Annotated in this window: 53 protein-coding genes, 1 tRNA gene and 3 pseudogenes (2 of these 57 running past the window's edge); 28 read left to right on the top strand and 29 right to left on the bottom strand. The window is 62.7% G+C overall.

Annotated features, from left to right (window positions below; all coding sequences use genetic code 11):
• A protein-coding gene (locus HAP40_RS08200; protein ID WP_166818283.1) for an adenylate/guanylate cyclase domain-containing protein crosses the window boundary here: on the bottom strand, positions 1-322 show its start. The gene continues 1412 nt to the left of window position 1, outside the view; 322 of the gene's 1734 nt are visible here — the first part of the coding sequence; it begins with the start codon at positions 320-322; its stop codon lies off the left edge, out of view.
• 148 nt (positions 323-470) lie between these two features.
• On the opposite strand from HAP40_RS08200, the gene HAP40_RS08205 reads away from it, so the two are divergent.
• On the top strand, positions 471-2114 hold the full coding sequence (locus tag HAP40_RS08205) for a glycosyltransferase family 39 protein (protein WP_166818282.1): 1644 nt from the start codon (positions 471-473) through the stop codon (positions 2112-2114).
• 97 nt (positions 2115-2211) lie between these two features.
• Here the strand turns inward: HAP40_RS08205 and HAP40_RS08210 are convergent, their stop codons facing one another.
• Positions 2212-3240: a YcjF family protein gene (locus HAP40_RS08210; protein ID WP_166818281.1), complete on the bottom strand. Its 1029-nt coding sequence runs from the start codon at positions 3238-3240 to the stop codon at positions 2212-2214.
• Entirely contained in the window at positions 3237-4706 is a 1470-nt protein-coding gene (locus HAP40_RS08215) for a YcjX family protein (protein ID WP_166818280.1), read from the bottom strand. The genes HAP40_RS08210 and HAP40_RS08215 overlap by 4 nt, the downstream gene beginning before the upstream one ends.
• A 179-nt stretch (positions 4707-4885) precedes the next feature.
• On the opposite strand from HAP40_RS08215, the gene trhA reads away from it, so the two are divergent.
• Both trhA and HAP40_RS08225 read left to right on the top strand, forming a co-directional pair.
• Positions 4886-5581: a PAQR family membrane homeostasis protein TrhA gene (gene trhA / locus HAP40_RS08220; RefSeq protein ID WP_166818279.1), complete on the top strand. Its 696-nt coding sequence runs from the start codon at positions 4886-4888 to the stop codon at positions 5579-5581.
• A 35-nt stretch (positions 5582-5616) separates the two neighbouring features.
• The gene (locus HAP40_RS08225) at positions 5617-6411 is read left to right on the top strand and encodes an SDR family oxidoreductase (RefSeq protein ID WP_166818278.1); all 795 of its coding nucleotides are present in this window, start codon (positions 5617-5619) and stop codon (positions 6409-6411) included.
• 188 nt (positions 6412-6599) lie between these two features.
• Here the strand turns inward: HAP40_RS08225 and HAP40_RS08230 are convergent, their stop codons facing one another.
• Positions 6600-7061 (bottom strand): MarR family winged helix-turn-helix transcriptional regulator, encoded by a 462-nt coding sequence (locus tag HAP40_RS08230; RefSeq protein WP_166818277.1) that lies wholly within the window; start codon positions 7059-7061, stop codon positions 6600-6602.
• 75 nt (positions 7062-7136) lie between these two features.
• Here HAP40_RS08230 and HAP40_RS08235 point away from each other — a divergent pair, with 75 nt between their 5' ends.
• Positions 7137-7913: an SDR family NAD(P)-dependent oxidoreductase gene (locus tag HAP40_RS08235; protein WP_166818276.1), complete on the top strand. Its 777-nt coding sequence runs from the start codon at positions 7137-7139 to the stop codon at positions 7911-7913.
• A 168-nt stretch (positions 7914-8081) separates the two neighbouring features.
• Here HAP40_RS08235 and mdlC read toward each other — a convergent pair whose 3' ends face one another.
• The 4 genes from mdlC to HAP40_RS08255 all read right to left on the bottom strand — a co-directional run bounded on the left by mdlC (position 8082) and on the right by HAP40_RS08255 (position 13000).
• Positions 8082-9704 carry a benzoylformate decarboxylase gene (mdlC, locus tag HAP40_RS08240; RefSeq protein ID WP_166818275.1) on the bottom strand — a complete coding sequence of 541 codons (1623 nt, stop codon included), beginning with the start codon at positions 9702-9704 and terminating at the stop codon, positions 8082-8084.
• A 147-nt stretch (positions 9705-9851) separates the two neighbouring features.
• Positions 9852-10703: an FAS1-like dehydratase domain-containing protein gene (locus HAP40_RS08245; protein ID WP_166818274.1), complete on the bottom strand. Its 852-nt coding sequence runs from the start codon at positions 10701-10703 to the stop codon at positions 9852-9854.
• A 14-nt stretch (positions 10704-10717) separates the two neighbouring features.
• Positions 10718-11821 carry a CaiB/BaiF CoA transferase family protein gene (locus tag HAP40_RS08250; RefSeq protein WP_166818273.1) on the bottom strand — a complete coding sequence of 368 codons (1104 nt, stop codon included), beginning with the start codon at positions 11819-11821 and terminating at the stop codon, positions 10718-10720.
• A 9-nt stretch (positions 11822-11830) separates the two neighbouring features.
• Entirely contained in the window at positions 11831-13000 is a 1170-nt protein-coding gene (locus tag HAP40_RS08255; RefSeq protein WP_166818272.1) for an acyl-CoA dehydrogenase family protein, read from the bottom strand.
• A 125-nt stretch (positions 13001-13125) separates the two neighbouring features.
• Here HAP40_RS08255 and HAP40_RS08260 point away from each other — a divergent pair, with 125 nt between their 5' ends.
• The gene (locus HAP40_RS08260; protein ID WP_166818271.1) at positions 13126-14046 is read left to right on the top strand and encodes a LysR substrate-binding domain-containing protein; all 921 of its coding nucleotides are present in this window, start codon (positions 13126-13128) and stop codon (positions 14044-14046) included.
• Positions 14047-14276: 230 nt separating this feature from the next.
• Here the strand turns inward: HAP40_RS08260 and HAP40_RS08265 are convergent, their stop codons facing one another.
• Together HAP40_RS08265 and HAP40_RS08270 are read right to left on the bottom strand one after the other, a co-directional pair.
• Complete coding sequence (locus HAP40_RS08265) at positions 14277-15551, bottom strand: cytochrome P450 (RefSeq protein ID WP_166818270.1); 1275 nt, start codon at positions 15549-15551, stop codon at positions 14277-14279.
• A 25-nt stretch (positions 15552-15576) separates the two neighbouring features.
• Positions 15577-16842, bottom strand: a complete 1266-nt coding sequence (locus tag HAP40_RS08270; protein WP_166818269.1) for a cytochrome P450 — start codon at positions 16840-16842, stop codon at positions 15577-15579.
• 309 nt (positions 16843-17151) lie between these two features.
• Between HAP40_RS08270 and HAP40_RS08275 the strand changes: the two genes are divergently transcribed.
• Together HAP40_RS08275 and HAP40_RS08280 are read left to right on the top strand one after the other, a co-directional pair.
• Complete coding sequence (locus tag HAP40_RS08275) at positions 17152-18297, top strand: YjgN family protein (RefSeq protein ID WP_208024954.1); 1146 nt, start codon at positions 17152-17154, stop codon at positions 18295-18297.
• A gap of 3 nt (positions 18298-18300) precedes the next feature.
• Positions 18301-19410 carry a M48 family metallopeptidase gene (locus HAP40_RS08280; protein WP_166818267.1) on the top strand — a complete coding sequence of 370 codons (1110 nt, stop codon included), beginning with the start codon at positions 18301-18303 and terminating at the stop codon, positions 19408-19410.
• Between the two features lie 11 nt (positions 19411-19421).
• Here HAP40_RS08280 and upp read toward each other — a convergent pair whose 3' ends face one another.
• The 4 genes from upp to HAP40_RS08300 form a co-directional block, all read right to left on the bottom strand.
• Positions 19422-20051, bottom strand: a complete 630-nt coding sequence (gene upp / locus HAP40_RS08285) for a uracil phosphoribosyltransferase (RefSeq protein WP_166818266.1) — start codon at positions 20049-20051, stop codon at positions 19422-19424.
• A 193-nt stretch (positions 20052-20244) separates the two neighbouring features.
• Positions 20245-21399, bottom strand: coding sequence for an integrase core domain-containing protein (locus HAP40_RS08290; protein ID WP_166811086.1), 1155 nt, complete (start codon positions 21397-21399; stop codon positions 20245-20247).
• 133 nt (positions 21400-21532) lie between these two features.
• Positions 21533-22771, bottom strand: a complete 1239-nt coding sequence (locus HAP40_RS08295; protein WP_166818265.1) for a URC4/urg3 family protein — start codon at positions 22769-22771, stop codon at positions 21533-21535.
• 7 nt (positions 22772-22778) lie between these two features.
• Positions 22779-24035: a GTP cyclohydrolase II gene (locus HAP40_RS08300; RefSeq protein ID WP_166818264.1), complete on the bottom strand. Its 1257-nt coding sequence runs from the start codon at positions 24033-24035 to the stop codon at positions 22779-22781.
• Positions 24036-24344: 309 nt separating this feature from the next.
• On the opposite strand from HAP40_RS08300, the gene HAP40_RS08305 reads away from it, so the two are divergent.
• Positions 24345-25472 carry a threonine synthase gene (locus HAP40_RS08305; protein ID WP_166818263.1) on the top strand — a complete coding sequence of 376 codons (1128 nt, stop codon included), beginning with the start codon at positions 24345-24347 and terminating at the stop codon, positions 25470-25472.
• Positions 25473-25553: 81 nt separating this feature from the next.
• On the top strand, positions 25554-26360 hold the full coding sequence (locus HAP40_RS08310; protein ID WP_166818262.1) for a class I SAM-dependent methyltransferase: 807 nt from the start codon (positions 25554-25556) through the stop codon (positions 26358-26360).
• A gap of 70 nt (positions 26361-26430) precedes the next feature.
• On the opposite strand, the gene HAP40_RS08315 is transcribed toward HAP40_RS08310, so the two are convergent.
• Both HAP40_RS08315 and HAP40_RS08320 read right to left on the bottom strand, forming a co-directional pair.
• Entirely contained in the window at positions 26431-27246 is an 816-nt protein-coding gene (locus tag HAP40_RS08315; RefSeq protein ID WP_166818261.1) for a DUF2927 domain-containing protein, read from the bottom strand.
• 90 nt (positions 27247-27336) lie between these two features.
• Positions 27337-27915 carry a L,D-transpeptidase gene (locus tag HAP40_RS08320; protein ID WP_166818260.1) on the bottom strand — a complete coding sequence of 193 codons (579 nt, stop codon included), beginning with the start codon at positions 27913-27915 and terminating at the stop codon, positions 27337-27339.
• Positions 27916-28168: 253 nt separating this feature from the next.
• Here HAP40_RS08320 and HAP40_RS08325 point away from each other — a divergent pair, with 253 nt between their 5' ends.
• Positions 28169-29716, top strand: coding sequence for an acetolactate synthase large subunit (locus tag HAP40_RS08325; RefSeq protein ID WP_166818259.1), 1548 nt, complete (start codon positions 28169-28171; stop codon positions 29714-29716).
• 243 nt (positions 29717-29959) lie between these two features.
• Entirely contained in the window at positions 29960-30478 is a 519-nt protein-coding gene (locus HAP40_RS08330; protein ID WP_166818258.1) for a hypothetical protein, read from the top strand.
• A 39-nt stretch (positions 30479-30517) separates the two neighbouring features.
• Here HAP40_RS08330 and HAP40_RS08335 read toward each other — a convergent pair whose 3' ends face one another.
• Positions 30518-30751, bottom strand: coding sequence for a DUF3551 domain-containing protein (locus HAP40_RS08335; RefSeq protein ID WP_166818257.1), 234 nt, complete (start codon positions 30749-30751; stop codon positions 30518-30520).
• 247 nt (positions 30752-30998) lie between these two features.
• Here HAP40_RS08335 and HAP40_RS08340 point away from each other — a divergent pair, with 247 nt between their 5' ends.
• From HAP40_RS08340 to HAP40_RS08355, 4 genes are all read left to right on the top strand, one after another.
• The gene (locus HAP40_RS08340; RefSeq protein WP_166818256.1) at positions 30999-31370 is read left to right on the top strand and encodes a hypothetical protein; all 372 of its coding nucleotides are present in this window, start codon (positions 30999-31001) and stop codon (positions 31368-31370) included.
• A 165-nt stretch (positions 31371-31535) separates the two neighbouring features.
• Positions 31536-32033: a hypothetical protein gene (locus HAP40_RS08345; protein WP_166818255.1), complete on the top strand. Its 498-nt coding sequence runs from the start codon at positions 31536-31538 to the stop codon at positions 32031-32033.
• Between the two features lie 97 nt (positions 32034-32130).
• A complete protein-coding gene (gene greA, locus HAP40_RS08350) occupies positions 32131-32613 on the top strand; it encodes a transcription elongation factor GreA (protein WP_166818254.1) in 483 nt (160 codons plus the stop codon).
• Between the two features lie 129 nt (positions 32614-32742).
• On the top strand, positions 32743-33420 hold the full coding sequence (locus tag HAP40_RS08355; RefSeq protein ID WP_166818253.1) for a hypothetical protein: 678 nt from the start codon (positions 32743-32745) through the stop codon (positions 33418-33420).
• A gap of 40 nt (positions 33421-33460) precedes the next feature.
• On the opposite strand, the gene HAP40_RS08360 is transcribed toward HAP40_RS08355, so the two are convergent.
• The 5 genes from HAP40_RS08360 to HAP40_RS08380 all read right to left on the bottom strand — a co-directional run bounded on the left by HAP40_RS08360 (position 33461) and on the right by HAP40_RS08380 (position 36781).
• Positions 33461-34234: an SDR family NAD(P)-dependent oxidoreductase gene (locus HAP40_RS08360; RefSeq protein WP_166818252.1), complete on the bottom strand. Its 774-nt coding sequence runs from the start codon at positions 34232-34234 to the stop codon at positions 33461-33463.
• Between the two features lie 46 nt (positions 34235-34280).
• Positions 34281-34676 (bottom strand): (R)-mandelonitrile lyase, encoded by a 396-nt coding sequence (locus HAP40_RS08365; protein WP_208024953.1) that lies wholly within the window; start codon positions 34674-34676, stop codon positions 34281-34283.
• 121 nt (positions 34677-34797) lie between these two features.
• The gene (locus tag HAP40_RS08370; protein ID WP_166818251.1) at positions 34798-35577 is read right to left on the bottom strand and encodes a carboxymuconolactone decarboxylase family protein; all 780 of its coding nucleotides are present in this window, start codon (positions 35575-35577) and stop codon (positions 34798-34800) included.
• A complete protein-coding gene (locus HAP40_RS08375) occupies positions 35574-35978 on the bottom strand; it encodes an MFS transporter (RefSeq protein ID WP_334270953.1) in 405 nt (134 codons plus the stop codon). The genes HAP40_RS08370 and HAP40_RS08375 overlap by 4 nt, the downstream gene beginning before the upstream one ends.
• Complete coding sequence (locus HAP40_RS08380) at positions 35891-36781, bottom strand: MFS transporter (protein ID WP_334270954.1); 891 nt, start codon at positions 36779-36781, stop codon at positions 35891-35893. The genes HAP40_RS08375 and HAP40_RS08380 overlap by 88 nt, the downstream gene beginning before the upstream one ends.
• Before the next feature lie 131 nt (positions 36782-36912).
• Here HAP40_RS08380 and HAP40_RS08385 point away from each other — a divergent pair, with 131 nt between their 5' ends.
• The 4 genes from HAP40_RS08385 (at position 36913) to HAP40_RS08400 (ending at position 42941) form a co-directional block, all read left to right on the top strand.
• Complete coding sequence (locus tag HAP40_RS08385) at positions 36913-37812, top strand: LysR family transcriptional regulator (protein ID WP_166818250.1); 900 nt, start codon at positions 36913-36915, stop codon at positions 37810-37812.
• A gap of 208 nt (positions 37813-38020) precedes the next feature.
• Positions 38021-41599, top strand: a complete 3579-nt coding sequence (locus tag HAP40_RS08390; protein WP_414645394.1) for a GAF domain-containing protein — start codon at positions 38021-38023, stop codon at positions 41597-41599.
• Positions 41596-41985, top strand: a complete 390-nt coding sequence (locus HAP40_RS08395; protein WP_166818248.1) for a response regulator — start codon at positions 41596-41598, stop codon at positions 41983-41985. The genes HAP40_RS08390 and HAP40_RS08395 overlap by 4 nt, the downstream gene beginning before the upstream one ends.
• 116 nt (positions 41986-42101) lie before the next feature.
• On the top strand, positions 42102-42941 hold the full coding sequence (locus tag HAP40_RS08400) for a universal stress protein (protein ID WP_166818247.1): 840 nt from the start codon (positions 42102-42104) through the stop codon (positions 42939-42941).
• Positions 42942-43427: 486 nt separating this feature from the next.
• Here HAP40_RS08400 and HAP40_RS08405 read toward each other — a convergent pair whose 3' ends face one another.
• Complete coding sequence (locus HAP40_RS08405; RefSeq protein ID WP_166818246.1) at positions 43428-44561, bottom strand: site-specific integrase; 1134 nt, start codon at positions 44559-44561, stop codon at positions 43428-43430.
• A gap of 65 nt (positions 44562-44626) precedes the next feature.
• A pseudogene (locus HAP40_RS37300) lies at positions 44627-44788 on the bottom strand (hypothetical protein); the annotation flags it as partial.
• A gap of 148 nt (positions 44789-44936) precedes the next feature.
• Between HAP40_RS37300 and HAP40_RS08410 the strand changes: the two are divergent.
• On the top strand, positions 44937-45404 hold the full coding sequence (locus tag HAP40_RS08410; protein WP_166818245.1) for a bifunctional DNA primase/polymerase: 468 nt from the start codon (positions 44937-44939) through the stop codon (positions 45402-45404).
• Positions 45405-46230: 826 nt separating this feature from the next.
• Positions 46231-46431, top strand: coding sequence for a hypothetical protein (locus tag HAP40_RS08415; RefSeq protein WP_166818244.1), 201 nt, complete (start codon positions 46231-46233; stop codon positions 46429-46431).
• Between the two features lie 276 nt (positions 46432-46707).
• On the opposite strand, the gene HAP40_RS08420 is transcribed toward HAP40_RS08415, so the two are convergent.
• Positions 46708-48267, bottom strand: a complete 1560-nt coding sequence (locus HAP40_RS08420) for a hypothetical protein (RefSeq protein ID WP_166818243.1) — start codon at positions 48265-48267, stop codon at positions 46708-46710.
• Positions 48268-48804: 537 nt separating this feature from the next.
• Positions 48805-50058, bottom strand: coding sequence for a recombinase family protein (locus HAP40_RS08425; RefSeq protein ID WP_166818242.1), 1254 nt, complete (start codon positions 50056-50058; stop codon positions 48805-48807).
• A 29-nt stretch (positions 50059-50087) separates the two neighbouring features.
• Here HAP40_RS08425 and HAP40_RS08430 point away from each other — a divergent pair.
• From HAP40_RS08430 to HAP40_RS08460, 7 genes and pseudogenes are all read left to right on the top strand, one after another.
• Positions 50088-50446 (top strand): annotated as a pseudogene (locus HAP40_RS08430) (hypothetical protein).
• A gap of 1 nt (position 50447) precedes the next feature.
• On the top strand, positions 50448-51041 hold the full coding sequence (locus HAP40_RS08435) for a hypothetical protein (RefSeq protein ID WP_166818241.1): 594 nt from the start codon (positions 50448-50450) through the stop codon (positions 51039-51041).
• 6 nt (positions 51042-51047) lie between these two features.
• Positions 51048-51709, top strand: a pseudogene (locus tag HAP40_RS08440) (SOS response-associated peptidase).
• A gap of 74 nt (positions 51710-51783) precedes the next feature.
• Entirely contained in the window at positions 51784-52890 is a 1107-nt protein-coding gene (locus HAP40_RS08445) for a hypothetical protein (protein ID WP_166818240.1), read from the top strand.
• Positions 52891-53058: 168 nt separating this feature from the next.
• The gene (locus tag HAP40_RS08450; RefSeq protein WP_166818239.1) at positions 53059-53574 is read left to right on the top strand and encodes a hypothetical protein; all 516 of its coding nucleotides are present in this window, start codon (positions 53059-53061) and stop codon (positions 53572-53574) included.
• Complete coding sequence (locus HAP40_RS08455; protein WP_334270955.1) at positions 53561-54124, top strand: thermonuclease family protein; 564 nt, start codon at positions 53561-53563, stop codon at positions 54122-54124. The genes HAP40_RS08450 and HAP40_RS08455 overlap by 14 nt, the downstream gene beginning before the upstream one ends.
• Positions 54125-54546: 422 nt before the next feature.
• On the top strand, positions 54547-55023 hold the full coding sequence (locus tag HAP40_RS08460; protein ID WP_166818238.1) for a DUF3833 family protein: 477 nt from the start codon (positions 54547-54549) through the stop codon (positions 55021-55023).
• Between the two features lie 46 nt (positions 55024-55069).
• On the opposite strand, the gene HAP40_RS08465 is transcribed toward HAP40_RS08460, so the two are convergent.
• The 3 genes from HAP40_RS08465 to HAP40_RS08475 form a co-directional block, all read right to left on the bottom strand.
• Positions 55070-55330 (bottom strand): transcriptional regulator, encoded by a 261-nt coding sequence (locus tag HAP40_RS08465; protein ID WP_208024801.1) that lies wholly within the window; start codon positions 55328-55330, stop codon positions 55070-55072.
• Between the two features lie 243 nt (positions 55331-55573).
• Positions 55574-55648, bottom strand: a tRNA-Val gene (locus tag HAP40_RS08470).
• Positions 55649-55805: 157 nt separating this feature from the next.
• Positions 55806-56164, bottom strand: partial view of a hypothetical protein gene (locus tag HAP40_RS08475; protein ID WP_166818237.1) — the 3' portion only. The gene runs 940 nt beyond the window's last position; the window shows 359 of its 1299 coding nt (coding positions 941-1299); its start codon lies off the right edge, out of view; the stop codon is at positions 55806-55808.

Consider the following 56164-nt stretch of genomic DNA (forward strand, 5'->3'; position numbering starts at 1 on the left):
CGGGGATGCTCAGGCCCAGTACGAGCTGGAGTGGCTCGAGGGTCTTCCAGCGAAACTCGCGGCGCTGGTACAGCGCGAACACACCGAGTCCGGCGTGGATCAGCGCGGCCGCGTAGAACACGATCGTCACGGGCAGGAACTGCCAGAACAGGACGTGGTAATAGACCCCGGCTTCCATGGCATCGACCGAAATGTTGCCGAGCGCATGGTTGAGGAAATGGCTGACCACGTAGGCGAACAGGATGATTCCGCAGACCAGCCGCACCTGCCTGGCGCCGGTTGCGCGGACGAGTTCGGGCATGTGTGCAGGAGCGGTGGCCATGATTCGATTGTATCAGTTCGTGGAGGAGAACAGCCAGCGTAGCGTTTAATTCCCGGGCTGGACAGGTTGCCGGATCACATGCGTGGGAAGGCGCCTCACACTCCGCCGTCGTCCCCGGTCTGCGCTTCGCTTGCACGGGACGACACCTATGTTGGAACTCCGCACATTGACTCCCCCCCCCAAGTCGGGGAAAAGCGCGGCCGTGACGATCGCTCCCGACATCTCCGCGAGGCCAGACGGCGCCGAACGCCGTCTCATCGTGATCGCCTTGCTCGTCATCGCCGCGATGACCGTGCTGCGCATCGTCTATGCCTCCGCGATCGAGCTGCGCACCGACGAGGCCTATTACTGGACCTGGTCGAAGGAGACGGCGCTCAGCTTCCTCGATCATCCGCCGGGCATCGCCTGGCTGATCCGCTTCGGCACGGCGATCTTCGGCGACACTGCGTTCGGCGTCCGCTTCGGCGGCATCGTCGCAATGCTGGTGACGCAGCTTCTGCTCGCGGACATCGTCCGTCGCCTGACGCATGATACGCGCGCCGTGATGTTTGCGGTGCTGATGCCGGAGGCCGCGCTCTATTACGGCCTGCTGATGGCCAAGGTCGCGCCCGATGTCGCCATGATCCCGTTTGCGGTGGCGATGATGTGGTCGCTGGTGCGGCTGGCGCAGGGCGGCGATGGCCGCTGGTGGCTCGCGGCCGGCCTGTTCGCAGGCCTCTCGATGCTGTCGAAGTTCACCGCGATCATGTTTGCGCCCGCAATTGCCGCCTTTCTGCTGGTGCCGGATTGGCGGTGGCGCTGGCTGCGCAGTCCTTACCCCTATCTCGCCGTGCTGGTCGCGATAACGGTGTTCTCGCCGGTGCTGATCTGGAACGCGCAGCATGACTGGGCCTCGTTCCGCTTCCAGGGCGTGCGCGCCACCGCCAATTACGGCGTCTCGCTGCGCACGATCGGCGATTACATCGGCCTGCAATTCGGCCTGGTCGGCTTCGTCATGCTGCCGGTGGTGCTGACCGGGCTGGTGCTGACGGCGTGGCGCGGCTATCGCACGCGCGAGCCGGTCGCGATCCTGCTCTCGACCGCGGTGCTGGTGCCGTTTCTCTATTTCTTCTTCAAGTCGCTGACGCTTCGTGTCGGCGACACCTGGCCGATGTTCATGTGGCCGGTTGGATTTGCCGCCGCCGCCATCAACCTCACGACGATGGCGAAGGAGGGATGGTCGGCCCGGATGCTCAGATCGTCGCTGTTCTGGGCCAACACGGCGGTGGTCTCGGGCATCGCCTTCGTCGTCATCGTGTTCCTCTACTACGTCGCCGCGCCCTGGAATTTCCTCGGCAAGATCGATCCGATCGGCGCCGAAGCCGGCTACGGGCAGGTCGCCGCGCGTGCGCAGGCCGCGCTCGACGAGACCGGCGCGACCTGGATCGCGACCACGGACTACCGCACCTACGCCATGATGCGCTGGCTGTTCCGCGGCCGCGTGCCCGTCGTCGAGATCAACGAGCGCGGCCGCTTCCAGGATTTCCGCGATCCCGGCATGGACAAGATCAAGGGCCACGCCGGCATCTATGTCGGCCGCGAGCCGGACAATCGTTCGTCGCTGTGGGAGAACATTCCGGCGAAGCGCGAACAGCTTGGCGAGGTCGAACGAAGCTGGCGCGGCCGCGTGATGGACACGTATGTGCTCGAAAAGCTGACCGGCTGGACCCCGGAGCTGTCGCCGCCGAAGGACTCGCCGCTGTTTTTATGGCGGGTGCTGGCAGGGGAATTCGACGCGAGAATGCACAGCTAGCGCGACAAGCTCTCTTCACCCTTTGCGGGAGAAGGTGGCGCGAAGCCGCTGCGCGGCGAGCCGCCCTCTCCCGCAAAAGGAGAGGGGGAGCTGCGCGCTATTCCTCATCGTCCTTCTTCCGCAGCAAATCCGTCGCCAAATCCGACAGCTTCGGCGGCGGCAGCGCCGCGAACGGCAGCGGCCGGGTGACGTCAATCGCGGCGAGGCCCAGCCGCGCCGTCAACAAGCCATTGAGCACGCCTTCGCCCAGCCGCTGCGAAAGCTTTGCCGCGATGCCATGGCCGAGCATCTGCTGCACCAGGCTGTCGCTCGCGGCCATGCCGCCGGTGATGGCGAGATGGGCGATGACGTGGCGGAGCAGGCGGATCATGCCGAGTGCGCCGGGGCGCCCGCCGTAGAGAAAGGCAAGCTGGCGGATCAGGCGCAGCGCGGCGACGAACACGAACAGCACGTCGATCGCCGCTCGCGGCGAGACCGCGGTGACGATCGAGACCTTTTGCGCGGCGGAGGACACCAGCCGCCGCGCCTCGACATCCAGCGGCGACATCAACTCGCGCTCGGCGAGCCGGATCATGTCGGCGCCGTCGATGATCTCACCGGCATGGCTCTCCAGCGTGGCGCGGGCGCGTGCGAGGTGCGGGTTCTGATGCGCGATGTTGAGAAGGTCCTGCACGATGACGCGGCTCTCCTTGCGGTCGTCGCTGGCAAGGACGGCAGCCGCGCGCTGATGCAGCTTCTCGATGGTCGCGAGGCGCGCAAGGCCGAACGCTTCCCGTCCGATCACGACCGCGAGCGCAAGCGCGGTGACGAGCGCAAAGCCAAGTCCGACGAAGCCGAGGCTTTCGCTGCGCGCAAACAAATCCTCGATCAGATGAACTACGCCGAGCCCGACCCCGAGCAGCGTCAACCCGGCGAGGCCGGACCAGAACAGCGTACCCCAGGGAAAGCCGCGCCGCGCCGGTAGCGCCGTTTGAACCGGCACCGGCAGCGCCAGAGGATCGGGCTCCGGCGTGATCTGGATGGTGGCGCGACTGAGCCGGCTGGTCTCGTCGGCTTCGGTGACAACGACGCCGGGATCGTCGAGCCGGAACGTCGCCGGCCGCCGCTGCTGGGATCGCTCGGTCATGACAGCTTGTCTCCGATCAGGAACTGCAGGGCACGGTCGAGGCGGATGTGTGGCAGTGTCGGCTCCTCCGTGCCTTCGCGCTCGAGCTTTGGCGGCCGGAAGCGCAGGAAGCGGAAGTCGCTTGTCTCGGCGGCCCGCGTCGACAGCCCGCGGAACGCATCCGTGCCATTGAACAGCGGTTCGGGATCTAGCGGCAAATCGCCCGGAAAGGTCGCAACCTCGGTGTTGCCGTCGAACAACTCGCCGCCAGCGCTTTCGCCCGCGGCCGGCGTCCCCAGGATCGACGGCAATTTGTCGCGGCCATGTGCCACCTGCGCCTCGCGCGTGGCGCGCACGGCGGCGAGCGCGACGACGTCGATCTGCGCGCCGGTGTTTTCCGCGCGCGACACGGCGCGGGTGACCGCGCGGCGCAGCACGGCCTCGAGCCGGTCGTGGCTGGAATGATGCAGATGATCCGCCTTGGTCGCCGCGAACAGGATGCGGTCGATGCGCGGCCGGAACAGGCTGGAGAGCAACGTGCTGCGGCCGATGTTGAAACAGTCGAGAATGCCGGCCAGCGCGGCTTCGAGATCGTGCAGCGCCGCGGGGCCGGAGTTGAATGCGGCGAGCGCGTCCGCGAGCACGATCTGGCGATCGAGGCGCGCGAAATGATCGCGAAAGAACGGCCGCACCACCATGTCCTTGTAGGCTTCGAAACGGCGCACCATCATCGCCCATAGCGAACCGTCCGGCGCCTGCCCGCCTCCGGGCAAATCGAGCGGCGCAAAGGTCAGTGCCGGCGTGTCGGCGAGATTGCCGGGCATCAGGAAGCGGCCGGGCGGCAACAGGCTCATTGCGAAGCGCTCGTCGCGGCAGGCGCGTAAATAATTGGTGAAGAGCTTCGCGGCCGTCAGCGTTGCCTGCTCGTCCTGGCGTGCCTCGGGCTTGAGTGTCGCCAGATGCGCGTGCCAGTCCGCGGCCAGATGCGCGCGCGGCGTCTCGCGCGACAGCGCGAGGCTTTCCGCCGACCATTGCTCGTAGCTTTTCTGCAGCAGCGGCAGATCCAGCAGCCATTCGCCGGGATAGTCGACGATGTCGAGCGTCAGCGTGCGGTCGGCGCCGTTCGGGCGCTGATAGTCGATCACGAGCCTGAGCTCGCTGATGTCGACCGTCGAGTTCGGCCAGCGCCGCTCCTCGATCAGCGCACGCAGATGGTTCTCATAGGCAAAGCGCGGCACGGCATCGTCGGGCTGCGGCGCCAGATTGGCCCGTGCGATCCGGCCTGATGAATAGGCCTCGAACACCGGAAACCGGCCGCCACGGGTCAGGCCATGGATCAGCGCGGTGATGAACACAGTCTTGCCGGCTCGCGACAGGCCGGTGACGCCGAGCCGCACCGTCGGATTGAAGAAGTGCTCGCCATAGTCGATCAGCGCCCGCGCCGACAGCCGCGCTTCTTCGACCATATCCTGGAAACTGAATGCCATATGAACGTTAACGGATTTCGGGCGAGCGGGATGTGTGACCGTTCACAAAAGTGGCAATTGCGTGAGGAAAATCAAGCTTCATACTTCCACCGCCTTTGTCGGCAAATCAGCGATTGAACGACGTGCCGATCTCGGAAGACCCATCGAAGAGGACATTGTCTCAGCGTTTGCGGATTGCCATGACCGTCTTCCAACTGAAACAGCTCGCCTCCACCTCCGTCCACGCCGCAGCCGATGCAATCGGCTGGGATTACGACCGCGCAGAGCTGATCGCGGACGGTATCATCCATGGGATCGGCGTGCTCTCCGGCATCATCGCCGCGACTGTGCTGGTGGTGCTGACGGCGATCTATGCCGACGCCACCGACATCGTCGGCGTCTCGATCTACGTCGCGGGCCTGATCTCGATGCTGGTGCTGTCGGCGACCTATAACCTCTGGCCGGTCTCGCCGGCCAAATGGCTGCTGCGGCGGCTTGATCATTCGGCGATTTACCTCCTGATCGCGGCGACCTATACGCCGTTCATCCTCGAGGTGAAGGACAGCGTGTTCGCGCTGGTGCTGCTCGCCGGCGTCTGGTGCGTGGCGATCCTGGGCATCGTGCTGAAGCTGCTCTATCCCGGCCGGTTCGACCGCGTCTCGGTCGGCATCTACCTCGCGATGGGCTGGAGCGGCGTGATGCTCTATGGCCCGGTGGTCAGGGCGTTGCCTGCGCTGGTGCTCGGCTTCATCCTGGCGGGCGGCCTGCTGTACAGCTTTGGCGTGATCTTCCACGCCTGGCGGCGGTTGCGCTTCCAGAATGCGATCTGGCACGGCTTTGTCTTGGCCGGCGCGGCGTGCCATTATACCGCAGTGCTCGATCTCGTATTGAGCTAAGACGAACAAAACGCGGTATTCAGAGGAGACGTCGCATGCAGGTGACCGGCAAGGTCGTGGTCGTCACGGGCGGCGCAAACGGCATCGGCAAGGCGCTGTGCGAGGCCTTTCACCACGCGGGCGCAGCCAAGGTCGTCGTCGCGGACATGGACGCCGCCAACGCACGGGCGGTCGCGGCCATGGTGGACGGCGCCGCCTTCAAATGCGACGTCGCGCAGGAAAAGGATGTTGCCCACGTCATCGAGGAGACCGAGCGGCAGTTCGGCCCCATCGCGTTGTTCTGCTCCAATGCCGGCATCGGCGGCGGCTTCGATCCGATGTCGGTCAATGCCGGCGGCGCCTCCGACGAGCCGTGGCAGCGCAGCTGGGCGATCCACGTCATGGCCCACGTCTATGCCGCGCGCCATCTGATCCCGCGCATGAAGGCGCGCGGCGGCGGCTATTTCCTCAACACCATTTCGGCCGCGGGCCTGTTGTCGCAGGTCGGCAGCCCGGCTTATTCCACCACCAAGCACGCGGCGGTCGGTTTTGCCGAAAATCTCGCGATCTCGCACAAGGCTGACAACATCAAGGTCTCGATCCTCTGCCCGCAGGGCGTCGACACCAACATGCTGCGCTCGATCCCCAAGGGCCCGCAATCCGGCGACGGCGACCTCACGCCGGAGCAGGTGGCCAAGGATGTGCTCGCCGCCCTCGAGCAGGAGACGTTCCTGATCCTGCCGCACCCGCAAGTCCTCGGCTACATGCGTAAGAAGACCGAGAATTACGACCGCTGGATCGGCGGCATGGCCAAGATCCAGGCAAAGATGCGGGAGGAGTTCGGGAAGTAGGGCGAGCGGCGCTGATGGCGCGCTCATGCTAAACAAGCGGTGTTGTCCCGGCGAACGCCGGGACCGATAACCCCAGGGAGAAATTTGGCGAAGACCGCCAGTTACTCTTTCCCATGGTACTGACACCGGTGCTTCATCGACAGATCACGCGGTATGGGTCCCGGCGTTCGCCGGGACGACGGCGGTGGTTAGGCCGCCGCTTCCGCTTCACCCTCCACTCGGCTCTGCCGCAGCGCCCGCGCATAGAGCATCATCCCCTCGCGCACCGTGCGCTGCTCCGCCGCCGTCAGCGTAGCCAGCGCGCCGCTCACCTGTTGCCGGCCGAACGCGTGCAGCGCCTGCAGCGTGCGCCGGCCCTTTGCGGTCAGCGACAAGCGCTTGCTGCGTGCATCCTGCTCATCCGGCGTCTCGCGCAGCTCGCCGCAATCGATCAGCTTGCGCACCAGGCGGCTGACGCTGGATTTCTCCAGACGCAGGAAATCGCCAAGCTCCCCTGACGTCATGGGCCCGCGGATGCCGATCTCCAGGATGGTGTGGACCGCCGACGGCGGGTAGTCCGAGGCCGCCACCGTCGCATCCATGAAACCGAGCTCGCGCACCATCAGGCGCGAAGCGGCACGAATGTCGTCGATCAGCGCCAGCTCGGCCATCTTGACTCCCGGCATATAGTTGTACCATACAACTATATGCGCGCAGCGGCGCACGCAAGCGTTTTGGAGTATGCCATGAGCGAAACTATGCCGGCCGGCCAGCGAATGAGGGGCAAGGTCTGCCTGGTGACGGGCGGCGGCAGCGGCATCGGCCGTGCCACGGCGCTGCGGATGGCGTCCGAAGGCGCGGAGGCGATTTTCGTCGCGGGCCGGCGCGAGGCCGAGATCGAGACGACCGCCGCGAGCTGCCGCGACCTGGGCGCGGTTGCGATCGCACTCCAGGCCGACATCACGCGCGAGGACGACGTCGCGCGCCTCGTCGGCTCGGCCATCGCGCGCTGCGGCCGGCTCGACGTCGCCTTCAACAATGCCGGTTTCCAGGAGCGTCGCGCGCCGCTGGAGGAGCAGGGCACTGACATCTACGACAGCGTGTTCGATACCAATGTCCGTGCGCTGTTCCTGTGCCTGCGCCATCAACTGCCGGCGATGCTCGCGCAGGGGCGCGGCAGCATCGTCGTCAACGCCTCCGTCAGCGGCGTGCGTAATCCCAATCCGGGCTTCTCGCTCTATTCGGCTTCGAAAGCCGCCGCGATCTCGCTGACGCGCTCGGCGGCGATGGAGAACGCGCCGCGCGGCATCCGCATCAACGCGATCGCGCCCGGCCGCGTCGTCACCGACATGATGCTGCGCGCTGGCGTCGGCGATGTCGCAACCGTGAGTGCCGGCCTGCCGCTACGGCGGATGGGGAGCGCGGAGGAGGTGGCGGAAGCCGTGGTGTGGCTGTCGTCCGACGCGTCATCCTATGTCGTCGGGCATGTGCTGGCGGCGGACGGGGGATTTTTGGCGTCGTAGCTTCGTGGTAGCGCGGCAAATTCAGTGTCGTCCCGGCGAACGCCGTGACCCATAACCCCAGGGAGAAGTTTGGCGAAGACCGGTCGTTGTTCGGCCTCCGGTACTGACACCTGCGTTCAATCGACAGATCATGCGGTATGGGTCCCGGCGTTCGCCGGGACGACAAATTCAGTGCTTCTGCCCGTACAGCACCGGCACTGCCGAATCCACGACGACTTCGACGAGGCTCGTGCCCGCAAACGCCATGCCGCGCTTCAGCGCTTCGTCGAGCTCTGCCGCCTTCGTCACCCGCACGGCATGGCAACCCATGCCTTCGGCGAGCCGGACGAAATCGATTCCCGGCAGCTCCAGCCCCGGCACGTTCCTCACCTGCATCACCTGGCTGAACGAGCGCATCGCGCCGTAGCCGGAATTGTTGAGGACGACGATTGTGAGCGGCAGCTTGCGCTGCGCCGCGGTCCATAGCGCCTGGATCGAATACATCGCCGAGCCGTCGCCGATCAGGCAGACGGTACGGCTGTTCGGCTTGCCGAGCGCCATGCCGACGGCGGCCGGCAGCGAATAGCCGAGGCCGCCGCTCGCCATCGTGTAAAAGCTGTCCTGGCCGCGCATCGGCAGGAATTTCTGCATCGCCGGCCGGTGCGAGGGCACTTCCTCGACCAGCGAGCTTCCTTCCGGCATCGCCTGCGACAGCGCATGCAGCAGGAACTCGACGGGCAGCGGATCGGCCGCCTGCGGCGCCGGCGGCAACGTGCGGCCCTTGGGTGCCGCGCGCTTGCTCTCCGGCAGCAGGTCGAGCAGCATCGAAAGCGCCGGCTTCATCGTTGCGATGATGCTGGTGCCGACCGGCGTTACGGCCGCCGCATCCGCATCATCGGTGATCTGGAAGATCGTCGCGCCGCCATCGAAGATCGCGGCATGGCCTTCGACATGGAAGGTGAACACCGGCGCGCCGATCACGACGACGAGATCGTGCTCGCGCAGCGCGTCGGAGAGCTGCGCGGGCGAGGCGTGCAGGAAGCCCGCAAATTGCGGATGCCGCTCGGGGAACGAGCAGCGCGCCGAGAACGGGCTGACCCAGACGCTGGCCTTCGCCTTCTCGGCGACACGCACCATCAGGTCCACCGCGCCGGCACGGTCGACACCGGGACCGACGACCAGGGCAGGGTGCTTGCTCGACGTCAGCGCCTTCACCAGCGCCTGCATCGCGTCTGGTTCGGGGCCGATCTCGCGGCTGACCTTGCGCGCCTCGACGGGAGCGGCCGCATGCGCCCAGTCGTCGATCGGGATCGACACGAAGGTCGGCCCGCACGGCGGCTGCATCGCGGTGTAATAGGCCCGCGCGATCGCGGCGGGCACGTCCTCGGGCCGCGCCGGCTCGACGCTGTATTTGACGTAAGGCCGTGGGAATTCGGAAGCGCGCTCAGCATAGAGAAAGGCCTGCAGCGGCAGGATCGAGCGGGCTTGCTGGCCGGCGGTGATCACGAGCGGCGTCTGGTTGCGATGCGCGGTGTAGATGTTGCCGAGCGCGTTGCCGACGCCGGCCGCCGAATGCAAATTGACGAAGGCGGCATTGCGCGTCGCCTGCGCGTAACCATCGGCCATGCCGACGGCGGAAGCTTCCTGCAGCGCCAGCACGTAATCGATGTCATCGGGCCAGTCGCTCAGGAACGGCAGCTCGGTCGAGCCGGGATTGCCGAACACCCGGTCGATCCCGAAGGCGCGCAGCAGGTCGAGCGTTGCCTGCTTGACGGTGACGGATCTGCTGCCGGTCTTGCCGTTTTTTGTCATCGTTTCCGTCCCTGTTGTTGAGTGATGGTAGCAGCCTCACACCGTCATTGCGAGGAGCGAAGCGACGAAGCAATCCAGACTACCTCCGCGGAGGCATTCTGGATTGCTTCGCTTCGCTCGCAATGACGATGGAGAGGCCGCGGTGGCTCACCACACCGCCGTGCCCTTCATCGTCGGCTGGCCCTCCGCGTTCGCGGTCCATAGCTCCATGCCCGCCTCGTTCTCGTTGGCGTTGATGGAAAACTCCGTGCCCTCGAACAGCGGCTGCACGCCGCGATAGGTGAACTTCCTCGGCGCCTTGCCGCTGCGAAGCCTGGCCGCCATCTCGATGATGAACGCGGCCTGCAACGGTCCGTGGAAGATCAGCCCCGGATAGCCCTCGACCTTGGTCACGTAATCGCGATCGTAGTGGATGCGGTGGCCGTTGAAGGTCAGCGCGGAATAGCGGAACAGCAGCACCGGATCCGACACATGCGTCTCGCGGTGCTGCGCCTTCGGCGGCGGAGGCGGGGCCTTGGCAGGAGCCGCCTGCGCGCTCGTCATCTCGCGATAGACGATATCCTGCCGCTCGCGGATGGCCGTGCCGCGCGGCGAGGAGATGCTGTGCTCGACCGAGACGAAGCACAGCGTGCCGGTCGAGCCCGACTTTACCTGAACATCGGCGATGCGCGAGGTTCGCGTCGATTCGTCGCCGACGCGCAACGGCTGCAGGAACTCGATCTCGCCGCCGGCCCACATCCGTCGCGGCAGCGGCACCGGCGGCAGAAAGCCGCCGCGAGTCGGGTGGCCGTCGGGCCCGAGCATCGACATCGGAAACACCGGTTGCGCCAGGCACCAATGCACCGTGAACGGCGCGGCATCGCCCGTCTTGGGCTCGCCGACCTCCTGGAACAGCGTCGCGCGCAGGCCCATGACGAGCTGCGCGGTGACGACGTCGGTGGCCTCCGTGCTGCGGCCGATCCATTGCCGCAAATGATCGATGTCGAGCTTCTCGGTCATGACGCCTCGCTCTGTTACTTCTTGGATTGGGGTCGTTCGCCGATGGCAGGGACGGCGCCATAACTGCGCGTCTCGCCGACGATGATCGGCGCCGGTGCGGGATAGCTGACGCGGCCGTTCGGCGTGTCGACCTCGATGCGGCGCAGATGAGGATGGCCCGTGAGGTCGGCCATGGTGTTGACCTCGGCGAAGGCGATGTCGGCATCCGATAGCCGCTTCAGCAGCTCGTTGCGGGTCATCTTGCCGAAGCTGTCCGCCACCGTCTTGTCGGTGAAGTCGCGGTTGCGCACGCGCTCGACCATGTTGGCGACGCGGGGATCGGCAGGCAGATCCGGCTGATCCAGCACCTTGGCGCACAGTGACTTCCACTCGCGCTCGCTCTGGATCGAGATCAGGATGTCCTTGCCGTCCTTCGAGGTGAAGACGCCGTAGGGCGCGATCGAGGGATGGCGCAGGCCCATGCGTTTGGGCGGATTGCCGGCCTCCGAATTGAGCAGCGGCACGGTGCACCAGTCCGCCATCACGTCGAACATGGAGATGCGGATGTCGGCACCCTTGCCTGTGCGTCCGCGCCCGATCAGCGCCTCCAGAATTGCCGCATGGGCGGTCGCGCCGGTCGCGACATCCACGATCGACATGCCGACGCGCGAGGCGCCGTCGGGGTTGCCGGTGATGGACGCAAGTCCGCTCTCGGCCTGGATCAGCAAATCATAGGCCTTGCGGTGGGCGTAGGGGCCGTCGTCGCCATAGCCGGTGATCGTGCACGAGATCAGCCTCGGATAGTCCTTCAGCAACCGCTCGCGCGAAAAGCCGAGCTTGTCCATCGAGCCCGGCTTGAGGTTCTGGATCAGCACGTCGGCGCTCGCGATCAGCTTCTCCAGCTCGGCGCAGCCTTCCCTGGTGGCGAGATCGACCACGGCCGATTGCTTGCCGCGGTTGAGCCAGACGAAATAGCTGCTCTGACCCTTGGCCGCCGCGTCATAGCCGCGGGCGAAATCGCCCTCGGGCCGCTCGATCTTGATCACTTCGGCGCCGGCGTCAGCCAGCCGCGAGGAGCAGAACGGCGCCGCCACCGCCTGCTCGACCGCAATCACCCTGATCCCGTCAAGTGCTCCCATGGCGCGCCCTCAGTACGAGCGGGGCATGCCAAGCACATGCTCGGCGACGAAGGACAGCACGAGATTGGTCGAGATCGGCGCCACCTGATAGAGCCGCGTCTCGCGGAACTTGCGCTCGACGTCATATTCCTCGGCGAAGCCGAAGCCGCCATGGGTCTGGATGCAGGCGTTCGCCGCTTCCCAGGACGCGTCCGCCGCCAGCATCTTGGCCATGTTGGCCTCGGCGCCGCAGTCGAGCCCGGCCTCGTATTTGCGGGTGGCTTCCTTCACCATCAGCTCGGCCGCGCGCATTGAGGCGTAGGCCTTAGCGATCGGGAACTGGATGCCCTGGTTCTGGCCGATCGGCCGGCCGAAAACACTGCGCTCCTTCGCATAGTTCGTTGCCTTGGCGATGAACCATTTGGCGTCGCCGACGCATTCGGCGGCGATCAGGATGCGCTCGGCATTCATGCCGGAGAGGATGTAGCGAAAGCCCTTGCCTTCCTCGCCGATCAGGTTCTCCGCCGGCACCTTCATGTCGGTGAAGAACACTTCCGTCGTGGCGTGGTTCATCATGGTGCGGATCGGGCGGATCTCCAGTCCGTTGTTCTTGGCCTCGCCCATGTCGACGATGAACACGGAGAGCCCGTCCGTGCGCTTCTTGACCTGGTCCTTCGGCGTGGTGCGCGCGAGCAGGATCATCAGATCGGAATGTTCGGCGCGGCTGGTCCAGATCTTCTGGCCGTTGACGATGTAGCTGTCGTTGCCATCCTTGCGCGCGAAGGTTTTCAGCGAGGAGGTGTCGGTGCCGCTGGTCGGCTCGGTGACGCCGAAGGCCTGCAGGCGCAATTCGCCGCTGGCGACCTTCGGCAGGTATTTCGCCTTCTGCTCGTTATTGCCGTGCCGCAGCACGGTGCCCATCGTGTACATCTGGGCATGGCAGCCGCCGCCGTTGCAGCCGGCACGCTGGATCTCTTCCAGGATCGCCGCGGCCGCCGAGAGCTTCAGGCCCGCGCCGCCATATTCCTCGGGGATCAGCACCGAGAGATAGCCGGCCTGTGTCAACGCATCGACGAAGGCCTTGGGGTAGGCCATCTCGCGATCGAGCTTGCGCCAATATTCACCGGGAAACTGCGCGCAGAGCTTGGCGACGGCTTCGCGGATGTCGGCGTGATCTTCGCTGTGGTGTTCTTGACTCATGGCGTTTCCAATCGATAGCGGCAGTTAAGATAACGCCGGCCCATCCTCTGGCGTTGTGAAAACATCGCCAGTCCCCTATGCTCATTTGCTATAGCGTATGGAGTAGCCTTCCAGGATTGGCAAGCATGGATTTCCGGCAGCTCAGAACCTTCAGTTGCGTGGCGGAGCTCGGCAGCCTGTCCAAGGCGTCCGACACGCTGCGCGTTGCGCAGCCGGCACTGAGCCGGCAGATCAAGCTCCTGGAACACGAGCTGCGCACCGAGCTGTTCACCCGCAACGGCCGCGGCATGGTGCTGACCGAGGCCGGCCGCCTGCTGTTGGCGCGCACCTCCGGCATCGTGCGGCAGATCGACCAGATCCGCGACGACATCCAGTCGTCGAAGGGACCGCCGTCGGGCCAGGTCGTGCTCGGCCTGGTTCCGACCGTGAGCTGCGTGCTGTCGGCGCGCTTTGCGCGGCGCAGCGTTGAAAAGTTCCCCGGCATCTCGCTGCGCATCGTCGAGAGCTACAGCGGCCATCTCGTCGAATGGCTGCATCGCGGCGAGATGGACCTCGCCATCCTTTACGGCCGCTCGGCCGATCTGCATCTCAATGTCGAGAGCCTCGGCCGCGACAACATCGTCGCGGTCGGTCCGCGCGGCTGCGGCCTGTCGCGCAAGAAGAGCGTCGACATCGGCTGGCTTCTGCGGCAGCGCCTCGTGCTGCCCAGTCATTCCCACGGTCTCCGCGCGCTGATCGAGCACGCGGCCGCCCAGCGCAAGATCAAGCTGAACGTGCAGCTGGAGGCGGATTCGTTTCGCGTGCTGACGAGCCTCGTCGAGGAGGGGCTCGGCTTCGCGTTGCTGCCGCCCTCGTCGGTCCATGGCGAGGTCGCGGACGGGCGGCTGGAAACCGCTGTCGTCTCGAAACCGATGACGCGCGAGCTCATTTTCGCTTCTCCGATCGACCGTCCGGCGTCGACGGCTTCGCTCGCCATCACCGCGCTCCTGCGCGACGAGGTCGCCGCCTGCCGCAAGGAAGGCCTGTGGGACATCAGGCTGAGCTAGACGCCGTGTCGTAGAACAGCCGTGCCCCGCCTGGCCTTCGCATCTGGCGCGACCTGTCATGCCGGAATTTTATAGCGGGGTGCCGCGCCGCACTCGCCGCTGCAGATTTGACACGCATCGGTGCCAAGACCTCGTCATTGCGAGCGGAGCGAAGCAATCCAGAATCTTTCCGCAGTGGCAGTCTGGATTGCTTCGTCGCAAGAGCTCCTCGCAATGACGGAGGACAGAGCTCAGGCCGGAATCCGCACCGGCAGCGTCTCATATCCCTTGATAAAGCTCGAATAGATCCGCTTCGGCTCGCCCACAACCTCGATGCGGTCGAACCGCTTCAGCATCTCCTCCCAGACGATCCGCAGCTGCAGCTCGGCGAGGCGCATGCCGACGCAGCGGTGGATGCCGAAGCCGAAGGAAAGATGGGTGCGCGGCCGCGGGCGATCGATGATGAAGTCGTTCGGCTTCTCGAACATCTCCTCGTCGCGGTTGCCGGAGACGTACCACATCACGACGCGGTCGCCCTTCTTGATGTGCTTGCCGGCGATCTCGGTGTCGGCAAGCGCGGTGCGGCGCATATGCGCCAGCGGCGTCTGCCAGCGGATCACCTCCGGCACCATGGAATCTATCAGCTCCGGATTGGCGCGGAGCTTGTCGTATTGCTCCGGGTTCTCGTTCAGGGCCAGCACCGAGCCGGTCATGGTATTGCGCGTGGTGTCGTTGCCGCCGACGATGAGCAGGATAATGTTGCCCATCAGATTGTCGGGGTCCATGTGGCGGGTGGCGTCGTTGTGCGCCATCAGCGACAGCAGATCGTTGCGCGGTGCGGAGCTGACGCGCTCGTTCCACAGCTTCGACATGTAGGCGTAGCACTCGTCCATCTCGCGGCGGCGCTCTTCGGCCGAGGCGACGATGCCGCTCTTGGGCAGCGCGGTCGAGACGTCGGACCAGCGCGTCAGCTTGCGCCGCTCCTCCCAGGGGAAGTCGAACAGGGTCGCCAGCATCTGCGTCGTCAGCTCGATCGAGACGCGCTCGACGAAGTTGAAGGTCTCGTTGCGCGGCAGGTTGTCGAGCACGGTCTGCGCGCGCTGCCGGATCAGCTTGGCCAGCTCGTCGAGATGCGTTGGCGTGAACATCGGCGACACCGTCTTGCGCTGCGCCGAATGCCGGGGCTGGTCCATGGCGATGAAGCTTGGATAGTCGTAGCCGGGCGGCACGTCGCGGATCGAGATGCCGCCGAGCGTCGAGTCCGAGGAGAAGATGCCGTGATTGGTGTCGACATGCATGATGTCGTTGTATTTGACCACCGACCAGTAGGGCTCGATCGGCGCATTGGTGCAGTAATGCACCGGCTCTTCCTTGCGCAGCCGCTCGAACCACGGCCACAGCGTGTCGTCCTGGAACAGCCGGGGCGCGCCGGGGTGGAATTGCGACAACGGCGTCGCATAGGCCTCCTCGCGGGCCCTGCGCATGCGTTCGGCCGTGTCCACGTTGACCGGCGCTTGGATGTTCATGGTCGTGGCTCCAGTTGCGTTCGACTCACGCCGCAATCTTCACCGGCAGCGTTTCGAGACCCTTCACGAAACTCGAATAGACCCGCTTGGGTTCGCCGACCACATCAATATGGTCGAAACGCTTGAGAATTTCCTCCCAAATAATCTTGAGCTGGAGTTCAGCGAGCCGCAGGCCCACGCAGCGGTGGATGCCGAAGCCGAAGGAGAGGTGCGTGCGCGGGCGGGCGCGGTCGATGATGAAATCGTAGGGCTTTTCGATCGCCTCCTCGTCGCGGTTGCCCGAGACGTACCACATCACGACCTTGTCACCCTTCTTGATCTGCTTGCCGCGGAACTCGAAATCGGCGAGCGCCGTGCGGCGCATATGCGCCAGCGGCGTCTGCCAGCGGATCACCTCGGGCACGAAGCTGTCGAGCAGCCCGGGATTGTCGCGCAGCTTGCGATACTGATCCGGATGCTGGCTCAGCGCGTAGATCGAGCCCGACATGGTGTTACGGGTGGTGTCGTTGCCGCCGACGATCAAAAGGACGAGATTGCCGAGGAAGTTCTTGGCGTCCATGTCGCGCGTCGCGGCGCCATGCGCCATCATCGACAACAGGTCGCTCTTCGGCGGCTGCGCGATGCGCTCCTTCCAGAGGCGGGCGAAATAGCCGGCGCATTCGGTCAGCTCGGCCTGCCGCGCGTCCTCGGTCGCAACGAGGCCGTCGGGACCGGGGATGGTGGTGGCGATGTCGGACCAGCGCGTCAGCTTGCGGCGGCCCTCCCAGGGGAAGTCGAACAGCACCGCGAGCATCTGCGTGGTCAGCTCGATCGAGACGCGGTCGACCCAGTCGAACACCTCGCCGCGCGGCAGGTTGTCGAGGCACTCGGCCGAGCGCTTGCGGATGTTGAGCGCGAGATTGTCCAGATGCGTCGGCGTGAACATCGGCGCCACGGTCTTGCGCTGGGCCGCGTGGCGCGGCGGGTCCATCGCAATGAAGCTCTCGCGGCGCAAATCCGGATCGATGTCGCGGATGGTGATGCCGCCGAGCGCGGAAGCCGAGGAGAACACGGCGTGGTTGGTCTCGATCTCCATGATGTCGTTGTAGCGCGTCACCGACCAATACGGCCCGAACATCGAATCCCTGCAATAGTGCACGGGATCTTCCCGGCGCAGCCGGTCGAAATAGGGCCAGAACGTATCGGTCCTGAACAACTCCGGATCGCCCGGATCGAATTGCTCCAGCGGCAGCGACGTGGCGCGTGCGCGAAGTGCGTCGAGCTTGGCCTCGCTCTCGATGGTCCCATGCATGACCGCTCTCCCTGGTGGCGAACCGCGCGTCGTTGAATTCTGCGCTGCGGTATTCGATTTGCAATTACAGCCGGTTGTCTGCGTCGGGGCAAGGGAGAGTTTTGCCACATCCAACCTTCACGGGAGCGTCGGACGGCCGTCACGCTGCCGCGCGAGCGTGACCTCCCGCACGCCGCCCGGTCGGGAATCGTGCAAGAAAGCCGCTGGAATCGAGCCGAATCGAACCCGCCCATCTTGGGGATCGACTAACCTCTGATCTATAGTTGACCGCAAGAGATCCGCATCCCGAGGTTGCTGCCCGTGAACGACATGCAATGGACGCCCGTTGGCTCCGAACCCTTACCCCCGCCGCTGCCGCCCACGCGGGTCGATTTCACCGGCAATCGCACCGAGTTCCGCAAATTGGTCACCAAGGGTGCCATGCTCGAGCTCGTCACCTTCGGCTTCTACCGGTTCTGGCTCGTCACCGACATCCGCCGCCATCTGTGGACGCACACAGCGGTCGATGGCGATGCCGCCGAATACACTGGACGGGCCAAGGAGCTCCTGATCGGCTTCCTCGTCGCGCTCGCGATCCTCGTCCCGATCTATCTCGCCTACTTCTTGATCGGCATCGAGTTCGAGCGCTGGCAGGGCTTCGCCTCGGTGCCGTTGTTCCTCGCCTTCTACGCCTTCGGCCAATTCGCGATTTTTCGCGCGCGGCGCTATCGCCTGACGCGCACGGTCTGGCGCGGCGTGCGCTTCTGGATGGACGGCTCGGGCTGGGCCTATTCGTTACGCGCCATGCTGTGGGGCTTGCTGGTGTTCCTGACGCTCGGCCTGGCGCTGCCCTGGCGCGAGGCTGCGCTCGAACGCTACAAGATGCAGCACACCCATTACGGCGATCTGACCGGCGATTTCGAGGGTGACGGCTGGACCTTCTTCAAGCGCGGCTGGTGGCTGTGGCTGCTCAGCCCGATTGCGCTCCTGATCTTTCCGCTCGCGCCGTTCCTGTATGCCGAGTTCAAGGCGCGCGAATGGCGCTGGTGGCTCGACGGCGTTCGCATCGGCGGCGTCAGCCTGTCCTCCCAATTGCCGCACGATGCGTTCTATGGCCTGAATTGGAAAGTGATCGGCTGGTGGACACTGCTCTCGGCCGCTTTCGGCGCCTATATGGTCGGCGGTATGTTGCTGGTCGTCACACTGAGCGGCGTTTCGGCCGAGGAGATGTTTGCCGGTGACAATGCCGCCAAGAGCATCCCGATGGTGGTGATGATGGTGATCGGCTATTTCGCGGCCGCTCTTGCCATCAACATCGTCATGCGCGTCTATCTTCAGCGCGATCTCTGGGCGAAGGTGCTGGAGACGGTCGAGGTGCACAACATCGCGGCCGCGGCGGATGTTCGTGGCAGCGGCAAGCTCGCCGGCGCGCTCGGCGAAGGTTTTGCCGATGGACTGGACGTTGCAGGATTTTGAGCCGTGAGTGAGTTGTCGACCGAGGCCCCGGCGCAGTCCGTCAAGCCGACGATCTTCTTCGACGGCGTCTCGAGCCGCAGGCGTCAGGTGACGCTGACGCTCGGTGACGCGCTCGAGATCGTCGAGGACGGCGCAGCGCCCGTGCGCTGGGCCTATGCCGATATCCGCCGTGCCGACAGCCCGTCCGGGGTTTTGCGGCTGGCCTCGACATCCGCGCCGCCCTTGGCGCGGCTGGAGATCCGGGACGCCGCGCTGGCAGCGGATCTGACCGCGCGGTGCTTGCGGCTCGACGAGCACCAGGCCACGCGCGGCGGTGTCGCCAAGATCGTCGGCTGGTCGGTGGCGGCGGCCGTCTCCATCGTCTGCGTCGTGCTGTTCGGCGTGCCGCTGGCCGCCGACCGGCTCGCGCCGCTGGTGCCCAAGCCGGTCGAGCGCCGTATCGGTGATGCCGCCGAGGTCCAGATGAAGTCCATCTTCGGCCGCAGCGTGTGCGAGGATCCCGCCGGCAAGGCCGCGTTCACGAAGCTCGTCAATCGCCTGCGCGATGCCGCGGGCCTCGACGACGATTCCATGACGGCGGGCGTGCTGCCGACGGCGGTGCCGAACGCGTTCGCGCTGCCCGGCGGCAAGGTGTTCGTGCTCAAGGGCCTGCTCGACAAGGCCGAGACCCCCGACGAGCTCGCCGGCATCATCGCGCATGAGCTCGGCCACCTCAAGCATCACGACAACATGCGCGGCCTGATCTACAACGGCGGCACCTCGTTCCTGATCGGCCTGCTGTTCGGCGACGTCACCGGCTCCTCGGCCGTGATCTTCGCCTCGCGCAGCCTGGTCGAAGCTTCCTATTCGCGCGAGGCCGAGACCGCCGCGGATACGTTTGCGATAGAGACCATGCATGCGCTCGGCCGCTCGCCGAAGCCTGCGGCCGAGCTGATGTTCCGCATCACCGGCAAGGAAGGCGGCGGCCTCACGTCGATCCTGGCGAGCCATCCGCTCACCGAGGACCGGCTCGCGCGCATGACGAGGGAGGACCGTCCCGCCAGCGGCCCGCCTTTGCTGACGGACAAGGAATGGCAGGCGCTGAAGTTGATTTGCGGCAGCGGGAAGATCTAGGCTCCGCGGCGCTATCGCGTGCCGTAGGCGCGGTCGCCGGCATCGCCAAGGCCCGGCAGGATGAAGCCGTTCTCGTCCAGGCCTTCGTCCACCGCGGCCGTCCAGATCGGCACGTCCGGATGCAACCCGCGCAGCCGTTCGAGTCCTTCCGGCGCGGCGATCAGGCAGGCGAGGCGGATGTCCTTGGCGCCGCGCTCCTTCAGCCGGTCGATGGCGGCCACCGCCGTGTTGGCGGTCGCGACCACAGGCGTCACCACGATCGCGAGGCGCTCGTGGAGATCTGACGGTGATTTGAAGAAATACTCGACCGCGGCAAAGCTGTGGGGTTCGCGATAGAGGCCGATATGGGCGACGCGCGCGGTCGGCACCAAATCCATCATGCCGTCGACGAAGGTGGTGCCGGCCCGCAGCATCGGCACGAACACCAGCTTCTTGCCGGCGATCTTGGCCGAATGCATCGTCGCCAGCGGCGTCTCGATGACGGTGTCGGCGAGCGGCAGATCGCGCGTCACCTCGTAGCACAGCAGCATGCCGATCTCCTTGATCAGCTCGCGAAAGGACTTAGTCGAGATCGATTTGTCCCGCACCAGCGTCAGCTTGTGCTGGACGAGGGGATGGTCGACGATGGTGACGCCTTGCATGACGGGATGCTCTTCTTCTTCCCTTCTCCCCTTGTGGGAGAAGGTGGCGCGAAGCGCCGGATGAGGGTCTGCTTCCACGAACTCAAGCGAGAGGTGTGCCCGTGGAGACAGACCCCTCACCCGGCTTCGCTTTCGCGAATGTCCAGCGGATGGATGGGTAACACAATAGACCGGATGGATAGGTGACAGTCGTTCATGATTTGATCAGCTGCGGCGCTGCGCTAGCGCAGCGCCGCAGCTTGCGTGTTTGCTGGTCGATGATGCCGATCGGCACGTCGAAGAAGCGCACTTGCCAGGCTCCGTCCTCGGTTTCCTCGACAGCGACTGCTTCACCGCCGAGAGCGCTGCAGATGTGGATGAGGTCGCCACGCCATTTGATCTCGCCGTTGGAGCGAACCTGGCGAACCGCGGCTTCGGATGGATAATCAGGCTTGGGAAGCCGCCTTGGCATCTCACGGGGCGAAGGCTGATAGCAGCTGGCAGGCGGGCGCTGGCCAAGCGCTTCGTGCGGCCGCTCTTCATTGTAGTCGCGTGCAAATGCCGAGAACCGACGAGCCTGCGCCGCCCGGGTTGGCGGCGGTGGCCGCATGGCTTCCAGAAGCGTGAGGTGAAAGCGCTCGTGCCGGCCGTTCTGCTGCGGGTGGCCAGGATCAATCCGTTCATGACGGATACCAAGCTTGATCCACCATACCGACAGCGCCGTCAGGCCGGTGGTTCCGGTCGAGGCGAATGGCGAGCCGTTGTCGGAGCGGATGATCTGCGGCAAGCCGTACTCGCGAAACGCCCGCTCCAGCAGTGGTTGGCATTCGCCATATTGCGTGCTGCCCGTCGCCGCCAAACTAATCAAATAGCGGCTGAAGCCGTCGGTCACTGTGAAGGGTTCAACCCGAGAGCCGTCGCCCAGTCGAATCCAGCCCTTGTGATCGAGAGCCCATACATGGTTGGCATGCCGAGGTACCGTCAGCTGCCCCATGCGCGGCGGCGCTCGTCGCCGCACCCGGCGACTGCTGACCAATCCCGCCCGTTTAAGAATCTCGCCTGCCGTCGAGGCCGACGGCCAATCGACGTCCCCTTGCCGAGCCTCGAGCCTGCTCACGATCTTGCGCGGTCCCCAGCTCGGCCGCTCAAGCCGCAGCCCCACGATCGCATCCACGATGTGCCGTGGTGTCGCGCGCCCATGCACCCGCGCGGCGTGGGAGCGTTCCGCAAGCCCCCCAGGCCCCTCCAGCCGGTAGCGTTCCAACCATTTGTAACCGGTCTTGCGACTGATCTCGTAGCGGTCGCAAAGCTCCGTCATCGTCCACAATCCGCTTCGCTGATCCGCGATGAACTTAATCCGTTGGTCCATTGCGCAGCTCTCTCGCCAAGGCATCGGCTGTTCCTCCCAGCCGACAGAGAACTGTCACCTATCCATCCGGTCTATTGTGTTACCTATCTATCCGGTCTGGACAGAAGCCACCCTCTCCCACAAGGGGAGAGGGTCAAAACACCGTGCCGTCGCTGATCACCTTAAGCGGCGGCGAGCCGTCGGGACGGCGCGAAAAGGCAATCGTGCGGCCCGCGGCCCAGGTGCCGCCTTCCAGGATGCTGGCGAGCGGCAAGGTCTCGGGGGTGCGGCCGAGATTGGCGCGGATGCGCTCGGCCAGCCGGTCGAGCAGCGCGACGGTCAGCGCGCGCCACTCCACGACCAGCAGTGAATCCACCGCATGCCCGCGCTCGGCATCGGCAGGTTCGCGCAGGCGCAGCACCTCATGATCCACGAACAATCCGCCATTGCGGTACTCGGCGAGTCCCGTCAGGCCGTCGATATCCTTCACGGTAAAGCCCGCGCGCTGCAGCGGCTCGATCAGCGAGTAGCTCAGCCATTGCGACAGCTTGTGCAGCGGCACCAGGCCCTTCGTTGCGTCGTTCGCCTGGATCGCCGGATGCCGCCAGCAATCGCCGAGCGGGACGCCCGCGAGTTCGAGCCGCGACGGCCAGATCGGCCCGAGTTCGTTCAGCACGGCGGACAGGATGGCGGGCGCGGGAAGAGCGCCGTTCACAGCGTGAGCCGCGATGTGATCGAACAGGCCGCCCGGCCTTGGCGTATCGTGCAGGCCGAACACGTCTGCACGCTTGGCCACCAGCTTGCCGAGACGGCGCAACAGATCGGCACGCCCCTCGAGCCCGAGCAGAGGATTGTTGTCGGTCACTTGAAACGCGGTGGTGAGCGCGGCGAGCGGCAGCTTTGCGAGCGCGTTCGCGTCGGCCCTGAACGGCGAGCCGGCATCGTGCGAGAACAGCCCGCCCGCGAACATCTCGAGGCTTGCGATCGCAAGCCCTTCGGAGCGCCCCATGGCGTGTCCCGTCTCGGCGTCGCGGTATCGCCACGCAGCCCCTGCGCCGGCATCGAGCAGCACGCTGACGATGGCGAGGTCGAACTCGGCGCGCGCCCGCGCGGCGCGATCCGGCCATGATGCAGTGTCGGCCAGCCGCGCCCAGCGGTCGACGCCGCCGAGCACAAAGTGCCGCCAGCGCGCATGGAACGGGATGTCCAGCGTCGGATAGGCTTGTCGCGTCACCGCGAGCACTGCTTCCGCAACGCCGTCCATGCGGCCGAGATCGATCGTGAAGTGGCTCAAGCCGCCGGTAAGGCCGCGCTCGAGCATCTGTTCGGCCCGCGCGCGAACCGCCGCTGCGGTGAGCAGCGCGCGCGCCTGTCGTTCCAAAGCGTCCGCCATCGCGCGATCAGTATTTTTCCAGCGAACGCCCGACCACGTCGCCCACGTCCTTCTCGGGCGCGATGTCGGTCGAGTAATAGCCGGCGGCTTTCTTCGCGGCGATCTCGACATAGGCGTCGGCCGGGATCAGCTCCGGCGGGATCGGCACGCGCTCGACGATGTCGATGCCTTGCGAGGTCAGTGCGTCGTACTTCATGTCGCTCATCGACAGGAAGCGATCGATCCGCTTCAGTCCGAGCCAGTGGATCGTATCCGGCATGAGCTGCTGGAAGCGGGCGTCCTGGACGCCGGCAACGCATTCGGTGCGCTCGAAATAGGCGGCGGCCGCATCGCCATCCTCCTGTCGCTTGCGCGCATTGTAGACCAGGAATTTGGTGACCTCGCCGAGCGCGCGGCCTTCCTTGCGGTTGTAGACGACGAGCCCAAGCCCGCCCTCCTGCGCGCCGCGCGCGGATTCCTCGATGCCGTGGATGAGGTAGGGCCGGCAGGTGCAGATGTCGGAGCCGAACACGTCGGAGCCGTTGCACTCGTCATGCACGCGGCAAGTGATCCTGGTGCGATGGTCCGGCAGCTTGGTCACATCGCCGAACATGTAGACGGTGGTGCCGCCGATCGGCGGCAGAAACACCTTCATGTCCGGCCGCGTCACCAGCTCCGGAAACATGCCGGCGGTCTGCTCGAACAGCGTCCGCCGCAACTCGGTCTCGCTGGTGCCGAAGCGCGTCGCGAGGCCGGGCAGGTACCAGACCGGATCGATCGCGATCTTCGCGACGGAGACGCTGCCATTGGTGTGCACGACCTCGCCGTCGGCGCGTAAGCGTTTTGCCGCCAGCGCCTCGCGAATCTCCGGCAGGTCGAGCCGCGCCCGCGTCACCGCGATGCTCGGACGGATGTCGACGCCCTCGGCGATCTCCTGGCGGAAGTTCTCCGCAACGAGGTGTCCCCAGGGATCGAGCGCGACGATCTTCGCGGGGTCTTGCCATTGCTCGAACGGCCCGATGGTTGCGGCCGGAAACGTGTTGGTGAGATCGGGCCTGCGAATCGGATCGAGCGCGCCGGCAGAGACCGCGAGCGCCCGGTACATCGCATAGGACCCGCCATGGCTGCCGATCACGTTGCGATCGCCCGTGCGCGATACCGTGCCGATGATCGGTCCTCTGGCGCGCGCGTCCGCCGCGCCCCAGTGGATCGGGAAGGCGGCCTTCCGGCCCGGCTCCGGATGGGAGGTCAGGCGGATGTGGTCGGTACGGTTCGCGCGGCTCATGTCCAGGCTCCCAAAAAGCCAATGGCCCGCCGCTCGGACGGGCCTGGCTCGGTCGCGTTGCCAGTCGAGGACCCCGGCGACGCAAGCTCAATCCAACATATTGTAGCGGCCCTCGGCGACAGACAAGTTAATCGTGCGGGACCGGTCGAACGGCCGTTCCGGATCAGCGAACGGCGCCCGAGTACCCCCTATATCTATGGAATTGTTTGGATTTTTGAAGGGGCCGGCCCGCGCCCTCCAAACAGGTGGCTGGATAAAACCTGCATATTCGGACATATCGGGCGGATCGGTTCTGCCCCGGAGAACGCCATGCCTACCGCCAGCTATATCGACCCCCGCAACGGACAGCTCTATTCCCTTGACCAGCCGCGCTGGTGCTCGGACGAGCGGACGCCGCTGCTGGTGACGCCCGGCGCCGGCATCGCGCGCGAGGACATCGATGGCCGCGCGCGATCGCTCTGGCGCTACCGGGCGGCGCTGCCGGTCGAGATCAAGAACCCGATCACGCTCGGCGAGGGCTGCACGCCGCTGGTGCAGCAGGGCTGGGGCGAGCTGCGTCCGCTCTTCAAGCTCGAATGGTTCAATCCGACCGGCAGCTTCAAGGACCGCGGCTCTTCGGTGATGCTGTCGTTCCTGCGCCAGATCGGCGTCGATGCAATTCTGGAGGACTCGTCAGGCAATGGCGGCTCGTCGATGGCGGGGCTGGGTGCCGCCGGCGGCATGCGCGTGAAGATCCTGGCGCCGGCCTCGACGTCGCCGGCCAAGATCGCGCAGGTGCGCGCTTATGGCGCCACGGTGCAACTGGTCGAAGGTCCGCGTGAGGAGTCGGAGGCCGAGGCCATCCGCCAGTCGAGCCAGACGTTTTACGCCAGCCACAATTGGCAGCCGTTCTTTCTCGAAGGCACCAAATCGCTCGCCTACGAGATCTGGGAGGACCTCGGCTTCCGCGCGCCCGACAACGTCATCGTTCCCGTCGGCGCCGGCAGCAGCCTGCTCGGCTGCGCCTTCGGCTTCCGCGAGTTGCTGAAAGCCGGGCAGATCTCGAAGCTGCCGCGGCTGTTCGCGGCGCAGCCGCAAAATTGCTCGCCGATCGATGCGAGCTTCAAGGCCGGCGTCGACACGCCCGTCGCGCGCGAGGTACACAAGACCATCGCCGAAGGCACCGCCATCAAGAGCCCGCTGCGCCTGCGCGAGATCATCGCCGCGCTGCGCGAGAGCGGTGGCGGCACCGTCGCGCTCGCCGAGGACGAGATCGTCGCCGCCCTGCGGCGTCTCGCACGGCAGGGCCTGTTCGCCGAGCCGACCAGCGCCAGCGCGGCTGCCGCGCTGGACAAACTCTCCGCCGCCGGCGCCATCAAGGCGAACGAAACCACGGTGGCCGTCCTCACCGGCACCGGGCTGAAGGCTGCAACCACCGTCGCCGATCTCGTGCAATAGGGGATCCTGCCGGACCCGCGTTGAACCTTCGACGTCCGCCGCCAGCCTCATGGAGACCGACCTTGAGCAAAGGAGAGTTCCATGATTGCGCAGGATCCGTTTGCGGGTTTCAAGGCCATCCAGAAGGAAGCCTGGTCGCTGTTCACGCCGATGGAGGTCTTCACCACGCCGGCCGCCGCCAAGCTGGTCGGCTTTGCCGGCGTTGCCGCCGGGCAAAGGCTGCTCGACGTCGGATGCGGCACCGGTGTCGCCGCGATCACGGCGGCGCGCCGCGGGGCGAAGGTGAGAGGTCTCGACCTGTCGCCCGTCCTGCTCGAGCGGGCCCGTGAGCACGCACAGCTGATGAACCTCGATGTCGCCTTCACCGAGGGCGACGCCGAAGGCCTGCCCTATGGGGACAACGAGTTCGACGTGGTGCTCAGCCAGTTCGGCCACATGTTCGCGCCGCGTCCGGATGTTGCCGTCGGCGAGATGCTGCGCGTGCTGAAGCCCGGCGGAACGATCGCCTTCTCCACCTGGCCGCCGCATCTTTATGTCGGACGCATGTTCGCGCTGGTCGGCCGCCACCTGCCGCCGCCCGAGGGCGTGGCATCACCGGTGTTGTGGGGCGATCCGAAGATCATCGCCGAGCGTCTCGCGGGCAAGGTAAGGGATCTCTCTTTCGAGGTCGACATCATGACGCCCTCCGCGCTCAGCCCGCAGCATTTCCGCCGCACCATGGAAGCGACGATCGGGCCCCTTATCAAGCTCGTTGCCCAGTACAAGGACGAGCCGGACAAGCTGCGCGATTTTCGCAGCGAGTTCGAGGCGTTGATCGCCGAATATTTCGACGGAAGCCGCAACGTGATGCGCCAGCAATTTCTGATGACCAGGGCAAGGAAGGCGTGAGCGGGCCCGACGGCAACATTCACGTGCGCGCCTCGCTTACCCTCCCCTCCAGGGCAGGGTAAGCGGCGCGTCACTCCTTCAGTTCATTCACCCGCTTGACCCACGCGCGCACGTCCTTGAGCACGGCGGGCAGCACCGCCTTGACCTCCGCGATCGTCATGCCCGCCTTGATGCGGGGGTCGTAGAGCACGTTGAGGATGTACTGGTCGTAGACGTCGAAATAGCCCATCGAGACGTTGTCGTTGAACATGGTCCAGGGCACGCTGGCGGTGTCGTTGATCGGCCCGAGCGATTGCAGCAGCTCCTCATAGGCGCAGTCGAGGAAGGTGAAATCGCCGTTGTCGACGGTGAGGATGACGTCGGAATGCTCGATCTCGAAATTGTCGTTCTTGCGAAAGCCGGACAGGCATTGCGGATCTAGCGAGTTGCGGATCTCGCGCGCCTTCTCCGCGCCGTAGAAGCTCGTGAGCGTGCGGTAGAGTTCACGGTCGCGCACCAGCTTGACCCGCACATTCGCCGCCTCGTGGGTGTCGGTCATGGCGATGTCGAGATGCTGCACGCGCGTGGCGATGTCGTTCACGACCTTCGCGAGCTGCGTCTTGCGATCGGCGCGATCGCTCTCGGCGTAGACGCGCACCGGCCCGTCGAACTTGCGGATGCGGTCGACGCGGCCGGCGAGGTGATATTCGGCGCCGAACGCCGTCTTCAGGAAGCCCTCGACGATCTCGCCGTCGGTGAAGCTTTTCTTCTCCGAGCGCTGGCGCGAGGTGATCGCGGGCAGTTCGCCCGCGGCAGCCGGGGGTGCGGCGTCAGGCACCAAGGTGAGCGCGGCGAGCACCAGGAGGGCGATACGAAGGCGAGGCGAGGACGGATTCAGAGCGCTCATCGTCCGTCGACGCTGCCGCATTCGCCTCGCGCGCACAAGTCGGCAAATTCACGCGCTCCGCGGGTTCCCCGACGCAGTCGTCCGGCCGGCCTAGTTGTTCAGCACCACCACGGTGGTGCCGACGGCGACGCGGCTATAGAGGTCGGTCACGTCGTCATTGGTCATGCGGAAGCAGCCCGACGACACCGCCTGGCCGATCGTCTCCGGCTCGTTGGAGCCGTGGATGCGATACAGCGTCGAGCCCAGATACATCGCCCGCGCGCCGAGCGGATTGTCGACGCCGCCCTTCATGTGGCGCGGCAGGTCGGGCCGGCGGGCCAGCATCTGCGACGGCGGCGTCCAGGCCGGCCATTCCTTCTTGGCGGTGATCCTGTGCACCCCGCCCCAGCGGAAGCCGTCGCGGCCGACGCCGATGCCGTAGCGCAGCGCCTGGCCGTTCTGGAGCACCAGATACAGCCGCCGCTCGCTGGTGTTCACCACGATCGTGCCGGGCGCGTACTTGCCGTTATACATGACGGTGGTGCGGGGGACGGGATTGGCGCCGGAACGGAAGAAGTTCGGGCCGCCGCCCATGATGTCGCGCGAGTCGAACTCTTCGGCGAGTGCGCCGCCTGCGGTGGTTGACAGCAGTGCGATGACGGCGATCGGCGCGGCAAAAAACCGGATCATTGTTTTCCCCAGCAAGAAATCGATTCAATGAACGCCACAGGCCATATTTGCGGGGATTCCGCAAGCCACGGGCCCGTGAGGCAGGTCCTTCTTCACGATTGGCGTTACCAAATCGGCAACCACAATTTGCCGAAAAACATTAGCCAAACCCGCGCGGGGCAGGGCCGCGATGGCGGCTATTGCTTTGACGGACCGCGCGAACAATGATTGGTCGGATGGATCACCTGAAAAGACCGGTTGCGGAGCAAAAAGAATGAACGGTGCGGAAAGCCTGGTGCGGACGATGGTCAAGGGCGGCGTGGACGTCTGCTTCACCAACCCCGGCACCTCCGAGATGCATTTTGTCGCAGCGCTCGACCGCGTACCCGGCATGCGCTGCGTGCTCGGCCTGTTCGAGGGCGTGGTGACGGGCGCCGCCGACGGCTATTTCCGCATGAAGGGAACGCCGGCCTCGACGCTGCTGCATCTCGGTCCCGGCCTCGCCAATGGCCTTGCCAATCTGCACAATGCCAAGAAGGCCAATTCCGGCATCGTCAACATCGTCGGCCAGCACGCGGTCTACCACATCGGCTACAACGCGCCGCTGACCTCCGACATCGAGGGCCTGGCCCGGCCGATGTCGTCCTGGGTCCGCACCTCCCCGGATTCCAAATCGGTCGCAGCCGACGGCGCCGCGGCGATCGCCGCCGCCAAAAGCGCGCCGCCGCAGATCGCGACCCTGATCCTGCCCGCCGACACCGCCTGGAACGAGGCCGACGGCATCGCCGAGGTTCCGGCCGAGCAGCAGCGCGCGAGCTACTCGCCGCAGGCGGTGGAGCAGGCCGCCAGGATCCTGCATGGCGACGGCGAGGGCACGCTGCTCCTGATGACCGGCAGCGCCCTCAGCGAGAAGGGTCTGGCGCTGGCCGAGCGCATCGCCGGCAAGACCGGCTGCACGGTGATGGGTCCGACCTTCCGCCCCAGGATGGCGCGCGGCCGCGGCCGTTTCTCGATCGACCGCATCCACTATGTGATCGAGCAGGCGCTGCCGATGCTGGCGAAGTTCCGTCACATCGTGCTGGTCGAGTCCGACGATCCCGTGGCGTTCTTCGCCTATCCGAACAAGCCGAGCATGCTCAAGCCCGAGGGCTGCGAAGTCCATCGCATGACCTCGTGGGGCGAGAACTCGGTCGCGGCGCTCGAAGCGCTGGCGGGCGCCGTCAAGGCCAGCGCCAAGGACGTCAAGCCGCAGGCTTTGGCCGAACTGGTCAAGCCCACCGGCGCGCTCAATTTCGCCTCGATCGCGCAGGCGATCGCCTGTGCGATCCCCGAGAACGCGATCATGGTCGACGAATCCCTGACCACCGGCCGCGGCTTCTTCCCGCCGACGGCGGCGGCCGCCCCGCACGACTGGCTCCAAAACATGGGCGGCTCGATCGGCTTCTCGACGCCGCTTTCGATCGGCGCTGCGATCGCCTGTCCGGATCGCAAGGTCATCACCATGGTCGGCGATGGCAGCGCAATGTACACAATCCAGTCGCTGTGGACGCAGGCGCGCGAGAACCTCGACATCGTCACCATCGTGTTCGCCAACCGCATCTACCAGATCCTGCGCGGCGAGTTCGACAATGTCGGCGCCGGCGAGCCCGGCCAGCGCGCCAACGACATGCTCCGGCTCGACCGTCCGACGCTGGATTTCGTCGCGCTCGCCAAGGGCATGGGCGTGCCCGGCCGCGCGGTCACCAATGCCGACGAGTTCAACAAGGCGCTGGCCGAGGCCGTCGCCGAGCCCGGGCCGCGCCTGATCGAAGTCCAGATGTAAGTTTCTCCCTCGCCGGCCCGGCCTGGTGCGCAATTGCGCACGAAAGCCGGGACCTATAACCCCCAGGGAGAAGTTTGACGAAGATTCGGGGTCCGGTACGCGCACCGCGCGCATTTGGTAGACCTCGCGGCATGGATCCGGCGTTCGCCGGGACGACACTCAGGGTGTGAAGTGCACGCGCGCTCCTCACCATGAGGGGCTGATAGCGGCGCAACTGGGTGCGCGTGATGGGCCGGGGGCAACATGCAGACCGAGCTGAACAAGGTGATCGCGGCGCTCCGGGATTTCTACGCCCACGAGACCTTCCTGTTCGAGAAGGACGTCGGCGAGCGGTCGATCACGCATCGCTTCGCCGTGCATCTGGAGAAGCAGTTCTCCGGCTGGTCAGTCGATTGCAACTACGACCGGCTCGGCGAGCGCACGCTGCACCTGCCGCGCGGCAGCATCATCTCGACCGACGACCATCTCGGCAAGTCGATCTATCCCGATGTCGCCGTGCACCAGCGCGAGATCCCGAACAATCTGCTCGCCGTCGAGATCCGCAAGGCGAGCAATCACACGCCGCTGGAGCACGACCAGCACAAGCTGCGCGCACTGACCGATGTGCATGTCTGGTTTCCGTACTGGATCGGCGTGCTGCTGGTGCTGGACAGCCATTCCGTGACGATGTCGGAGGTCTATGTCAGCGGGCTGGTCGATGAGGCGCAGTCGCGCTGGTTCGCGACACGGCTGGCGGAGATCGGCCTCGCCGGCAGCGCATGAGAAGGCGCGGCGTGCGGGTTCGCGCACGCCGCGTCCTCGTCAGTAGTAATAGGGCTGCGAATAGGCGTAGCGCGGGTTGACGCCACAAGACGCCGACGTGCCGGAGGCCGTGGCGGCGCATTGCTGATAGCTCGAGAATTGGCAGTTGCCGGGATAGCCCCAGCTGCGGCCTTGCAGGCAATATCTGTCGTTGCCGGCCTGGGCCGGCGCCGCCGACAGTGACGCGGCGATCAGGGTTGCGAACGATGCAAGCGTGAGGATGGTGCGACGCATTTCAGTCTCCTTCGAGGATGATGGAACAAGCGTTCCCATGGCCTGTCTGACGCACGGTCATGCTGGGTTGGTGTCCGCGATGCCGGATGCGTTCGAGGCGCGGTACATCGTGACGCAGCCGGCGGCGGCCACTGTGATGTCGGCCACAGTTCGCGCGCGGGTTCCGGCCTATTCTCGGCGAACTTGCACGTCTCGATCCCGTGGGATTAGGCTTTACCTCATTCGGATCAGGCATTTGGAGGTTCTGATGCAGAAATCATATTTGTTGGCTGCGGCGGCAGCGCTGGCGCTGATGATGCAAACGCCGCTTGCTCTGGCGCAGAGCGCACCGGCTGCCGGCGGAACCACTGCGCCTGCGGCGACAGGCACTGCGCCGGCCGCGACGACGGCACCGGCCGCGACGACGGCACCGGCTGCGACGCCGGCGCCGGCTGCGACCACCGACGCCTCCAGCGAGCCAACCGCCTCCAAGAAGAGCGCTTCGAAGAAGCCGGCGAAGAAGAAGATGACGCGGCAGCAGGAGATCGATCATTCGATCGACAGCGGCACTGTCCCCGCGCGCTACCGCAGCTCGGTGCCCAAGCAGTACCAGCAATACATTCCTTTCGATAAGCGATAACGGATCGCGCGGCGGGGTCGCCGGCTGCGTCGCCGTTGCCCATTGAAGGATGGCCTTGGCCATGGGATCAAGCCACATACATTGTGGTGATCCGGGAGCGTTATCGAGCAAGCCGAATGCCGGTTCGCTCCACAGGCCAAAGTCCAGGGGAAGGCGGGGGAAGGAATGAGTGACGACGGGAAGGATGCTGGCCTGGTGGCCATGATCACCAGCATCCTGGGCGGCAACAAGCGCGCAGACACCGTGACGCCGCCGCCGCTCACCGAGGCTCCTCCGACAGCTCCGGCGAACGAGCCCGAGACGGTCGAGCCGGCCGCTCTCGATGCCGCGCCGGCCGAGCCCGAGCTCAAGCCCGAGCCTGCACCCGAGACCGCGCCGGCCGAGACGCAACCGGTCGAGACGCCTGCGAAAATCGCCACCACACGGGACGGCAAGCAATTGCTGCCCGCGGAAGCGATCGCCGATCTCGTGCTCGGCGAGTTGCGCAAGCTGGAGAATTTTCCCGCGACCGGCGCCTCGGTCACGGTCTACGGTTACAGGCACTGGAACGCCATGATCACCTTTGCGCCGTTCTCGACCACGTTCCAGAACGCGACCCGGTTCCGCCAGGCCATGCCGGATCTCGTCTTCAAGCTCCGTCGTTTCGTCGAACTTGAGATATAATTCGGGCGCAAGTGCCGGCGATGATCGGGTGCGCAATCCAGGGGATCGCCGCGCGCGAACGCATCGTCCCTAGCCAACTGTTCGACAGGATACCGATTTGAGCGTCGCCTTCACCAAGGAAGAGAGCGCCGAAACCGCGTCCGAGACGCTGTTGCCGGATCGCCCGATCTCGCCGCATCCGAACCTCGTGACGGAAGCCGGCCTGCAGGCGTTGCAGAGGCAGCTTGCCGAGGCGCGGCAGGCCCATGAAGCCGCGCAAGCCATCGAGGACGTCAACGAGAAGCGCCGGCAATCGGCCGTGCCCCTGCGCGACGCCCGCTATCTGACCGAACGCCTGCGCACCGCGCAGCTCGTTCCCGACCCCGCCTCGACCGATACCGTCGCCTTCGGCAGCACCGTCACGTTCAGCCGCACGGACGGCCGGGTGCAGACCTATCGCATCGTCGGCGAGGATGAAGCCGATCCGAAGGCAGGGACGATTTCGTTCGTCTCGCCGGTGGCGAGATCGCTGATGGGGAAGGCGGTCGGCGACGTCGTTGGTTCGGGTGCGCAAGAGATCGAGATTTTGTCGATTGCGTAGGCACAGCGCGAAGCGAGGGCAGGATCGCGTGGCAAACGGCGCAATCGACAGGAGCAATCTCATTCGCCTCAAGCATGATCCGGAAGAGCGCGAGGCCGACGTCTCCGCCAAACAAAGCGCGATGGTTGGATGAGACGGTTTCTGTCCGGCGCATTGCCGTTCTACGCGCTGGCCGGATTGGCCATGTGCATGTACCTCGTCCTGTACAAGACGAACCTGTTCGACTTGAACGCCATCGTCCAGGGCGCGACCGGCTCGTCATGGTTTCTGGTCTTCATGTTCGTCTGCGTGCTGCTGGAGTCGGTCTTCCCGTATTTCGGCTACTTTCCGGGAACAGCCCTCATCCTGATGTCGGTGGCGCTCAGTCCGAAGTCCGTGGACGTCTCCGTTTTCATCGCGGCGTGGTTGGCCATCATCGTGGGTGCCGTCTTAAGTTACGGACAGGCTCGTTTCTTCAGGCCGCTCTTGCAGCGGGTTGCTTCCAGAGCGGCCCTGCGCCGATGCGAGTCCCTTCTCGATGCCTACGGTTCCTACGCGCGCGTTGCCTTGTTCATTCATCCCAACGCCTGCGCGATGTATTTCACGGCCCTCGGACTTCTCGGCGGGAAGCTGAGGCGAGAACTCGCTTATCTCTGCGTAGGTGCAGCGGCCTCGGTGGGCATTCTGTTCGTCATCGTGACCCGGCTCGTGTCATCGGTAGGCCCGACCGATGATGGTCAATTACAGGTTCTGTTGGCGGCGGCGCTGGTCGCCATCGGGACCCTCGTCGGTTTCTACGCGGCCTGGCGGCCGCTTCGGGCCGATTGAGCTTGCTGCAGAAGCCTACCGCGCGTCAGCGCTTCGCAATTCAGGCCTCCGGCAGCGCAACACCCGTCAGCTTGCTCAATCTGTCGATGAGCTGGTCCTGAAATTCCGGATCGGCCGCCTCGCCGGCGGGCTGCTCCTGCCGCAAGTGATGCCAGTAGCGCCCGCTGACCAGGGCCGCGGTATCCGCGCTCACCGCCAGCCAGGCCTGGGTCCGTTGTCCGGTGTCGAGATCGACCGGCGCGCCCGATCCACCCATCTTCGTGCGCACCCATCCGGGATCGACGGCGTTGCTCAGGACGCTCGGCCAGCGCCGCGCCAGCGCGAATGCCAGCGCGACCACCTGCAGCTTGCTTTCGGCGTAGGCTTTTGCGGAATCCCAGGCCCGGCGCTTCCAGTCGAGGTCGTCCAGCGAGCCCTCTCCGCCGCGGTGCAGCCCGCTGCTGAGATACACCAGCCGGTCGGGGCGCCGGATCAGGGCCGTCAGCATGAACGGCGCCAGCGTGTTGATGGCGAAGGTCTCGGCATGGCCTTCCGGCGTCGCGCCGCGGTTCGGCCGCGTGTAGACGCCGGCGTTGTGGATGATCGCGTCCATGCGGCCGATCGCGTTGACCTGATCGGCGATGCTCCTCGTCTCGGTGGCGCTGCCGAGATCGCCGACCACGACGCCTGCGGCACGCGAGGTGATCTCGCCGAGCGCTGCGGCGCGATCGGCCGATCGCGCGTGCAGCACAACGCGGTGACCTTGATCGAGGAGGGATTGTGCCGCCGCCCGGCCGAGACCGTCCGCGCTGCCCGTGATGAATATGACCGCCATGCGTGCTCCCTCAGATGCAACACGCGCACTCTACAGCGCCGGCGCATCACTTCCGATACTGCTCGTCGCTCACCTTCTCCAGCCAATCCACGTTCCTGCCGCCGGAGGATTCCTGGATCGCGATGTGGGTCATTGCCGTCGTCGGCGAAGCGCCGTGCCAGTGCTTCAGGCCCGGCGGGAACCAGACGACGTCGCCGGGGCGGACTTCCTCGACCGGGCCGCCCTCGCGCTGAACCCAGCCGAGCCCGGCCGTGACGATCAGCGTCTGCCCGAGTGGGTGGGTGTGCCAGGCCGTCCGGGCACCGGGCTCGAACGTGACCTGGCCGGCACCGGCGCGAGCTGGATCCTGGGCCTGAAACAGCGGGTCGATCCGGACGCTCCCGGTGAACCAGTCTTGCGAACCCTTCTGCGAGGGGCGTGACCCGTTGCGCTTGATGTCGATGTCCATCCCAGTCTCCTTCTGTGCTTCGGACGCGAGCGCCTGCTTGCGCTGAATTGCGAGAGTGGCGGCTGCGCTGCCGGCGATGAGGACGCCCCGTCGTGTGATCACGATATCTCTCCGGTCAGCGCGGCCGCTTTTCGATGACGTCCTTGACGACGGGCGCCGCGGAGAACGCGTTGGGCCAGCCAGCATAGAAGGCGAGATGGCCGAGTGCCTCGCCGGCTTCCTCCCGCGTCAGTCCATTGTCCATCGCGCGATTCAAATGATAGGTGATCTGCGCGACCTGGCCGGTGGCGATGAGAGCGCTCACGGTGACGAGGCTGCGGTCGCGCGGCGCCAAGGCGGGCCTTAGCCAGAGATCGCGGAACAGCACGTCGGTCGTGTACTGGACAAGGCTCGGCGTGGTTTGCCCGAACTGCTCGCCGACGCGCGTGGCCCGCTGCTTCTCGGCGGCCTCATCGAGCGGCAGCTGCGGCCCCGAGGCCGGCGGGAGCTGATCGGCGCCAATGTTACGGCTCCTGAACACTTCCCTCGCCGCCGGGATCGCGTCCAGCGCGTTCGCCCAGCCGGTATAGAAGGCCAGATGCGTGATGATCTCGGATATCTCCGACGGCTTCACGCCGTTGTCGAGCGCGAGTGCCAGATAGCGGGGCAGTTCGACAGTTTGACCGCGCGCGATCAGTGCGGCAGCGGTGACGATGCTGCGATCCCGGCGTGAAAGCCCCGGTCGTGTCCACAGATCGCCGACGACAAACTTTTGCGCATAGGCTTCGAGAGCTGGAGCGACGGCGCGGATGTCTTCCGGCTTTGGCATTGGATTGTCTCCTTCCTTGGCTGTCTGTGCGGCGGCAGGGCCTGCGGCCAGGCACAGGGAAAGCAAGGCGGCTGCGATCATCCTCATGACGGGGTTCCTCCTGGGGTTATCGGGTGCGTCATCAGCCACAACGCGACCAGGGCGGCACAGAGAACGGTCACGGCGCTGACGAGAAAGACGACGTTCAGTCGTGCACCGGTCGCGATCAATCCGAGTGCGGGGCTCGCCAGCCCTTGCGCGAGATCCAGGAACGCCGTGTAGGCGCCCATGGCGAGGCCGCGGCTCTGCGCGGGAACGCTGCGCATGGCCTCGACGCCGAAGCCGGGATAGACCAGCGAGAAGCCGAAGCCGGTGAGCGCAGCGCCGGCGAGCGCCATCTCGGGCCGCGCCGCGAGCCAGATCAGCGCCTGGCCGGCGGCTTCGATTGCCGCACACACCAGCGCGACCTTCGCGCCGCCGATCGCGTCGGCCACATGGCTGAAGAACATCCGGGCCAGGATGAAGGCGGCGGCGTAAGCGGAATAGGCCAGCCATCCATTGGCCCATCCGCGGTTCGCGAACAACAACGCGACAAATGTGGTAACCGCGCCGAATCGACGCTGCCGAGCGCCGAGCCCAGGCCCGGCACCCAGACGGCACCGAGCACTTCGGCAAACGAAGCGCGGGTCGGGTGGTGGAGGGGAGGGACGGCAGGGAGTCGAACGACGAGCAGGAGCGTCAGCAACGGCGCGACCGCGGTGGCGATCGCGACCGCGGCGAAGCCGCAGGCGGCGTAGAGCATGGAGCCCGCGGGCGCGCCGATCGCGAAGGCGGCGAACATCGCCGAGCCGACCCAGGCGATGACCTTGCCGGTGCTGCGGGCATCGGCGAGCGCCAGCCCCCAGCTCACGGCGGCGGTGATGATGAAGCTCTCGGCCGCGCCGAGCAGGCCACGGCCGAGCAGCAGGATGGAGACCGACGCAAGCGGCGTGTTCGTGACGCCGAGCGAGGTCAGATAAAGCAGTCCGGACGCTGCGGCCGCGAGCAGGCCGACGATCACGCCGCGCTTCGATCCGCTGCGATCCGAGAAGTGGCCCGCCCATGGCCGCGAGATCAGCGAAGCGGCGAACTGGCTGCCGGCGACCAGGCCGACCACGAAGGTGCCCTGGCCCAATCCGTCGTGGACATGAAGGGGAAGGACCGGCATCGCCACGCCGATGACCAGAAAGGCGACGAAGACCACCCCCATGATCGGCATCAGGCCGGCGACACGGCGCGGCGCAGCGGCCTCTCGAAGGGCTGTTGCCGACATGTTTGTCATAGGTCCTTGCCTTCGTTCCAGCACCCCGTCTTGGGGCCCGATGGCCGACCCCGAACCTAGGACTTCCGCGCTCCTCCGATTAGGTGATAGATTTCGAATGCGGTCATTAGCTGGGCTTATGAATGAATCGAGAGGACGCCAGCGATCTCCTCGCCTTCCTCGCCGTGGCGAGGGAGCGCAGCTTCACGCGCGCCGCGGCGAAGCTCGGCATGACGCAATCCGCGCTCAGCCAGATCATCCGGAATCTGGAGGAGCGGCTCGGCGTGCGACTGCTGAACCGGACGACGCGGAGCGTCACGCCGACACAGGCCGGAGAGCGGCTGTTCGTCAGCGTCGGCCCTAAATTCACCGAGATGGATGCCGATCTCGCTGCGCTCGGCGAATTGCGCGAGAAGCCCGCCGGGACCATCCGGCTGACGGCGACGGAGTTTGCCGCCGGCGAGATCCTGCTGCCGGCGCTGCAGAAGATCCTGCCGAAATATCCGGACATCCGCGTCGAGGTGATCATCGACTACGGGCTCACCAACATCGTGGCGCAACAGGTCGATGCGGGCATCCGCCCCGGCGAGCTCGTCGCCAGGGACATGATCGCCGTGCGCATCAGTCCGGACTTGCGGATGGCGGTCGTCGGGTCTCCGTCATACTTCGCCGAACGCAAGCGGCCGAAGACGCCGCAGGATCTGACCCACCACAATTGCCTCAACCTGCGTTTGCCGACGCATGGCGGCAGCCTCTATGCCTGGGAATTCGAAAAGAACGGGCGGGAGCTCAATGTCCGGGTGGAGGGCCAGCTGGTGTTCAACAGCGCGGGCCTTCTGCTGGATGGAGCCTTGAAGGGGTTGGGCCTTGCCTACCTCACTGAGGGGCATGTGCAGCCTTATTTGTCCGAGGGCCGTCTGGTCCGGGTGCTCTCGGATTGGTGCCCGCCCTTTTCGGGATACCATCTCTATTATCCAAGCCGCCGCCAGCCTTCGCCGGCCTTCTCGCTGCTCGTGGAGGCGCTGCGATATCGCGGCAAGTAGAAAACCTTGCGCTCGTGAAATTCAGCGCCACCAAAACACCGCCGGGAGGAAGCCGAGTTGTTTCCGAGGAGCGGGCTGACGCGTAGTCGATTGAAAATCAACTCACGGTAGGTCTGGTCGGAAGGACCCGGGAGTGGAATAATTCCCGACGCTTTCTTGATCAGATTTTGACGTCGGCCCAAACCGGCTGGCGATTTGGATTTTCATGATGGCCGCGCTTCCTCAGGATGTGGTGGCGGATTTGCAGCTGGAGAACGCACGGCTCCTGGCCGAATTGCGCGCCGCACAAGATCGCGAGAGCGCCACCGCCGACATTCTCAGGATCATCGCCAGTTCGCCCTCGGAGGTGAAGCCGGTCTTCGATGCAATTGCGAAGCGGGCCAATGCCTTGCTCGGCGGCTTTTCGACGACCGTATTCCGCTTCATCGACGGTATGGCCCACTTGGCGGCATTCACGCCGACGAATTCTGCCGCCGATGAGGCCTTGAAGAATATGTTTCCGCGGCCGATTGCCGATTTCGAGAGTTTCGCAAGAACGCAGGCGGGTAAGGTGGTACCGACCCCCGACACCGAAGCGCTGACGAACGACATCAAATTCATCGCGCGCGCCCGCGGCTTTCGCAGCATGCTGTTCGTGCCCCTCGCGTCAGGCGGCGTGGTGATCGGCATGATCAGCGTGACGCGGGTCGAGCCGGGGACCTTCGCTCCGCATCACGTGCAGCTCTTGCAGACCTTTGCCGATCAAGCCGTTATCGCCATCGAGAATGCGCGGCTGTTCAACCAGGTTCAGCAACGCACCAACGACTTGAGCGAGTCACTGAAACAGCAGACCGCGACCGCCGATGTATTGAAGGTGATCAGCCGCTCCGCGTTCGATCTGCAAACGGTCCTCGATACGCTGACGGAATCGGCAGCGTGGCTCAGTGGCGCCGACATGGCGGCAATCGTCCGGCAGGACACCGACGGTGCCTACTCTCATGCAACCCGGTACAATTTCTCGCCCGAATGGGCCAAGGTCTCGGCGGGCATTCGCCTCACCGCTGGACGCGGCAGCGTCGTCGGGCGCGTCCTGCTGTGCGGCAAAGCCGTCCAGATCCGGGATGTCGCGGCCGATCCCGAATACGCCTATCCCGAGCAGCAGAGGGCCGGTGGTTATCGCACCCTCCTGGGCGTACCTCTGCTTCGGTCCGGAGAAACGATCGGCGTGCTGTTCCTGGGCCGAAAGACCGTGAACTTATTTACGGACAAGCAGATCGACCTGGTCTCCACCTTCGCCGATCAGGCCGTGATCGCGATCGAGAATGTCCGGCTGTTCGACGAGGTCCAGGCGAAGACGCGCGATCTCGCCGAATCGCTGCAGCAGCAAACCGCGACCGCCGATGTTCTGAAAGTGATCAGCCGCTCGACCTTCGATCTACAAACCGTGCTCAACACGCTGGTCGATTCGGCGGCACGGCTGTGCGAAGCGGAGATGGCATTCATCATGCGCCGCGAGGGCGATGAATATCAGGCCGGAGCGGCGGTAGGGTTTTCCGAGGAATACATCGAATTTCTGCAAGGCCACCCGATTACCGCCGGACGGGGCACGATCACAGGTCGGGCCGTACTCGAACGCCGCCCGGTGCAAATCCTCGACGTCGCTGCCGATCCCGAATACGACCTGCACGAGTCCATTACCATGGCTGGGCAGCGCACGGCGCTTGGTGTTCCCCTCCTGCGCGAGAATGAACCGATCGGCGTGATCGTGATCGCGCGCAGGCGCGTGCAGCCGTTCACGGAAAAGCAGATCGAGCTCGTCGCCACGTTTGCCGACCAGGCCGTGATCGCCATCGAGAATGTACGGCTCTTCGAACAATTGCAGACCCGGACGCGAGATCTGTCCGAGACGCTGACTTACCAGACCGGCAGCGCCAATATCCTGCGGGTGATCGCTTCCTCGCCGACCGAGGTCGGTCCGGTGCTCGAGGCGATTGTGGAAAGCGCATGCGGGCTTTGCGAGGCATATGATGCGCTGGTCATTCTGAGGGACGGCGATGACATCGTTGTCCAGGCGCATCATGGACAAGTTCCCGTGGTGTGGAGCCGGCGACCGATCAGTGTCCATTCGCCCTCCGGCCGGGCCATTGCCGACCGCCGCACTGTTCATGTGCACGACCTGCTCGGGCCCGAAGGGGAGGAATTCCCGACAGGACGGGAAATTGCGCTTCGCTCCAACGTTCGGACCGTTCTGAGTGTGCCGCTGTTGCGCGAAGGCGAGAGCATGGGTGCGATCGTGCTCCGTCGTACGGAGGTACGCCCGTTCGGCGAGAAGCAGATCAACCTGCTTCAGACCTTTGCAGATCAGGCTGTTATCGCTCTCGGCAACGTGCACCTGTTCGAGCAATTAAACGAATCGCTGGAGCGGCAGACGGCAACGTCGGAAGTGCTGGAAATCATAAGCGCTTCATCGGGCGCATTGACCCCGGTCTTCCACAAGATGCTGGAGAACGCGACGCGAATCTGCGGCGCCGGCTTCGGCACCATGAATCTCTACGAGGATGGCGGCTTTCGCACGGTCGCCCTGCACAACGCGCCGCAAGCCTATGTTGACACCCGGCTCTACCAGAGCATTCGCCCGCATCCGGCGAGCGGGCTCGGCACCGTCGAGAAAACTCATCAGACGGTTCATATCGACGATATCAGGACGCAGCCGCCCTATGTCGAAGGCAACGCGAACGTTCGCGCGCTTGCCGATCTTGCCGGCGCAAGGACCCTCGTCATCGTGCCCATGCTCAAGGAGGATGAGCTGATCGGCACCATCACGATCTTTCGTCAGGAAGTGAAACCATTCACAGACAAGCAGATCGAGCTCGTGTCCAATTTCGCACACCAGGGCGTGATCGCGATCGAGAACGCACGCCTGCTGAACGAACTGCGCGAGCGCACCATGGAACTGTCGCAATCGCTCGAGGAATTGCGAAATGCGCAGGATCGGTTGATTCAGACCGAGAAGCTGGCCTCGCTCGGGCAACTCACCGCCGGCATTGCCCATGAGATCAAGAACCCGCTCAATTTCGTCAATAATTTCGCTGCGCTTTCCTCCGAACTGATCGACGAACTCGGCGACGAGTTGCGCTCGGTCGCGCTCGGCGAGGCCGCAAGGCATGACATCGACGCGCTGATACACGTGCTGCAAGGCAATTTGGACAAGATCGTGCAGCACGGAACCCGGGCCGATTCCATCGTCAAGAACATGCTCCTGCACTCGCGCGAGGGGTCTGGCGAGCGCCGCTCGGTCGATATCAACGCCATCGTCGAGGAAAGTCTCAACCTCGCCTATCACGGCGCGCGCGCCGAAAAGGCAGGCTTCGATATCACGCTCGAAAGGAATCTCGATCCGTCTGCGGGGGTGCTCGAGCTGTATCCGCAGGAAATCACGCGGGTGTTCCTCAATCTCGTTTCCAATGGCTTCTACGCGGCCGGCAAACAAAGGGACGCCGTCGGCGACGGCTTCGAGCCAAGGCTGCGCGCGACCACCACAAATCTCGGCGGTGCCGTGCAAATCCGAATTCGCGACAACGGCGCCGGCATCCCGGCCGACGTGCGAGAGAAAATATTCAACCCCTTCTTCACAACCAAGCCCGCGGGCGAAGGAACCGGCCTTGGCCTTTCAATCTGCCACGACATCATTGTGAAGCAGCACGGCGGTAGCATCGAGGTCGATACCGCGCCTGGCGATTATACTGAGTTCATCATCACGCTGCCGCGTACGCTGGCGGCACCAGTGCAGACCGGAGGCCGAAGTTGAGCGTCTACATCATGGTGGTCGACGACGAGCCCGACGTCGAGGCGCTGTTCCGCCAGCAATTTCGACGCGATCTGCGCGCCGGTCGTTTTCTCATGGAGTTTGCATCGTCGGCCCCCGCGGCCTTGCAGCGCGCGGTCGAGATTGAGGATGCCGCCCTTATCCTGATCCTGTCCGATATCAACATGCCCGGAATGAGCGGCCTGGAGATGCTACCTATCGTGCGTTCGGCCCGCCCCGATGTTCCGGTCATCATGATCACGGCCTACGGCGACGCCGAGACCAAGCGCAAGGCGCTCGCGAATGGAGCAGCCGACCTGTTGACCAAACCGATCGACTTCGCAGCGCTGCGCCAGGAGATCGATACAAGGCTTGAGCGAGCCGCATGACTGCGACCATTCTCGTGGTTGATGACGAATCGGCTCGGTATGCAAGGTGAAACCACATCCCGGGTGAGATTGGCCATCCCTATGTCCATGGTCACCGAAAATGCTGGAGGGCGAGAATGAAGACGCTCCTGGTCCCGCTTCAGAATATTTCGATGATGACATCGACGCTCGATGTCGTCGTCGGCCTCGCGCAACGCTGCGGCGCCTATGTCGAAGGCTTTCCACTCCGGTTTGGCGTCCCTCCATATCTGGTCGCGGAATTGTCCACCGGCATTCCCATGGAGTCGTATCAGGCGCAGAGCGAAGTCGAATTGAACGACATGCGCAACTTTTTCGAAGCATTCATGCTGAAGCACGATATTCCTCGCGCCAGTGCGGGTTCGGAGCGACCATGCTTCGGTTGGCTGGAAGGTGCGCCTGTGGGCGAAGATTTCGTCGGAAGTCATGGGCGCGCATTCGATCTGATCGTGATGGCGCGGTCCGACGCCGATGCTGCGGGCCCTCACCGTCGCGCGATCGAATCCGCGTTGTTTGAGAGCGGCAAGCCCGTTCTGCTGGCGCCGTTGAACGCACCAAGAAGCATCGCGACCAACATCATGATCCACTGGAACGGTAGTACCGAGCAAGCTCGGGCAAATGCATTTGCCATGCCGCTGCTTCGTCGCGCCGAACGGGTATCGGTCCTGACCGTCGTTGGGGGGCAGGGGGTGCCGGGACCATCTGCCGACCGGATCGTCCAGCAACTGCGCTACAACGACATTGCAGCCGATGTGACGAGGGTTGAACTGGACAATCGCGACACCGGCGAGGCGGTCCTCGATGCCGCCAGAGCTCAAGGCTGTGATCTATTGATCAAAGGAGCCTTCACCCGCACGAGGCTGCGGCAAATGATCTTCGGCGGGGCGACCAGCCATATCATGGACCACGCGGATTTGCCGGTGCTGATGGCTCATTAGCGCATGATCCAGACCCGAAGGGCCGCGTTAGCGCAAAGTGTGCAGCGGTTTTCCCTCGCGACAAACGCGGAACGCGTTTGCGCGGAGATCATGCGCAAACAAGAACCTAAAGCGCGATGACGATTCGTCTCGATCTCATTGCGCTTTCTCGCATCAGGACGAGCGCCGCACCGGCGAAGTCTGCCGATGATACGATCCTACCCGTGTTTTGCCCGACGCGTCAATCGAAATTCGGAAAATGCGTAACGTCTTGTTTCGGCTCGCGTCCGCTACTGTGCATGGGGTTGTTTTCGCACTTTTTGATGGGGACGGGTTGTCGAACGCCATCGGGCGATCAGTGATCGCCGGCAGCCGGTCTGGTTGAGGAAATTGAATGGTGGGCGCACAAGGGATCGAACCTTGGACCTCTCCCGTGTGAAGGGCAAGGTCGCCATTCGCAAGTCGTTGATCGCGCGAGAAAAATGTGCTGCTTAGTCATCGGTTGCGCTAGTTTTGCACTACTTTCGATAGATCATTCCGGCGCCCCATCCCTTTCACAAACTTCCTAGCCATGCCGACAGGGTCTGCCATCCAAGGCGCTTTCGACCAAGCGCTGATAACGGGCAGCATATTGATGGCCTCGATAAGAGGGGCTTGCGGGACATGTGTGTAGTGACGACTCATATCGTCTACGGCATGGCCCAGAATCTGATCCTTGATGTGTGGATGCACTCCGGCGATAACTAGTTGAGTGGAGACCGTGTGGCGTGCCGTGTAGGGACTGATGCCGCCGATACCCGACCTCTTCCTGGCGTTCCTGATAGCTGTTTTCATTTGGCCACTGATCCCTGCACGGACGGGGTATGGGGTGCCCAACGAGCTTCGAAATAATAGACCACCTCGTTCTATCAAAGCCTTGAAGAGAGGGACCAAGAACTCATGGATCGGAATTCCTCGCGGTTCTCCGATCTTAGAGTTTGCTAGGGTGATCCAACGCCCTTCAAGGTCCACCATGTCAGCCGATAGTACGAACAGCTCGATTGGGCGCATTCCCGTATAGAAGAGTGCCGTCATGACCATTGCCGGTGCAGGGGACATAGACACAACAAAATCACAAGCTCGTTCGTACCCAACTGCTTTAGTACCGGCGCGCAATGCCTTCGCCCGAATGATGTTGGTGCCCTTGGGTTTCTTTGGGCGTTTCCACTTCCGTGACGAGTCCGGTAGCGCATGGTTCCAGACCGCGATGAAAGGCGTGTAGCATTGCCGGTTCTTCGTATCTTGCTGCGTACGAGGACATAATTTTTCAGCGGCTGCGTCCAAGTCTTCTTGGGTGATCTTATGAAGTATCTTGGTTTCGAAATAGCCTAGAAGCCCCGTCCACCTTCCATTGACTTCTTTGCCGAGAAATCGAGCCGATCCTCCGGCTGCCATATATGAAACCGCCGCCTCAAAAAACGTGAGGTTAGCTTCCCTTCCGTAGATGCTATCTTGCAAGAGGCGAGCTTCGCGCTTTATGCGGATGGCTTCGGCAGCCTTCTTGTCGTTAGTTCCCGTGCTTTCGAATACAGCTTGTTTTCGGACAGTGCCACGAAGGTACCAGTATTCTGAGCCCTTTCGTCTGACAAGTTTGAGCGGCAACGCATAGTCTCCCAGATCGATAACAAATCTTGCTCAGAGAACAGGAAGAGCCGTCCGTTCTTTGAGTAAAAAGGGTGGCGCTTGACCAGCTCCCTCAACGCCCTCTTGCTGATCCTTAGTTTCAGCGCGGCTTCCTTCAAATTGAAGATTCGGCCGATGCCCGGCAAGTTGTCGTTGGCGTGAAGCGGGGTCGATGGTTCGAAGCCGCTCAAATCCTTTCCCCGCAAAAATTAATAGACTCAGAAGACTCTTTTAGAGTACGTAAGTGCACGGTGTCAAGCCGGGGCTCACTCGAACTCATCGAGGGCCACCGTGCCACCATAGCTTCTCAAATCGCGGCGCAAGCCAACAGGCGTCTGAAGACCAGGAAAACGCATGAACAACTCAATTATGATCGCTGCGCTCGGCTATGCCGCGCTTGGCTGGCCCGTATTTCCGTGCAATCCCGCAGATAAGAGTCCTCTAACGCCGCGTGGCTTCAAGAACGCGACCATCGATCACGACATTATCAACGCGTGGTGGTCGCAGTGGCCAAATGCAATGATCGGCATTCCAACCGGCATTGCGTCCGGCCTTTGGATTCTCGACATCGATATCAAAGAGAATGCAGATGGCGCGGCCGCGCTGGCGCGACTTGAAGCAACGCACGGTGAGCTACCCGATACTTACACGGTAGCTTCGCCATCAGGCGGTAGGCACTTTTACTTCCGCTACGTCGATGGAATTGGAAATCGGGGAGGCTTTGAACCAGGAATCGATGTGCGCGGTGAAGGGGGCTACGTGATTGCGGCGGGTTTCGAACATGGCGCGGGGGCGCCAATCCTGCTTTTGAATTCTGAATAGTCCGGGATGAGTAATTTCGTCCTCAAGGCGTTTGATGGCTGGCGATCCGATGAGGCTCTTGAATAGGTTGGGAAAGGTGGGAAGCTGTTTGTAATGGGCGACAAAGTTGAATGTCTTTGTTCTGTGGTCGAATTCGATATCTAGAAATTCCCAAAATGGAATTTGCGATTCGATGTCGGTTGTATCGTCGCGTAGTCTGCTTTCGAGATCGCGCATGTGGCTCATGAGAAAGGACTCTTTTAGCCGCGATACCAACTCGTCTTCAAAGTAAAGTCGATAGACTTGGTTGGCGCGAACTTTTGGATGAGTGCTTACTACTCGTCCCTTGTATGAGCGGCCCTCGAAGGTAACTGATACGGCTGTTACCGGATTTTTCGAGTTGAGGATTCCCGGAAAGACGCGATCAAATTTCCATAGCGCACACACCCAGTTGGGGATGGTTGTGCCAGCATCTCTGAAAATGGAGTTATCAACCTTCTTTCGCCACAACGGAAACTTGACACCGGTTCTCTCAATCTTTTCCGTCTGCTTATTCCTTCTGCGCAACGAAACGAGCGGCGCGTTCGGCACTACGTCCCCCTATCCAGTTCGTCCAGGTGCTGCTCTATACATGTTGGTAGCTTTCGATTGCGTCCCCAAAGACCGTGCTATGATTCGCAATCCGCCAAGCTAAACATTAAGATGTATTAGCTAAAAGGTACACGTATTGAATAGCGGTCTTCAAGGTCCAGAAGGATCGAATTTGGTTTTGGGCCGCTTGTCTAAGACCTCAGTCACACTCCGATAGAACGTCACCGAACCTGGTCGCGCAGTGTGGTCCCAAACAGTGACTTCGGCCGATACGACCACGAACGCGGGTCTGGTTGAGACTTCCGTTGAAGGTGAACCCGCGTTCTCTCTCTATTCATCGCTCGGTACGGCGCCCGACGCCAACAACAGCACGCGTCAGTTTCTTCCGGCGAACACGGCGGTTGATATCTTCGGTGACGGTGCGGGCGGCGAAAAAGTGGCTTGGATTCTGGCATAAAATCGGGGCGTTCTGTGGGAGATAGTGCGCGTCCATAAAGCGAGTACTCTCCGCTTGCGGCGCCCGACGTTGAGCGCGGCGACGTGTCCCGGGATGTCCCACCCGCCACCGGTCGTTCTGGGAATCTAAAGCAGGATGGAGGCAACGGATGGATAGCCGTTGACTGTCCCAAGCTCGCGTCGCCGGTTTGGTATGGAACGATAGATGTCATCAGCTAGGTCGGTCAGCTTCTGCTCTCGGTCAACGCGAAGATTGCCAGTTGTATCTGAAGGTGTATCATCCCCTCCCAGCAATCCAATCAGCGATCCTGGCAATGCACTCGTCGTCGGTGTAATAGGCGGCGTGAACCAATGTTTGATCCGCTTCGATTGTGCGGAGTAACGATACAACATCAGAAGCTGACACTGCTAGGCCCGCGAAGGTCTGTGATACACTTCCGAGATGCCGTGAAATCCATTCGCTTCGCTTCCTCAATGCGCGTTGCTCAGCACCTTTCGGCATGTTTTCGTATCTGACAAACTTGTCTGTGACGTTGCTTGGAAACTGTGTGACTGGGGGAGGATTGAACCCGTAATTCTCTAAGCCCATGACGAGTCTCAGCAGCACAGGCCAGCTCCAGCGGCGTACAAAGTAGGTTACAAGCGCGGGACCAACGCTCGCTAAAGACTGCAATAGGTGAGCACACCAGCGAAACGGCGACCAGATCGCTGAGTAGAACGCTGCCCCCAAAAATGGCCTAAAGGCCAGCGCGACCAGTACTATAAGAACGGGCGCGGCGAACAGCTGTGCATTCTGCCACATGAGAGCTTCGGCTTCGTGCTGCGCTATGAGACCCTCCGAACCCGGCCCCTCAGTCTCAAAGGTTCCAGCCGATCGGTCAACAGCCCATTTGAGAATGTCCAGAGTCGAACTGACAATGTAGAAATCTAGGATTCCGGCTACGCATTTTGCAAATATTCCAATATCTCTGAACGATTTAGCGCCACGAATGCGCGCAACCTCGCCAAGGCGAAACATCTGGGATTGGACTGAGGAAACCAAGTAACGGAGCAGAGTTTCCTTGACAGCAAGAGGGGCATCGATCGTGGGCAAATGGTGAAGTACTTGCCATGCTTCGTCGGTCGGGCAGCCGATTGCTAGTAAAGTGGCTTGCGGCTGAATATGTTCGTCAGCATCGTTTATTTGCGCGATCTGGATGCGATTCAGAGACCTGCGACGTGCGCGCCATAAGAAAAATAAAATGAGAACCATCGAGGCCGCCGTCCAATACGGCCACAGCGTTGGCAAAACCAACACTGCCAAGATAACCACGTTTAGAGCTAAGCCAATGACATAGACCCAGATGATGCCCCAGCCGATTATTCTTAGCCAATTTGCTTGTCGCTCGGCTCGTTTCCGTATTGGCGACAATGTGTCCATGAATGGTGTCCCTATAGTTACAACCTTACCAAGTCCTCCGTTCGATTTGGACGCAGCCGAAATTTGCGCTAGAGCTTCGACAACGACATTGCCGCCGTGACTGTGCGCTACCAAATGACAGCGCCAGCCTTCGTTCTGAAGGTTGTGCACATACTCCGCTAACGCAGTGGCCGCGTGCGTGCGTGCAATCCAGCTATTCTCGCCCTGCGACCAGTAAAAAATGGGCTTCCCGTCGTCACAGTGCGCCCAGCACCGAGCTGCGGAGCCGCGCGACCACAGAGCAATATTCAGTTTCCTGACAAAGCCATCTGTTGCGCCTTTGCCATCGTCTGGCTGATACCATTGAGCCATGTCTGGCTTGGGCGCCGCCCAGGTACCGTGCACGATGATCACCGTTTCCTTCGTGAAACTGTCCATCGCTTACCCCTGCGAAATCTCAGCAAGGCAACCTGAACTCGATCAGAAATTTCGGCGTTCTAACAGCACGCTTGTTGTATGTTCCGGGTAAAGGTTTCTCACACCCATTTGCTACGGGTATGTCTGCTCTAAGACGTGGCTGAAACCTATGGGGCAACACTATCTTCACAACCTGAGCACGTCTACCGATTCCCGTATCCAAAAAATGGGACCCGTTGCGGCGTCCCGACGATGACGCGGCGGGCTGGCCGGTGGTGAAGGTCATTTCGCTAACGTGACCGACTTTGCCGGAGGCGAGCCTTTTCGATGGCTCCGTTTGGGTCAAGGTTTACGATTTCTGATATAGCGAATATTTTACTTGCTCCGTCGGGCAAAACAGTGGTTCATAAGGTGCTGGTCTAACTGTTACGGGCGGAACCAGCACGATGACGGATGAAAGCGACGTGACCTCCGATCTGTCGAAGATCGCAAGGCTTAACGGGGATTTTCGAAGGAACTACGGCACGCTGCTCGGCGCGTTCCTCTATCTGCGATCAATCAGCGCGGTGCGCGGGCGCTCTTGGTTTTGGGCCGGCTTATTTTCGATCGCGTGCTCGGCCGCGTTGGCGTGGCTCGGGAAGCACGGCATTTCTTGGTTAGCCTCCGGGTGATGGCCCGAATGAGCGCATTGGCCGTTTTGAAGCAAGTTATCTTACGACGGTCACGGGCCGCTTCCGAAAACCTGATGGTTCGCTTCACTTTGCCATCGGTAGGCAGCAAAACGTAATCGAGCACGGTCCGGTTATGCTCGGAGAGTCTAATGGCTGCAATCCATCCTGCGGGTACGTGCGCGTCACATTGAATTGTCCAATGTGGCGAATGAGACTCCAATTGGCCTGGCGTCCAGCGTGCCGCCCGGACCGATACGCAGATGTTGTCATTCACACGCAACGAATCTGTCCAGCCGCCGGAGCTCGTTCGACAACCCGCTTTGCTGATGGCAGCCCGGATGCGCGATGTAAGTCTCGTCTTCTGTTCAGACCAGAGAGGACGCGATTCCAAAAACTCATAGTTCCGCTTGGGAGTGAAGCCGAGCAACCGATAAAGGTTTCTCATGCTGCCAAAGTGCGTTTGACACGTCGCGACACAGGGTAAGCCCGGTGTGCGATCGATGATGCTGATGCTCAAGCGACCTTCTTTGAGCAATGTTCGGCGCAACCGGACAAGCATCTCTTCTTCCGAGATATCAACGCGGCGCTCTTCAATGAATCTATTAGCTTGCTTGAAGACCTCGCGATCAACAACCGGTTCGAGGCATCCTTCCGCTCGAATCCATTGGTCGGGCGGATTGTAAGTTCGTGTCTGACGCAGCTTCCATGATCGCCGATTGAAAATCAGGTTCCCTATGTAACTTTCCTCCCTGAGAATGGCGCCAACCATCACGCGCGTCCACGGCTTGCCCGTGCGGGTCGGCACCTGCCTCTTGTTCAATTCCCATGCAACGACGGACTCGGATTTTACCTCTAAGAAGCGAGAGAAAATCCATTGGACTGTGGCCACCTCATGCGGCTCACCCGGACGAACTCGAATATGGTCTGTGGTAAGGTATTTGCGTTCACCGTCTTTCAGAATGCCCTTCGACCGGTCTTTCTCGTCCACAAGCTCCCGCACTAGGGCGTAACCAACTTTGCCGCACGCTTTGTAGCCCAAGCGAGCAAATCGGCATTGGCCGGCGTAGACCTTTGCCGAAAGCTCGCGGCTGTACTCGGCGGCCATAACTCTCTTGATGTTCTTGACGATGCTTGCGAGCATGCTGCCGTCGTTATCGAACCCGAATCAAGATGTCGGCCGAACGTGCTAAGGAAGCGCGCAAGGTCGCCGACAAGCTCGCGTGCGAGGCGTGGAACTATCGCATGCTCGGCTATAGGCTCAGCCATCGCCCACGATCGGCGATGCGATCAACGGTGGCTATCCTTATCTGGAAGTGCGTTGCCTGGGATGCGGCACGAATCAGGCCGTGGCGCTAGAAATTGTTCGTCGTCCTAAGGCGACGCCGGTACATGAACTAGAGCGCTAGATGCGTTGCAAGAATTGCTCCGCAGTACGGCGATATCCGTACAAGCGAAGCGCGCTGGTGGCGTTGAGGCTAATGAAAATTTCGGCGAGCCATCCGCCTTCAACGTGGTGGCGGGAGAGATGACATGGAAAACGAAGTTGCTGACATATTGACAGAGTTGCGCAGCAACTTGCCCGAGATATTCAAACGCATGCCGGTAAAGCGGCTTGCTCAGTACGACAGACTTCAAAAGACGCTTCATACAACGGACGTTTCGGTAGACTCTGCGTATCAGCGTGATTTCGCAGATTTCTACAAGTTGCGCGGGCCGCAGACTTTTAGGCAGAGCTATTTTGCTTTGCTAAATGTCGAAAAGACCGAATCCGATTCCGATTTTTTACGCGTGCTTCAGGCGATCTTGGATAGTTGCAACCAGGTCCACGCGTCATTTGCGTCGAAACTCTTGGCCACCGTGAATGCCAACTTGCCCGTATATGATAGCGAGGTCCTGAAGCGGCTGCGATTATCAAACTATGCGGGAGGAAGCGTCGCTGCTCGGATGAAACGAGGCACTGAAAGATATCAAGCGATATGTCGCTTTCATAAGCTGGCGAAAGAAGAACCCTTGTTCTCGGTTTTGATTGCAGAGTTCGACACGGCGTTCTCAGAGTTTGCGCATTTCACCGGCGCGAAAAAGCTCGACTTGATACTTTGGCAATCAAATCGCACTGATGCGTAACTCAATATGTGCAACCTCTACAGCATCACCACCAACCAAGCCGCCATTCTTTCGCTTTTTCGCGTGGTCAATCGCTACGTCGGCAATCTCGCGCCAATGCCGGGCGTGTTTCCCGACTATCCGGCGCCGGTCGTGCGCAATGCCGACAACGGCACCGAACTCACCTTAATGCGTTGGGGCATGCCGCCTCCACCGCGAACCGGTGGACCGCCTGTGACCAATATCCGCAACACGTCATCGCCGCACTGGCGTGGATGGCTGAAGCCTGAGAACCGCTGCCTTGTGCCGTTCAACAGCTTCGCTGAATACGCACCCGAACCAAATCCCGATACCAAGAAGAAGGATGTCGTGTGGTTCGCCGTCAATGCCGACAGGCCGCTCGCTGCTTTCGCTGGCATCTGGACGATCTTCAATGGCGACCGTGGCACTAAGAGCAAGCCGGTGCCCGGTCCCCACAACGTCTATGGATTTCTAACGACAACGCCAAACGCTGTTGTCGAGCCAATCCATTCGAAGGCTATGCCGGTCATCCTCACGACGGACGAAGAGCGCGACGTGTGGATGCGCGCGCCTTGGGTCGAGGCGAAGGCATTGAGCGGCCTTTGGCGGATGATGGGTTGATAATTGTCGCGCGAGGTGAGGCGAAAGAAGACGTAGCTGTGACGTGACTGCGGCTAATACTTGACGGCGCTTAAGTTTTTGGAAAGATGGGACGCCAACCTGAGGGTACAGGGGGAGTTCCATGCGTGCTATAATTGCCGCACTAGTTCTGTTCGTCACTATTGTGAATCCGGTCCAGGCACGCGGTCCCTACGGTAGGATATCCGTCGCCGGATGGTCGGGCGGAGCTTATACGGACGATAAGACTGGCCAGTTCTCGAACTGCATTGCGAGCGCGAGCTACAAGAGCGGCATCAATTTTGGTGTTCTAGTCACCAAGGCTTTCAGTTGGATGCTCGCGTTCACACATCAGAGTTGGACTCTATCCCAAGGACAGAAGTTTCCAATCGTTCTGAGTTTCGATGGCCGGAACACGTTCAACGTAGACGCCGTGGCCATATCGGGGACGACGGTCTTTGTTCCAATGCCGGACAATTCCGCTCTAGTTAAGAGCTTCCGCGCAGCGCGAACAATGTCTGCATTTGCCCAAGGTCACCTTTTTCAATTCGATCTGAGCGGAACATCGGTTCTCATTCCTGCGCTGGTAACGTGCGTGAAGACCATTAATGCCGGAGGTATCGCTGCCGCCAGTGACTTCACGGCGGCGGTCGCTTCCAACGCCACGCCGAAACTTGTCGCGCCAAACACATCGCCAACCAACGCGTCCAGCTTGGAACCGACGCGTCCGCAAGAAGGCTCGGCAGAATTGCAGTTGGAGGCGATGCAGCTGGCCTCAAACTTTATTCTCAAAGCAACCTCGTTGTCTCATCCGAGCCTAGTTAGCCGGTCTCAGACGCCTGTTGCTCTTGCATCTACCGGGGCGGCTTGGAAAGCCGACAACGCGACTGGGTTCGTTCGCATTATTCCCCCGCAACCCAATGTGGCTGGGCTTGACGTGGCTGCGGCAATCGTTGGGAACGATGCAAAAGACTGCAAAGGAAAGTTTGCCTCCGCGCGTAATAGCGAGCTTGTTGACAGTGAAGTAGTGTTCCGGGGGATGTCCTCTTGCGAGGATTCTGAGAAGTCGGCGATAGCCGAGTATTTCATCCTTCCACGCAAAGCTGGAGGGTTCATCATGTTTTCTGTGATAACGCCGACGAAGACCATCGGCCAACAGATTCAAGGTCAACAGCGTGACGAACTGAATGCTGGTTTCCGCAAAGCGGCCTACACTTCAATGACGCAATGACGGTGAGTTGCATTGGTCATCGGTGATCGAAACATCCACTTTGCACGAAAAACTAGATTGCCCATGATCTTAAAAAGCAGCCTCCTCGTCGTATGTACTCCCATTGTTGCTGTACTTGCGATTTCGTCCACCCCGAGCTGGGGATGGTACTGGAGCAAGCGCAGTACCGTGAAGAGCTATGAAAAGTGTCTGCAAGAAAACAAATCGAGCATCGTTAACTGGAATGTCATTAGTGCGAAGTGCATCGAGAAGCTTGCAACGCCAGTGCCCGTTGAGAGTGTTGGAGTCGGGTATAAGGAAGACTACGAGACGTACAGGAACGATCAAGAAGGAATGCAGCTCGACAAGGAGCACGCACTGTTCAGTTGGAAGCGCAACGTCGTCATAGCCAAGCCGGGCGAATACTCGATCACCGATACCTCCTACGTCGCGACCTTCTCCGCAGAAAACTTTCTCCTGACGGGTGTTTCCGCTGTGATTCAGTTGGAAAATGGAGAGGAGCGGACGATAACCGCAAGCGATGTCAGTCCTGCCAAGTCCTTGTCCGCCGAAGCCTTGCCATCGGTGCGCGTGTCAGATTTCGGATCCTCTCCCCAACACACGCAGTGCAGCTCCACGAATCTTACCAACTGCATCAGCATTCGAGTAATTTCCGCCAACGGATTCGAGATTGCGGTTGATTGAGCGCCCGCTATTCGCAAGACCATCAGCAAGGCGCTTCTCGCCAGTAGTGATTTTGGCTGGTTTGGCGATGTTCATTTACGGCGCGTGTGCCGCCTCTGATTTCGCGGGCCGCGCCAGCGTCATCGACGGCGATACTCTCGGAATCCATGGTAACTACATTCGCTTATGGGGCATCGACGCACCCGAGCACGATCAGCTTTGCCGTGGTGAAGATAGTTTGCATTATCGGTGTGGTGCCAAGGCCGCCAACGAGCTGGATCAGTTCATCAATAGTCGCGCGGTTAGGTGCTCAGCCATTGAGACCGATCGGTACGGCCGAGTGGTTGCTTCGTGTTCGGTTGAGGGCACTGATCTTGCGGAGTGGCTCGTCTCGCATGGCCACGCGTTGGATTGGCCGCGCTTTTCGAAAGGCAAATATGACCAGGCGCAAAAGGACACCGAACGGACAGGGCGCGGCATTTGGGCGGGAAGCTTTGCGGCACCATGGCTATACCGAACATGCATTCGAGCAGGTGGCACCACAACGAAATGTTCGGATGATCCGCGTTAAGCGTCACAGTGTGACTAGGAGGCCACTAGGTCTACCATTCTTAATTGGAGCGTTGCATTTCCGAGTCTTCTCCACCCGTATTCGGGTTACGTTGCGAGTGCTGGGGCTGAGGTCAGCCGCTTGAGTTTTAGACCCGGTGGCCGCTCGAATATTACGAGCGGTCTACATTCTTTTCTCTCCTGATGCGAATTGGGGTCTGCCATGGACCGCAATGAATACTTCTGCACCGCGTGCCCCAAGCCGCGAAGGCTCGTCGGTAGCGAGACCGCCGCCAAGCGGTACGAAATTCGCTCTTACGAATGCCCGTCTTGTAAGAGTGTCTTGCGGATGGTGGAACGCACCGAGCCAAGCATGTTTCCACGTTGAGGAACTTGGCGACGTGAAACGGCTTATGTCGTCGAGCCGTTTCGGAGGAAATAGCCATGGCTATCGACGCGTTCGCAAGCACCACGCCGTTGTTTCTTCCTGAAAAGTTCTTCGTCGGACGCCTCGAAGGATGGGCAGTGGTGGAAAGTCTTGTCGGCGGGCTTTTGAAGCGGGCGACGATAGCCGCTCATGGCGAATTAGACGCGGACACTGACACTGTTGTGCTAACTGAAACGTACACATTCGATGATGGCCACAGCGACACACTACGCTGGACAATTCACAAGATGGCGGAAGGCCAATACATCGGACACGAAAACAGGTTGGAAGGCGAGGCCACAGGCGAACAAGCCGGATGTGCTTTCCATTGGAAATACACTCGCGACACGCCGCAGGGCGACGGCGAATCGTTCAAACTGAACTTCGATGATTGGTTCTATGCGATAGATGATAAGGCGTGCATCGTTCGCGGGAGCGCCGGGCGAGCGCACATTCCGTTCGCCACGGCGCATGTCACTTATCGGAAGCTCTAAGCCTTAGGTGTGAACTCGGGCACCGCTAACGCATGACTGTGTTCACTCAAGCAGAACGCTTAAGCTTCTTCACATCGAGGCTAACGTAGGCGCGTTTCTGGTCGTAGTGAAACTGAATGCCTTGGGCTTCCAACGCGCGCACAATTGCAGACCTAACAGTCGGAATTGGTTGCGTATGACCGATTTCAAACCGTTTCAAAGTTGCAAGCGCGACATTGGCCGCGTTGGCCAAGTCAGGCTGGGTCCAATCGAGCAAAGCCCTGGCCGCTCGGATTTGCGCTCGATCCACTTTGTCAGGGTCGATCATTTGTACCCAAAATCGGTAAAGCTCACGAAAGCTCGTATCCCCTTTTCTGGAAAACTAAAAGGTGCTTCTGAATTTTTCTGACCCACAGATTGTAGGGCCGCCACGAATAATTCACGCGGCGCCTAGTGCACGGAATCTGCACGGCACTGCACGACATTTCGCGCTTCGTTCCGCTCTGAAAGAGAATGTCCTAAGAGCGGTTCACAAAGCCAACTGGCCAACTATTTGAGAAGTCGGGGATAATGGTGGGCGCACAAGGGATCGAACCTTGGACCTCTCCCGTGTGAAGGGAACGCTCTCCCGCTGAGCTATGCGCCCGGGACCATCATGCAGGCGGCCGGACTTTCGGCCGGCCGGCACATGGAGCCCGCGATTTAGAAGTGCCGGCCGAAGGTGTCAAGTTTTCAGGCGCTGACAGCCCGGAAAACCTGCCGCGGCTCGCGCGATACGCCGGTGAGGCCGGGTTTCGGCCCGATTACGCGCCCTGCTGGCGGGCGCGGGAGGCGTGGGCCTGGAGCGCGCGGATGCGCTCGGCGAGCGTTCCGCCACCCTCGGGCAGGCTCGCGGCGGCTGCGCCCTTGGCCGCGGCGTCGTTGGCCGGGCGCGGCGCCGGTTTCGGCGGCTGGCCGGCCTCGGCGGCGAGCAGGGCCTCGATCGGCGAGTTCGGGCCCTCGAGCTGCATCGCGAGTTTGGCCACTTCGGCGGCGATGTCGTTGATGCGCTCGCGCAGCAGCGCGTTCTCCATCCGCTCGGTCGCCCAGGAGCTCTCCGCCTGCTGCTGGATCGCGTTGACGTCGCGCTGCAGCTTGGCGCGCTCGTCGCGCGCAGTGCGGA

The sequence above is a fragment of the Bradyrhizobium sp. 1(2017) genome (assembly GCF_011602485.2).
In the GTDB taxonomy this organism is placed as follows: domain Bacteria; phylum Pseudomonadota; class Alphaproteobacteria; order Rhizobiales; family Xanthobacteraceae; genus Bradyrhizobium.

Coding starts and splice junctions, on each gene's coding strand:
- HAP40_RS08435 (WP_166818241.1), top strand. CDS start 50,448: ATGGAAAACGAAGTTGCTGACATATTGACAGAGTTGCGCAGCAACTTG.
- HAP40_RS08245 (WP_166818274.1), bottom strand. CDS start 10,703: ATGACCGAGAAGCTCGACATCGATCATTTGCGGCAATGGATCGGCCGC.
- HAP40_RS08215 (WP_166818280.1), bottom strand. CDS start 4,706: ATGGCATTCAGTTTCCAGGATATGGTCGAAGAAGCGCGGCTGTCGGCG.
- HAP40_RS08260 (WP_166818271.1), top strand. CDS start 13,126: ATGGATTTCCGGCAGCTCAGAACCTTCAGTTGCGTGGCGGAGCTCGGC.
- HAP40_RS08250 (WP_166818273.1), bottom strand. CDS start 11,821: ATGGGAGCACTTGACGGGATCAGGGTGATTGCGGTCGAGCAGGCGGTG.
- HAP40_RS08360 (WP_166818252.1), bottom strand. CDS start 34,234: ATGGCGGTCATATTCATCACGGGCAGCGCGGACGGTCTCGGCCGGGCG.
- HAP40_RS08310 (WP_166818262.1), top strand. CDS start 25,554: ATGATTGCGCAGGATCCGTTTGCGGGTTTCAAGGCCATCCAGAAGGAA.
- HAP40_RS08460 (WP_166818238.1), top strand. CDS start 54,547: ATGGCTATCGACGCGTTCGCAAGCACCACGCCGTTGTTTCTTCCTGAA.
- HAP40_RS08465 (WP_208024801.1), bottom strand. CDS start 55,330: ATGATCGACCCTGACAAAGTGGATCGAGCGCAAATCCGAGCGGCCAGG.
- HAP40_RS08410 (WP_166818245.1), top strand. CDS start 44,937: ATGAACAACTCAATTATGATCGCTGCGCTCGGCTATGCCGCGCTTGGC.
- HAP40_RS08385 (WP_166818250.1), top strand. CDS start 36,913: ATGAATCGAGAGGACGCCAGCGATCTCCTCGCCTTCCTCGCCGTGGCG.
- HAP40_RS08330 (WP_166818258.1), top strand. CDS start 29,960: ATGCAGACCGAGCTGAACAAGGTGATCGCGGCGCTCCGGGATTTCTAC.
- HAP40_RS08320 (WP_166818260.1), bottom strand. CDS start 27,915: ATGATCCGGTTTTTTGCCGCGCCGATCGCCGTCATCGCACTGCTGTCA.
- HAP40_RS08290 (WP_166811086.1), bottom strand. CDS start 21,399: ATGGACCAACGGATTAAGTTCATCGCGGATCAGCGAAGCGGATTGTGG.
- HAP40_RS08300 (WP_166818264.1), bottom strand. CDS start 24,035: ATGAGCCGCGCGAACCGTACCGACCACATCCGCCTGACCTCCCATCCG.
- HAP40_RS08420 (WP_166818243.1), bottom strand. CDS start 48,267: ATGGACAGTTTCACGAAGGAAACGGTGATCATCGTGCACGGTACCTGG.
- HAP40_RS08325 (WP_166818259.1), top strand. CDS start 28,169: ATGAACGGTGCGGAAAGCCTGGTGCGGACGATGGTCAAGGGCGGCGTG.
- HAP40_RS08235 (WP_166818276.1), top strand. CDS start 7,137: ATGAGCGAAACTATGCCGGCCGGCCAGCGAATGAGGGGCAAGGTCTGC.
- HAP40_RS08445 (WP_166818240.1), top strand. CDS start 51,784: ATGCGTGCTATAATTGCCGCACTAGTTCTGTTCGTCACTATTGTGAAT.
- HAP40_RS08380 (WP_334270954.1), bottom strand. CDS start 36,781: ATGTCGGCAACAGCCCTTCGAGAGGCCGCTGCGCCGCGCCGTGTCGCC.
- HAP40_RS08305 (WP_166818263.1), top strand. CDS start 24,345: ATGCCTACCGCCAGCTATATCGACCCCCGCAACGGACAGCTCTATTCC.
- HAP40_RS08375 (WP_334270953.1), bottom strand. CDS start 35,978: ATGTTCTTCAGCCATGTGGCCGACGCGATCGGCGGCGCGAAGGTCGCG.
- HAP40_RS08370 (WP_166818251.1), bottom strand. CDS start 35,577: ATGAGGATGATCGCAGCCGCCTTGCTTTCCCTGTGCCTGGCCGCAGGC.
- HAP40_RS08335 (WP_166818257.1), bottom strand. CDS start 30,751: ATGCGTCGCACCATCCTCACGCTTGCATCGTTCGCAACCCTGATCGCC.
- HAP40_RS08275 (WP_208024954.1), top strand. CDS start 17,152: ATGCAATGGACGCCCGTTGGCTCCGAACCCTTACCCCCGCCGCTGCCG.
- HAP40_RS08265 (WP_166818270.1), bottom strand. CDS start 15,551: ATGAACATCCAAGCGCCGGTCAACGTGGACACGGCCGAACGCATGCGC.
- HAP40_RS08210 (WP_166818281.1), bottom strand. CDS start 3,240: ATGACCGAGCGATCCCAGCAGCGGCGGCCGGCGACGTTCCGGCTCGAC.
- HAP40_RS08340 (WP_166818256.1), top strand. CDS start 30,999: ATGCAGAAATCATATTTGTTGGCTGCGGCGGCAGCGCTGGCGCTGATG.
- HAP40_RS08255 (WP_166818272.1), bottom strand. CDS start 13,000: ATGAGTCAAGAACACCACAGCGAAGATCACGCCGACATCCGCGAAGCC.
- HAP40_RS08400 (WP_166818247.1), top strand. CDS start 42,102: ATGAAGACGCTCCTGGTCCCGCTTCAGAATATTTCGATGATGACATCG.
- HAP40_RS08270 (WP_166818269.1), bottom strand. CDS start 16,842: ATGCATGGGACCATCGAGAGCGAGGCCAAGCTCGACGCACTTCGCGCA.
- HAP40_RS08390 (WP_414645394.1), top strand. CDS start 38,021: ATGGCCGCGCTTCCTCAGGATGTGGTGGCGGATTTGCAGCTGGAGAAC.
- HAP40_RS08345 (WP_166818255.1), top strand. CDS start 31,536: ATGAGTGACGACGGGAAGGATGCTGGCCTGGTGGCCATGATCACCAGC.
- HAP40_RS08355 (WP_166818253.1), top strand. CDS start 32,743: ATGAGACGGTTTCTGTCCGGCGCATTGCCGTTCTACGCGCTGGCCGGA.
- trhA (WP_166818279.1), top strand. CDS start 4,886: ATGACCGTCTTCCAACTGAAACAGCTCGCCTCCACCTCCGTCCACGCC.
- upp (WP_166818266.1), bottom strand. CDS start 20,051: ATGCAAGGCGTCACCATCGTCGACCATCCCCTCGTCCAGCACAAGCTG.
- HAP40_RS08230 (WP_166818277.1), bottom strand. CDS start 7,061: ATGGCCGAGCTGGCGCTGATCGACGACATTCGTGCCGCTTCGCGCCTG.
- mdlC (WP_166818275.1), bottom strand. CDS start 9,704: ATGACAAAAAACGGCAAGACCGGCAGCAGATCCGTCACCGTCAAGCAG.
- HAP40_RS08295 (WP_166818265.1), bottom strand. CDS start 22,771: ATGGCGGACGCTTTGGAACGACAGGCGCGCGCGCTGCTCACCGCAGCG.
- HAP40_RS08225 (WP_166818278.1), top strand. CDS start 5,617: ATGCAGGTGACCGGCAAGGTCGTGGTCGTCACGGGCGGCGCAAACGGC.
- HAP40_RS08315 (WP_166818261.1), bottom strand. CDS start 27,246: ATGAGCGCTCTGAATCCGTCCTCGCCTCGCCTTCGTATCGCCCTCCTG.
- HAP40_RS08425 (WP_166818242.1), bottom strand. CDS start 50,058: ATGCTCGCAAGCATCGTCAAGAACATCAAGAGAGTTATGGCCGCCGAG.
- HAP40_RS08205 (WP_166818282.1), top strand. CDS start 471: ATGTTGGAACTCCGCACATTGACTCCCCCCCCCAAGTCGGGGAAAAGC.